47 protein-coding genes (1 of these 47 cut by a window edge) are annotated in these 43,950 nt (G+C 60.8%); 33 read left to right on the top strand and 14 right to left on the bottom strand.

All coding sequences use genetic code 11. The annotated features are described in order from the left end of the window. Positions 1-286 (top strand): hypothetical protein (locus tag ACTJK7_RS18010; protein ID WP_440819231.1); only part of this gene is annotated, 286 nt, incomplete at its 5' end. Between the two features lie 212 nt (positions 287-498). Here ACTJK7_RS18010 and ACTJK7_RS18005 read toward each other — a convergent pair. Both ACTJK7_RS18005 and ACTJK7_RS18000 read right to left on the bottom strand, forming a co-directional pair. Beyond that, positions 499-1,719, bottom strand: a complete 1,221-nt coding sequence (locus ACTJK7_RS18005) for a CaiB/BaiF CoA transferase family protein (protein ID WP_108558956.1) — start codon at positions 1,717-1,719, stop codon at positions 499-501. A 13-nt stretch (positions 1,720-1,732) separates the two neighbouring features. Further along, positions 1,733-2,914 (bottom strand): acyl-CoA dehydrogenase, encoded by a 1,182-nt coding sequence (locus tag ACTJK7_RS18000; RefSeq protein ID WP_064379316.1) that lies wholly within the window; start codon positions 2,912-2,914, stop codon positions 1,733-1,735. A 158-nt stretch (positions 2,915-3,072) separates the two neighbouring features. On the opposite strand from ACTJK7_RS18000, the gene ACTJK7_RS17995 reads away from it, so the two are divergent. The 10 genes from ACTJK7_RS17995 (at position 3,073) to ACTJK7_RS17950 (ending at position 12,915) form a co-directional block, all read left to right on the top strand. Then, positions 3,073-3,972, top strand: coding sequence for a LysR family transcriptional regulator (locus ACTJK7_RS17995; RefSeq protein ID WP_108558954.1), 900 nt, complete (start codon positions 3,073-3,075; stop codon positions 3,970-3,972). A gap of 434 nt (positions 3,973-4,406) precedes the next feature. Beyond that, positions 4,407-5,528, top strand: a complete 1,122-nt coding sequence (locus ACTJK7_RS17990; RefSeq protein WP_108558952.1) for a Re/Si-specific NAD(P)(+) transhydrogenase subunit alpha — start codon at positions 4,407-4,409, stop codon at positions 5,526-5,528. A 15-nt stretch (positions 5,529-5,543) separates the two neighbouring features. Beyond that, the gene (locus tag ACTJK7_RS17985; RefSeq protein ID WP_003220416.1) at positions 5,544-5,864 is read left to right on the top strand and encodes an NAD(P) transhydrogenase subunit alpha; all 321 of its coding nucleotides are present in this window, start codon (positions 5,544-5,546) and stop codon (positions 5,862-5,864) included. Next, entirely contained in the window at positions 5,864-7,297 is a 1,434-nt protein-coding gene (locus ACTJK7_RS17980) for an NAD(P)(+) transhydrogenase (Re/Si-specific) subunit beta (RefSeq protein WP_085613551.1), read from the top strand. Before ACTJK7_RS17985 ends, ACTJK7_RS17980 begins: the two co-directional genes overlap by 1 nt. A 214-nt stretch (positions 7,298-7,511) precedes the next feature. Continuing rightward, a complete protein-coding gene (locus tag ACTJK7_RS17975; RefSeq protein WP_074689736.1) occupies positions 7,512-9,005 on the top strand; it encodes an acetyl-CoA hydrolase/transferase family protein in 1,494 nt (497 codons plus the stop codon). 321 nt (positions 9,006-9,326) lie between these two features. Continuing rightward, positions 9,327-9,542 (top strand): DUF1127 domain-containing protein, encoded by a 216-nt coding sequence (locus ACTJK7_RS17970; protein ID WP_011331828.1) that lies wholly within the window; start codon positions 9,327-9,329, stop codon positions 9,540-9,542. Positions 9,543-9,875: 333 nt separating this feature from the next. Next, positions 9,876-10,193, top strand: a complete 318-nt coding sequence (locus ACTJK7_RS17965; RefSeq protein ID WP_064379326.1) for a DUF2388 domain-containing protein — start codon at positions 9,876-9,878, stop codon at positions 10,191-10,193. 107 nt (positions 10,194-10,300) lie between these two features. Then, a complete protein-coding gene (locus ACTJK7_RS17960) occupies positions 10,301-10,609 on the top strand; it encodes a DUF2388 domain-containing protein (protein ID WP_108558949.1) in 309 nt (102 codons plus the stop codon). Positions 10,610-10,636: 27 nt separating this feature from the next. Then, entirely contained in the window at positions 10,637-10,957 is a 321-nt protein-coding gene (locus ACTJK7_RS17955) for a DUF2388 domain-containing protein (RefSeq protein WP_007953910.1), read from the top strand. Next, a complete protein-coding gene (locus tag ACTJK7_RS17950; protein WP_108558948.1) occupies positions 10,954-12,915 on the top strand; it encodes a DUF7844 domain-containing protein in 1,962 nt (653 codons plus the stop codon). Before ACTJK7_RS17955 ends, ACTJK7_RS17950 begins: the two co-directional genes overlap by 4 nt. A 68-nt stretch (positions 12,916-12,983) precedes the next feature. Here the strand turns inward: ACTJK7_RS17950 and ACTJK7_RS17945 are convergent, their stop codons facing one another. From ACTJK7_RS17945 to trpB, 3 genes are all read right to left on the bottom strand, one after another. Continuing rightward, positions 12,984-13,427 carry an anti-virulence regulator CigR family protein gene (locus ACTJK7_RS17945; protein ID WP_064379331.1) on the bottom strand — a complete coding sequence of 148 codons (444 nt, stop codon included), beginning with the start codon at positions 13,425-13,427 and terminating at the stop codon, positions 12,984-12,986. A gap of 122 nt (positions 13,428-13,549) precedes the next feature. After that, positions 13,550-14,362 carry a tryptophan synthase subunit alpha gene (gene trpA, locus ACTJK7_RS17940; protein WP_197869029.1) on the bottom strand — a complete coding sequence of 271 codons (813 nt, stop codon included), beginning with the start codon at positions 14,360-14,362 and terminating at the stop codon, positions 13,550-13,552. After that, on the bottom strand, positions 14,362-15,609 hold the full coding sequence (trpB, locus tag ACTJK7_RS17935; RefSeq protein WP_064379337.1) for a tryptophan synthase subunit beta: 1,248 nt from the start codon (positions 15,607-15,609) through the stop codon (positions 14,362-14,364). The genes trpA and trpB overlap by 1 nt, the downstream gene beginning before the upstream one ends. 112 nt (positions 15,610-15,721) lie before the next feature. Here trpB and ACTJK7_RS17930 point away from each other — a divergent pair, with 112 nt between their 5' ends. Continuing rightward, positions 15,722-16,639 (top strand): LysR family transcriptional regulator, encoded by a 918-nt coding sequence (locus tag ACTJK7_RS17930; RefSeq protein ID WP_108558946.1) that lies wholly within the window; start codon positions 15,722-15,724, stop codon positions 16,637-16,639. On the opposite strand, the gene ACTJK7_RS17925 is transcribed toward ACTJK7_RS17930, so the two are convergent. Continuing rightward, positions 16,612-16,938 carry a DUF883 family protein gene (locus ACTJK7_RS17925; RefSeq protein WP_440779322.1) on the bottom strand — a complete coding sequence of 109 codons (327 nt, stop codon included), beginning with the start codon at positions 16,936-16,938 and terminating at the stop codon, positions 16,612-16,614. The genes ACTJK7_RS17930 and ACTJK7_RS17925 overlap by 28 nt on opposite strands. A 156-nt stretch (positions 16,939-17,094) precedes the next feature. Between ACTJK7_RS17925 and ACTJK7_RS17920 the strand changes: the two genes are divergently transcribed. Then, positions 17,095-17,310 (top strand): dodecin, encoded by a 216-nt coding sequence (locus ACTJK7_RS17920; protein WP_005783406.1) that lies wholly within the window; start codon positions 17,095-17,097, stop codon positions 17,308-17,310. Between the two features lie 130 nt (positions 17,311-17,440). Then, entirely contained in the window at positions 17,441-17,665 is a 225-nt protein-coding gene (locus tag ACTJK7_RS17915; protein WP_064379341.1) for a DUF1161 domain-containing protein, read from the top strand. A gap of 61 nt (positions 17,666-17,726) precedes the next feature. Here the strand turns inward: ACTJK7_RS17915 and ACTJK7_RS17910 are convergent, their stop codons facing one another. Beyond that, complete coding sequence (locus tag ACTJK7_RS17910) at positions 17,727-18,728, bottom strand: LLM class flavin-dependent oxidoreductase (protein WP_039764807.1); 1,002 nt, start codon at positions 18,726-18,728, stop codon at positions 17,727-17,729. Between the two features lie 243 nt (positions 18,729-18,971). Between ACTJK7_RS17910 and ACTJK7_RS17905 the strand changes: the two genes are divergently transcribed. Further along, positions 18,972-19,403, top strand: a complete 432-nt coding sequence (locus ACTJK7_RS17905) for an OsmC family protein (RefSeq protein ID WP_011331817.1) — start codon at positions 18,972-18,974, stop codon at positions 19,401-19,403. Positions 19,404-19,505: 102 nt separating this feature from the next. Further along, positions 19,506-19,739, top strand: coding sequence for a DUF1161 domain-containing protein (locus ACTJK7_RS17900; RefSeq protein ID WP_108558945.1), 234 nt, complete (start codon positions 19,506-19,508; stop codon positions 19,737-19,739). Between the two features lie 6 nt (positions 19,740-19,745). Here the strand turns inward: ACTJK7_RS17900 and ACTJK7_RS17895 are convergent, their stop codons facing one another. Both ACTJK7_RS17895 and ACTJK7_RS17890 read right to left on the bottom strand, forming a co-directional pair. Further along, positions 19,746-20,165, bottom strand: a complete 420-nt coding sequence (locus ACTJK7_RS17895) for a PA0061/PA0062 family lipoprotein (RefSeq protein WP_108558944.1) — start codon at positions 20,163-20,165, stop codon at positions 19,746-19,748. Between the two features lie 40 nt (positions 20,166-20,205). Then, positions 20,206-20,628: a PA0061/PA0062 family lipoprotein gene (locus ACTJK7_RS17890; protein ID WP_108558943.1), complete on the bottom strand. Its 423-nt coding sequence runs from the start codon at positions 20,626-20,628 to the stop codon at positions 20,206-20,208. A gap of 57 nt (positions 20,629-20,685) precedes the next feature. Here ACTJK7_RS17890 and ACTJK7_RS17885 point away from each other — a divergent pair, with 57 nt between their 5' ends. Then, entirely contained in the window at positions 20,686-21,762 is a 1,077-nt protein-coding gene (locus ACTJK7_RS17885) for an aminopeptidase (RefSeq protein WP_108558942.1), read from the top strand. 112 nt (positions 21,763-21,874) lie between these two features. Here ACTJK7_RS17885 and ACTJK7_RS17880 read toward each other — a convergent pair whose 3' ends face one another. Then, a complete protein-coding gene (locus ACTJK7_RS17880) occupies positions 21,875-22,528 on the bottom strand; it encodes an HAD family hydrolase (RefSeq protein WP_064379536.1) in 654 nt (217 codons plus the stop codon). Positions 22,529-22,556: 28 nt separating this feature from the next. Then, on the bottom strand, positions 22,557-23,102 hold the full coding sequence (locus tag ACTJK7_RS17875) for a gamma carbonic anhydrase family protein (protein ID WP_064379538.1): 546 nt from the start codon (positions 23,100-23,102) through the stop codon (positions 22,557-22,559). Between the two features lie 62 nt (positions 23,103-23,164). Here ACTJK7_RS17875 and prlC point away from each other — a divergent pair, with 62 nt between their 5' ends. The 3 genes from prlC to ACTJK7_RS17860 all read left to right on the top strand — a co-directional run bounded on the left by prlC (position 23,165) and on the right by ACTJK7_RS17860 (position 27,685). Beyond that, positions 23,165-25,243: an oligopeptidase A gene (gene prlC, locus ACTJK7_RS17870; RefSeq protein WP_199912997.1), complete on the top strand. Its 2,079-nt coding sequence runs from the start codon at positions 23,165-23,167 to the stop codon at positions 25,241-25,243. Further along, on the top strand, positions 25,240-25,530 hold the full coding sequence (locus tag ACTJK7_RS17865; RefSeq protein WP_007953955.1) for a YheV family putative zinc ribbon protein: 291 nt from the start codon (positions 25,240-25,242) through the stop codon (positions 25,528-25,530). The genes prlC and ACTJK7_RS17865 overlap by 4 nt, the downstream gene beginning before the upstream one ends. A gap of 112 nt (positions 25,531-25,642) precedes the next feature. Then, the gene (locus ACTJK7_RS17860; RefSeq protein ID WP_108558940.1) at positions 25,643-27,685 is read left to right on the top strand and encodes a M3 family metallopeptidase; all 2,043 of its coding nucleotides are present in this window, start codon (positions 25,643-25,645) and stop codon (positions 27,683-27,685) included. On the opposite strand, the gene ACTJK7_RS17855 is transcribed toward ACTJK7_RS17860, so the two are convergent. Continuing rightward, on the bottom strand, positions 27,672-28,319 hold the full coding sequence (locus ACTJK7_RS17855) for a phosphatase domain-containing protein (RefSeq protein WP_085653891.1): 648 nt from the start codon (positions 28,317-28,319) through the stop codon (positions 27,672-27,674). The two genes, ACTJK7_RS17860 and ACTJK7_RS17855, sit on opposite strands and share 14 nt — an antisense overlap. Positions 28,320-28,616: 297 nt before the next feature. Here ACTJK7_RS17855 and ACTJK7_RS17850 point away from each other — a divergent pair, with 297 nt between their 5' ends. The 6 genes from ACTJK7_RS17850 to ACTJK7_RS17825 all read left to right on the top strand — a co-directional run bounded on the left by ACTJK7_RS17850 (position 28,617) and on the right by ACTJK7_RS17825 (position 36,183). Next, positions 28,617-29,363, top strand: coding sequence for a gluconate 2-dehydrogenase subunit 3 family protein (locus ACTJK7_RS17850; RefSeq protein ID WP_201819616.1), 747 nt, complete (start codon positions 28,617-28,619; stop codon positions 29,361-29,363). A 2-nt stretch (positions 29,364-29,365) separates the two neighbouring features. Next, positions 29,366-31,150 (top strand): GMC family oxidoreductase, encoded by a 1,785-nt coding sequence (locus ACTJK7_RS17845; protein WP_064379545.1) that lies wholly within the window; start codon positions 29,366-29,368, stop codon positions 31,148-31,150. A gap of 12 nt (positions 31,151-31,162) precedes the next feature. Further along, positions 31,163-32,464, top strand: coding sequence for a c-type cytochrome (locus ACTJK7_RS17840; RefSeq protein ID WP_108558937.1), 1,302 nt, complete (start codon positions 31,163-31,165; stop codon positions 32,462-32,464). Between the two features lie 74 nt (positions 32,465-32,538). Next, positions 32,539-33,597 carry a PA0069 family radical SAM protein gene (locus ACTJK7_RS17835; protein WP_108558935.1) on the top strand — a complete coding sequence of 353 codons (1,059 nt, stop codon included), beginning with the start codon at positions 32,539-32,541 and terminating at the stop codon, positions 33,595-33,597. 237 nt (positions 33,598-33,834) lie between these two features. Beyond that, on the top strand, positions 33,835-34,566 hold the full coding sequence (locus tag ACTJK7_RS17830; RefSeq protein ID WP_011331804.1) for a carbonic anhydrase: 732 nt from the start codon (positions 33,835-33,837) through the stop codon (positions 34,564-34,566). A gap of 90 nt (positions 34,567-34,656) precedes the next feature. Next, the gene (locus ACTJK7_RS17825) at positions 34,657-36,183 is read left to right on the top strand and encodes a SulP family inorganic anion transporter (protein ID WP_085653895.1); all 1,527 of its coding nucleotides are present in this window, start codon (positions 34,657-34,659) and stop codon (positions 36,181-36,183) included. Positions 36,184-36,314: 131 nt separating this feature from the next. On the opposite strand, the gene ACTJK7_RS17820 is transcribed toward ACTJK7_RS17825, so the two are convergent. Next, positions 36,315-36,947, bottom strand: coding sequence for a hypothetical protein (locus ACTJK7_RS17820; protein ID WP_064379553.1), 633 nt, complete (start codon positions 36,945-36,947; stop codon positions 36,315-36,317). 369 nt (positions 36,948-37,316) lie between these two features. Between ACTJK7_RS17820 and coxB the strand changes: the two genes are divergently transcribed. The 4 genes from coxB (at position 37,317) to ACTJK7_RS17800 (ending at position 41,713) form a co-directional block, all read left to right on the top strand. Next, entirely contained in the window at positions 37,317-38,444 is a 1,128-nt protein-coding gene (gene coxB, locus ACTJK7_RS17815) for a cytochrome c oxidase subunit II (RefSeq protein ID WP_085653896.1), read from the top strand. Between the two features lie 82 nt (positions 38,445-38,526). Next, a complete protein-coding gene (ctaD, locus tag ACTJK7_RS17810; RefSeq protein WP_007953983.1) occupies positions 38,527-40,119 on the top strand; it encodes a cytochrome c oxidase subunit I in 1,593 nt (530 codons plus the stop codon). Positions 40,120-40,248: 129 nt separating this feature from the next. Continuing rightward, complete coding sequence (locus ACTJK7_RS17805; RefSeq protein WP_011331799.1) at positions 40,249-40,800, top strand: cytochrome c oxidase assembly protein; 552 nt, start codon at positions 40,249-40,251, stop codon at positions 40,798-40,800. A 25-nt stretch (positions 40,801-40,825) separates the two neighbouring features. Then, positions 40,826-41,713 carry a cytochrome c oxidase subunit 3 gene (locus ACTJK7_RS17800; protein ID WP_011331798.1) on the top strand — a complete coding sequence of 296 codons (888 nt, stop codon included), beginning with the start codon at positions 40,826-40,828 and terminating at the stop codon, positions 41,711-41,713. 76 nt (positions 41,714-41,789) lie between these two features. On the opposite strand, the gene ACTJK7_RS17795 is transcribed toward ACTJK7_RS17800, so the two are convergent. After that, positions 41,790-41,993: a twin transmembrane helix small protein gene (locus tag ACTJK7_RS17795; protein WP_085748051.1), complete on the bottom strand. Its 204-nt coding sequence runs from the start codon at positions 41,991-41,993 to the stop codon at positions 41,790-41,792. A 72-nt stretch (positions 41,994-42,065) separates the two neighbouring features. Between ACTJK7_RS17795 and ACTJK7_RS17790 the strand changes: the two genes are divergently transcribed. The 3 genes in view from ACTJK7_RS17790 to ACTJK7_RS17780 are tightly spaced (at most 10 nt apart) and all read left to right on the top strand, a layout consistent with a single transcriptional unit that may run on beyond the window. Beyond that, complete coding sequence (locus ACTJK7_RS17790) at positions 42,066-42,806, top strand: SURF1 family protein (protein WP_108558931.1); 741 nt, start codon at positions 42,066-42,068, stop codon at positions 42,804-42,806. Beyond that, positions 42,772-43,365, top strand: coding sequence for a hypothetical protein (locus ACTJK7_RS17785; protein ID WP_108558929.1), 594 nt, complete (start codon positions 42,772-42,774; stop codon positions 43,363-43,365). The genes ACTJK7_RS17790 and ACTJK7_RS17785 overlap by 35 nt, the downstream gene beginning before the upstream one ends. A 10-nt stretch (positions 43,366-43,375) precedes the next feature. After that, positions 43,376-43,950, top strand: the 5' portion of a protein-coding gene (locus ACTJK7_RS17780; RefSeq protein ID WP_440779329.1) for a COX15/CtaA family protein. Its footprint extends 505 nt past the window's final position; 575 of the gene's 1,080 nt are visible here — the first part of the coding sequence; the start codon lies at positions 43,376-43,378; its stop codon lies beyond the right edge, outside the window.

The following is a 43,950-nucleotide window of genomic DNA, read 5'->3' as shown; positions in this document are numbered from 1 at the left end:
TTGGTTAAGATCTTTCGTCTCAACCGAGGCGCGCATTCTACAGCAGCCTCATTTGCTGTCAAGTGATTATTTTCAGAAGTTTTCGAAGATTTCTTCAACAACTTCAACCACTTGCGCTTCCGATCTCTCGTTAGCGGGAGGCGAATTCTACAGCGTTACACGCTGCTGTCAACACCTCTTTTTCTCCGCTTTCGACCGAGAAGATCGAGAAGATCGAGAAGATCGAACCGTTGAAAGCGCCAAACAGACCGGCATTTCCAACTCCTTCCAGGCTTCGACGAACTGAAGCGACCCGCCTCGAAACTTACTTAACTCATTGAATTTCAGGGAGTTTTCCGTTTCGACTGCGCCGGAAGTGGGGCGAATTATAGAGACTCAGAATCTGCCGTCAACCCTTAATTTCGCTTTTCTTTCAATAACTTGCAGACAGGTCAAAAAACATCCAACTCCCTCTATATAGAAGAAGGATTCAGTATCCCTTCTATATGGAGAGAACCATCAGAGCACTCCATCCTCTTTCATCGCAGCCACTGCTCCAGCCCCAAGACCCAGCACCCGCTGCAAAACCTCCAACGTATGCTCGCCCAACAAAGGAGGCGCATGGCGATACTCGACAGGCGTGCGTGACAACCGGATCGGGCTGGCCACCTGCGGCACCATCCCCGCCAGCGCGTGAGGCAGCTCAATCGCCAACCCGCGAGACTTCACCTGTGGATCCTCGAACACCTGTGACAGATCATTGATCGGTCCACACGGTACACCCGCCTGCTCAAGCTGAGCCACCCACTCGGCAGCAGTCTTGAAAACCGTCGCCTGACGAATCAGCGGAATCAGCACCGCACGGTTCGCCACCCGCAACTTATTAGTCGCGAAACGCGGATCGTCCGCCCACTGCGGCTGTCCGGCCACTTCGGCGAATTTGCGGAACTGCCCGTCATTGCCCACGGTAAGAATGAAGTCGCCATCGGCCGTAGGAAAATCCTGATACGGCACGATGTTCGGATGCGCATTACCCAGCCGCTTTGGCGCAGTGCCCGTCGTCAGGTAGTTCATCGCCTGGTTGGCCAGGCACGCCACCTGAACATCCAGCAGCGCCATATCGATGTGCTGACCGCCGCCATCGTGATCACGATGAGCCAGCGCCGCCAGGATCGCCACGGTCGAATACAGCCCCGTCAGGATATCCGTTAGCGCCACACCCACCTTCACCGGCCCCGCACCCTCATCACCTTCAGGCCGCCCGGTCAGACTCATCAGCCCGCCGAGCCCCTGGATCATGAAGTCATAACCCGCACGCTTGGCATATGGTCCGGTTTGACCAAAACCGGTGATCGAGCAATAAATCAGATCAGGATTGATCGCCTTCAACGACTCGTAATCCAGGCCATAGGCCGCCAGACCACCCACCTTGAAGTTCTCGATCAGGATGTCGGACTTGGCTGCCAACTCCCTTACCAGCTTCTGACCCTCGGGACGCGTGAAGTCGATCGTCACCGATTGTTTGTTGCGGTTGGCCGACAGGTAATAAGCCGCCTCGCTGGTGTTCTCGCCGTAAGCGTCCTTCAGGAAGGGCGGCCCCCAGGCGCGAGTGTCGTCACCATTGCCCGGGCGCTCGACCTTGATCACTTCCGCCCCGAGATCGGCCAGGATCTGACCAGCCCATGGGCCGGCCAGCACTCGCGATAAATCCAGTACCCGCAGATGCGACAGCGCGCCCATGGTCGCTCTCCTATTAATAGAACGCCTGCAGACCGGTCTGCGCACGACCGAGGATCAGCGCGTGAACGTCGTGAGTACCTTCATAGGTATTCACCACTTCCAGGTTGACCAGGTGACGGGCCACCCCGAACTCATCAGAGATCCCGTTGCCGCCCAACATGTCACGCGCCATTCGGGCGATCTCGAGAGACTTGCCGCAAGAGTTGCGCTTCATGATCGAAGTGATTTCAACCGCAGCAGTGCCCTCATCCTTCATGCGACCCAGACGCAGACAGCCTTGCAGCGCCAGAGTGATCTCGGTCTGCATGTCAGCCAGCTTCTTCTGGATCAACTGAGTGGCAGCCAACGGACGGCCGAACTGCTGACGATCCAGGGTGTACTGGCGAGCGGTGTGCCAGCAGAACTCGGCAGCACCCAGCGCCCCCCAGGAGATGCCATAACGTGCGGAGTTGAGGCAGGTGAACGGACCTTTCAGTCCACGCACATCCGGGAAGATGTTCTCTTCCGGCACGAACACATTGTCCATGACAATTTCGCCGGTGATCGAAGCCCGCAGGCCGACCTTGCCGTGAATCGCCGGAGCGCTCAGGCCTTTCCAGCCCTTCTCCAGAACGAAACCACGGATGTCGCCGGCATCGTCTTTGGCCCAGACCACGAACACATCGGCGATCGGGCTGTTGGTGATCCACATCTTGGCGCCGGTCAGGCTGTAGCCGCCTTCCACTTTGCGTGCACGCGTAATCATCGCGCCCGGGTCAGAACCGTGGTTCGGTTCGGTCAGACCGAAGCAGCCGATCCACTCCCCGGAAGCCAGTTTCGGCAGGTACTTCTGTTTCTGTGCTTCGGTACCGAATTCGTTGATCGGCACCATCACCAGCGAAGACTGCACGCTCATCATCGAACGGTAGCCAGAGTCGACACGCTCGACTTCACGGGCAATCAGGCCATAGCTGACGTAGTTGAGGCCGCTGCCACCGTACTGCTCGGGGATGGTCGCGCCCAACAGGCCGACCTCACCCATTTCACGGAAGATCGCCGGATCGGTCTTCTCATGGCGGAAGGCTTCAAGAACGCGCGGCGCGAGGCTCTGCTGGGCGAATTGCTCGGCAGTGTCGCGGATCATGCGTTCTTCTTCAGTCAGCTGTTGATCCAGCAGCAGGGGATCGATCCAGTTGAAGCTAGCTTTGCCGCCCATGAGTGAGTCCTCGCAAATCGGGTGAATTAACGTGGCATTGATCCTAGGCCCGCTTCGCCATCCCGGCAAACGAGGTTTTTGCATCCTGTTGTGCTAATTTCTCACTCCGAAACGTCGCGAAATGCCGATTAAGCAATGTATTAGTGAGGTTGACGTACATGCGCCGCAAGATACCCAGCACCACCTCCCTGATCAGCTTCGAAGCCGCCGCCCGACACGAGAGCTTTACCAAGGCCGCCGAAGAACTTTCCCTCACACAGGGCGCCATTTGTCGACAGATCGCCAGCCTCGAGGACTTCCTCAGCGTCGAACTGTTCCGACGCTCGCGTCGCGGAGTGAAGCTGACCGAAGCGGGGCTTTCCTACAGCCGCCGTGTAGCGACTCAGCTAGATGCCGTTGAGCGCGACACCCTGTCGGTGATGGGTCAGCAAGGCACCAATGTGATCGAGCTCGCCGTGGTGCCCACCTTCGGCACGCAATGGCTGCTGCCAAGACTGAAGGACTTCCAGCTCAAGCATCCGGAGGTGACAGTCAACCTGACCAACCGCACGCGCCCGTTCCTGTTTGCCGACACCGATTTCGACGCGGCGATCTACTTCGGCGACGCCGACTGGTCCGGTACCGAATCCCACAGGTTGATGGGCGAGAATCCGATGCCGGTGTGCAGTCCTGCCCTGCTCGGCAACAAGACGCATCTGACACCCGATGAGATCGCCGATCTGCCGCTGCTCCAGCAAACCACCCGCCCGTACGCCTGGCGACAGTGGTTCAACTCGCAACACCTGAACATTCCCCGCGACATGACAGGTCCGCGCTACGAGCTATTCTCCATGCTGGCCCAGGCCGCCATGCACGACATGGGCATCGCGCTGATCCCACCATTCCTCATTCAGCGCGAACTGGCCGAGAAACGCCTGGTGATTGCCAACCCGAACGCGCTCTCCAGCATCAAGGCGTATTACCTGATGATTCCGGAGCGAAAGGTCGAATCAGCGTCACTGAAGGCTTTTCGCGACTGGCTGGTGAACCAGGCACACAGCTACAACCCCGAAGAATAAAGGCTTCCAACGATTACTAACCTCGTAGTCAGGAAAATAAAAGCCCTACAGATATAACTATTTGTCGCAAATAGACAGACTGTATCCGAAAGTCGTACAGACGTCCCACAAGCGCCTGCCGACGTGGCTTTGCGCCCTCATTCGCGACTCATTGCGACCTATTCACGTCACCGATGAGAAAATTCTCCAAATTCATCCAGACTCCTTGAAAGGCACGGCCTGCAAGGGATTCAACTGGCCATCTGCGACATTCGGTCACGGGATGACTTGTAGTTAATTTTCCGTCACCCGTCATAATCCCTTGAAGGGCATAAACTTCGCCTGCAAAATGCCGCGCCCCGCCCTGATTTGGCGGGATCGTGCTGATCGGCCGCCCCAGTCGCACCATCCGTAGTGCATGGGTTTACTCAATAAGATCACGCAGGAGATTTGACGTGCACATTGGTGTTCCTCTCGAAACCCAGACCGGTGAAACACGGGTTGCTGCAACCCCGGAAACCATTAAAAAGCTGATCAGCCAAGGTCATAAGGTCACTGTGCAAACCGGCGCCGGCGTTAAAGCCAGCGTTGTCGACAGTGCCTATGAAGCGGCAGGCGCAACCATTGGCAGTGCCAATGACGCGTTTGGCGCCGAGCTGATTCTCAAAGTGGTCGCGCCAAGCGATGCCGAACTGCCGCTGATCAAGCGCGGAACGGTGCTGGTGGGCATGCTCAACCCGTTCAACAACGACACCATCGCGAAGATGGCCGAGTGCGGGATTACCGCGTTCGCCCTGGAAGCGGCGCCACGTACCTCCCGGGCCCAGAGCCTCGACGTGCTGTCGTCCCAGGCGAACATTGCCGGCTATAAGGCCGTGCTGCTGGCCGCTCACTACTATCCGCGCTTCATGCCGATGCTGATGACTGCTGCGGGCACCGTGAAAGCGGCGCGCGTGCTGATTCTGGGGGCCGGTGTGGCCGGGTTGCAGGCGATTGCCACGGCGAAACGTCTGGGCGCCGTCATCGAAGCGTCCGACGTACGTCCGGCCGTGAAGGAACAGATCGAGTCCCTCGGCGCCAAGTTCGTCGACGTGCCTTACGAAACCGATGAAGAACGCGAATGCGCGGTCGGCGTCGGCGGTTACGCACGCCCGATGCCGGCGAGCTGGATGCAGCGTCAGGTCCAGGCCGTGCACGAGCGCGCCAAGCAGGCTGACATCGTCATCACCACCGCACTGATTCCGGGCCGCAAGGCGCCGACGCTGTTGAGCGCGGACACCGTGGCGCAGATGAAACCCGGCTCGGTGGTCATCGACCTCGCGGCAGCCCAGGGTGGCAACTGCCCGCTGACCGTGGCCGATCAGGTCGTGATCGAGAACGGCGTGACCATCGTCGGCCCGACCAATCTGGCCGGTGAAGTCGCCGCAGACGCCTCGGCGCTGTACGCACGCAACCTGCTGGACTTCCTGAAGCTGGTCTTCACCAAAGAAGGCCAGTTCGAAGTGAACCTCGAAGACGACATCGTCGCCGCGTGCCTGATGTGCCGCGACGGCCAAGTCATCCGCAAAAACGCCTAAGCAGGGATTCAGACGATGGAAGAGCTTATCTCCCCCGGTATCTACAACCTGATCATCTTCGTGCTGGCGATTTATGTCGGTTACCACGTGGTCTGGAACGTTACACCCGCGCTGCATACGCCTTTGATGGCAGTGACCAACGCCATTTCGGCGATCGTGATCGTCGGCGCCATGCTCGCGGCCGCACTGACCGTCACCCCGCTGGGCAAGACCATGGGCACCCTCGCCGTGGCACTGGCCGCGGTCAACGTGTTCGGTGGCTTCCTGGTGACCCGCCGCATGCTTGAGATGTTCAAGAAGAAAGCCCCGAAAGCAAAAGAAGAGGCGCCTAAGTAATGAGCATGAACCTCGTCACGACGCTCTACCTGATCGCGTCGATCTGCTTCATCCAGGCCCTCAAGGGGCTGTCGCACCCGACCACGTCGCGCCGCGGCAACCTGTTCGGTATGCTCGGCATGGCGCTGGCAATCATCACCACGGTCGGCCTCATCTATAAGCTGGGCGCTGAGCTGGCGACCGCAGGCATCGGTTATGTAATTGTCGGCCTGCTGATCGGCGGCACCGCCGGTTCGATCATGGCCAAGCGCGTTGAAATGACCAAGATGCCGGAACTGGTTGCGTTCATGCACAGCATGATCGGCCTGGCAGCGGTGTTCATCGCCATTGCGGCCGTGGTCGAGCCGCAGTCGCTGGGCATCGTCAAGCAACTGGGCGACTCGATCCCGGCGGGTAACCGTCTGGAGCTGTTCCTCGGCGCAGCCATCGGTGCAATCACCTTCTCCGGTTCGGTGATCGCTTTCGGCAAGCTGTCGGGCAAGTACAAGTTCCGCCTGTTCCAGGGCGCACCGGTACAGTTCAGCGGTCAGCACAAGCTGAACGCAGTACTGGGTCTGGCGACGCTGATCCTCGGCGTCACCTTCATGCTGACCGGCAACCTCGCCGCGTTCGCACTGATGCTGGCCTTGGCATTCGTCATGGGCGTGCTGATCATCATCCCGATCGGCGGCGCCGACATGCCGGTGGTGGTGTCGATGCTCAACAGCTATTCCGGCTGGGCAGCGGCGGGGATCGGCTTCTCGCTGAACAACTCGATGCTGATCATTGCCGGCTCCCTGGTGGGCTCCAGCGGTGCGATCCTCTCGTACATCATGTGCAAGGCGATGAACCGTTCCTTCTTTAATGTACTGCTCGGCGGTTTCGGCAATACAGCAGATGCCGGCCCTGCCGGTGAGAAGGAAGCCCGTCCGGTGAAATCCGGTTCGGCTGACGACGCGACTTTCCTGCTGACCAACGCCGACACTGTGATCATTGTTCCGGGTTACGGCTTGGCGGTGGCTCGCGCACAGCACGCCTTGAAAGAGCTGACCGAGAAGCTGACCCACCATGGCGTGACCGTGAAGTATGCGATCCACCCGGTGGCCGGTCGGATGCCTGGCCACATGAACGTACTGCTGGCCGAGGCCGAAGTGCCATACGACCAGGTGTTCGAGATGGAAGACATCAACTCCGAGTTCGGTCAGGCCGACGTGGTGCTGGTGCTGGGCGCCAACGACGTGGTCAACCCGGCCGCCAAGAACGATCCGAAATCGCCGATTGCCGGCATGCCGATCCTCGAAGCGTTCAAGGCCAAGACCATCATCGTCAACAAGCGCTCGATGGCCAGCGGCTATGCCGGTCTGGACAACGAACTGTTCTACCTGGACAAGACCATGATGGTGTTCGGCGACGCGAAAAAAGTCATCGAAGACATGGTCAAAGCGGTCGAGTAAGCCTCGCCGGCAATACCAGACGCCCCGACTTGTCGGGGCGTTTTTATTTGCGCAAACCGTCGGACAATTTGCCGCGTTGTTGCAGATCCAGTAACGGTGTTTTACTTGAAACCCGCTAAATAGACGCCTCGTTTGCGACCTTGGTAGCGGGACAGGCGCTCGCGAAATTCACTAGACTGCGCATCCTGCTACTCGCTGCCCGAGAAAATAATCCATGTACCGTGACCGTATTCGCCTGCCTTCGTTGTTGGATAAAGTGATGAGCGCCGCCGACGCCGCTGCGCTGATTGAGGACGGCATGACCGTCGGCATGAGCGGCTTCACCCGCGCTGGCGAAGCCAAGGCCGTGCCCCATGCGCTGGCCGAGCGAGCCAAGGTCACGCCGCTGAAGATCAGCCTGATGACCGGCGCCAGCCTGGGCAACGACCTCGACAAGCAACTGACCGAGGCCGGCGTCCTGTCGCGGCGCATGCCGTTCCAGGTCGACAGCACCTTGCGCAAGGCGATCAACGCCGGCGAAGTGATGTTCATCGACCAGCACCTCTCGGAAACCGTCGAACAACTGCGCAACCAGCAGCTGAAGCTGCCGGACATCGCCGTGATCGAAGCCGTGGCCATCACCGAACAGGGCCATATCGTGCCGACCACTTCGGTGGGCAACTCGGCGAGCTTCGCGATCTTCGCCAAACACGTGATCGTCGAGATCAACCTGGCGCACAACGCCAACCTCGAAGGTCTGCATGACATCTACATTCCGACCTATCGCCCGACCCGCACGCCCATTCCGCTGGTAAAGGTCGACGACCGCATCGGCAGCACTGCGATCCCGATCCCGCCGGAGAAAATCGTCGCCATCGTCATCACCCAACAGTCGGACTCGCCGTCCACCGTGTCATCGCCGGATGTCGATACCAAAGCCATCGCCGATCACCTGATCACCTTCCTCAAGCAGGAAGTCGATGCCGGGCGCATGACCAACAAGCTCGGCCCGTTGCAGGCCGGCATCGGCAACATCGCCAACGCGGTGATGTGCGGGCTGATCGATTCGCCGTTCGAAGACCTGACCATGTATTCCGAAGTGCTGCAGGACTCGACCTTTGACCTGATTGATGCGGGCAAGCTGAGCTTCGCCTCGGGCAGCTCGATCACCCTGTCGGAGCGGCGCAACAGCGACGTGTTCGGCAACCTGGAGAAGTACAAGGACAAACTGGTACTGCGCCCGCAAGAGATCTCCAACCACCCGGAAGTGGTGCGGCGCCTGGGTATCATCGGCATCAACACCGCCCTTGAGTTCGACATCTATGGCAACGTCAACTCCACCCATGTCTGCGGCACGCGGATGATGAACGGCATCGGCGGCTCGGGCGACTTCGCGCGCAACGCACACCTGGCGGTGTTCGTGACCAAGTCGATCGCCAAGGGTGGCGCGATTTCCAGCGTGGTGCCGATGGTCAGCCACGTCGACCATACCGAACATGACGTCGACATCCTGGTGACCGAGGTGGGCCTGGCCGACCTTCGCGGCCTGGCGCCACGGGAACGCGCCCGGGTCATCATCGATAATTGCGTGCACCCGGATTACCGCCCGGCGCTGAACGATTACTTCGAAAAAGCCTGTGCGATCGGCGGTCACACCCCGCACATCCTGCGTGACGCCCTGAGCTGGCACATCAATCTGGAAGAAACCGGACGCATGCTGGCGGTGTAATCCGCACAGATTTTCCGCTGGCGCAAACACAGTTTCGTCAGCGGAATTTTGAAAACCGCCATAGCCGTCAAAAACTGTACTGCTGTACCGGTCTTTTCCTACGGCTTTTGCCTACTCTAATCATCGAACTGGGTAAAAATGCACCAAATAAGCGCAGACAGGTACAGTTTGCGCAATTTTGACCCGTACACCCCCTATAAACAGTTAACTGGTCACTCACAATACAGGTGAACTGTATCTAGAGAGTCTGGCCAAACGAGAGGATCATGGGCACCAGTTAAACCACTACCTAATCCCGCCACAAGCGGAAGGATGTCAACCATGGAACGTACACTCAGTTCCGAACTGTTCTTCGAAGACAAAGCTGTAAAAACCCAGGCTTCCCTGCCTCTGCGCGTTATCGCCAACCTGATGTTGTGGCAGCGCCGCATCTCCAGCCGCCATCAACTGGCTCGTCTGGATTCGCGTCTGCTGGCCGATGCCGGTATCAGCGAAGCACAACGCTACGAAGAGCTGAGCAAGCCGTTCTGGCGCTAATCAGCGTCGCTGGCTCTGGTCGCTAGACCCACCGCCAGCAACCCGAATTGAACACACAAGACCCGTCGCGGGAAACCGCGACGGGTCTTGTTGTTTCAGGGCAGAAAAATCTGAATATCCAGCCTGAAACACCAGACAGGTACAGTTTTCTAAAAACAGATTAATAACAAGTACAGTTACGCAAAATGTGTTCAGGCCAGCATCCTGACCACTGTGCGAATCCCGAACGGAAGCCTAAGATCCATGCAGAACGTGGCGAATGCTGTGCGACTGGCGTCTGACCTTCAGACACCGAGCCACCTCTCAATACGGTTTATCCACAGGAGTTCTCCCATGTCCCGTCTTCGCCTGTTCAGCGCTGCCGCCCTGCTGGCCGTCGCTGCCAACGCCAGCGCCACCAGCTTCATCGTGACCACCGACGCCGTGGTTGGCGCACTGAAGTCCTCTTCCGATGCCACCTCCGACGTCACCTCGTCCTTTCGTGACGACAAGATCGTGCTCGCTGCCCGTGACGACGCTGCCAGCTTCGTGGCCAGCGAAGGCGAGATCCGTGGCGTGAAACTGGAGAGCGCACTCGATCACATCCGTCATCAGGCTCCGCAGCTGAACGCGACCGACGCACAGTTGGCCCAAGCCATCCTGACGATCTAAGCGACAGAAACATCGCGGGGCACGCCGGTCGTGTCCCGATGTTTCGGCGCTGGCTCTAGTCCGGGCATTGCGCTAGCCTTGGGACTCGCCAACAGTTGCCGAGTCCCATGCGTTTTCTTACAAATCTGCTTATCCCCTCTGTACTGATCACCGCCTGCTGGGCTCCTCTGGCAGACGCCTTCGACGTGTCCACACAGAACACTGTGGTCAGTGTCTGGGCCACCGGCATGGTGTCTTCCGCGCCGTTCGACCGTAAACTGATCGTCGCCGCGCACGACGATGCCGCAGCGTTCGTTGCCAGTGACGGCCAGATGCGCGGCGCACAGCTCGAATCCGCCCTGCATTACCTGCGCAAGAGTCGGCCAAAACTTCATGTCAGCGACCTTGAACTGGCACAGGCAATTCTCGTCCAATAGTCATCCCTGTCCTTTCGGAGTCGTTCCATGCGTAGCCCGCTGATTGCTGCCGCCCTTGGCCTGCTGTTGTTGGCCGATATGGCCCAGGCACACACCCTGGTAGCCACCAGTAACATCATCGTCCGCGCCTCCCAGCGCACCATCGATTTCACCTCCGACACCACTACGTCGATTCGCGATTCGAAAATCATCCGCGAAGCCCACGACGACGCTGCCAGTTTCGTGGCCAGCGACGGTGATATCCGTGGTGCAAACCTGGAGGCGGCCTTCAATACCTTGCGCACCCGCGTGCCGGAAGCCCGCGACGCCAGTGATCAGGTACTCGCCGAAGCCATCCTCGCACTGTGAGGTCACTCGGCGCCTGGCTGCTGGCCGGGGCGTTGTTGCTGCTTGGCAACAGCGCCCACGCCGGCCTGCAATTGCGGCTCAAGACCGATGGCCTGAGCCCCGCCCAACAACAGGCCAGCCAGGCGCTGCTAGATGAGGCCATGCAGGCATTGCCGCCGAGCTTCATTGAACGCCTGGACCGGCGCATCGATGTCGGCTGGACCGACGACATGCCCGGCAACGCCTATGGTCAGGCGACGCTCGTCTCCGAGCTGGACCTGAACCGCAAACTGCTCGCCAGCCTCACCGATGGCAGCGCGGCCACTCAAAAAACCAATCGCCCCCACGGCACCGTTCGCCGGGAACTGCTGGCCACGGTGCTGCACGAAATCACCCACATTTACGATCGCGCGCGCTTGTGGCCGGCGGCCGAACGCACGCTGATCCAGCGCTGTACCCGCCGCAACAACAGCGCCGGGCTGATCGGCATTCCCGATGAGTGCCGCGGCCAGAACGGTCGCCGCTTCACCCTCAGCGATGATCCACGCCTGCTCGATCTCGCCGGCTGGCAGCAATACGTTGGCCGTCGTGGCGAACGTGAACAGCACAACCGGCAGATCGCTCGCAGCCCCGACCTTTACGAAATCTCCAGCCCGAAGGAGTTTGTCGCGGTCAACATGGAGTATTTCCTCCTCGACCCGAGCTACGCCTGCCGCCGCCCGGCGCTGTATCGCTATTACCAGCAGCACTTCGGCTGGGCACCGCCGGCAAAGGATGAATGCGCCAAAACTTTCGCCTTCCTCAATGCCGGCAACGACTTTGCCAAACAGCCCCTGGGCCAGGTCGATCCGGAACGCGTGTACGCGGTGGATTACCTTTTGGCCGAAGCCAACCAGAACTGGGTCAGCCGTTGGGGCCACAGCATGCTGCGTCTGGTGATCTGCGCACCGGGCCGACCGCGCGGGCCGGACTGCCGACTGGATCTGGACCAGCATCTGGTGCTGTCATACCGCGCCTTCGTCGGTGACGTACAGCTGTCGAGCTGGGACGGGCTGGTCGGCAAGTACCCGTCGCGTCTATTTGTGTTGCCGCTGGCGCAGGTGATCGACGAATACACCAAGACCGAACTGCGCAGCCTGGCGTCGGTGCCGCTGAATCTCTCGCGCAGCGAAATCGAGGGCGTAGTCGAACACGCCGCCGAAATGCACTGGAGCTACGACGGCAATTACTTCTTCCTCTCCAACAACTGTGCGGTGGAAGGCCTGAAACTGTTGCGCAGCGGCAGCAACAACGCCCGGCTCACCGGCCTCGACAGCATCATGCCCAACGGTTTGCTGGAAGTGCTGAAGGGCCGAGGCCTGGCTGACACCAGCGTGCTCGATGATCCGAAAGAGGCGTTGCGCCTGGGTTATCGCTTCGACTCGTTCCGTGATCGTTATCAGGCGATGTTCGACGTTTTGAAGAAGCAATTGCCGATCAAGCAGACAACCGTTGAAGAATGGCTTTCGCTGTCTGCCGAGGAGCGTCGTCCATGGTTCGAACGGGCTGACCTGCGCACCAGCGCTGCGCTGTTATTGCTGGAGCAAGCCAGTTTCCGCCGCCAACTGTTGCTGGCTCAGGATGAGGTCAAGCAACGCTACCTCGGCGCCCGGGAGCTGGAGAACGGTGGCATGGACAAGGCCAACGCGACCTTGCAGCAGATCCTCGCCAACAGCGGCTTCCTCAGCCGACCGGCAGAACTGCTCGACTCCCGAGGTTATGGCCTGCCGCAACCGAGCGAGTTCAGCCGCCTGGAAGCCGAAAGCAGCCAGCGCCAGAAACAATTGCTGGCACTGACCGGCGATCTCGATAAGGAAGTACGCGCGTTGCTGGAGCCCAAACGAGCGGCCGAGATTGCGGCCAGCGAGGCTAACGTGAAGCAGATCGGCGAGCATCTGCGCAAATTGCACAAGGCCTCGGGCGGACTCGAGTTGCCCTGAAAAACAACGGCCCCGAAAACAAAAGACCGCAGCCTGTGAAGGCTGCGGTCTTTTTCATTGCCTGACGATCAGTAAAGAACGCCATCCAGCACTTCGTAAACGATCCCGGTGCCCACCGCGATCAGCACGATGTCACCGCCGGCACGACGCCATTCATAACCCGGGTAATACGGCAGGCGACTCAACGCCCGGTTATCCAGCCGCTCGCCGTAATAGCCATGGGGCAGCGGTCGGCCACGTACCAGATGGATGCCTGGAGGTGGCGGCGCACCGCGAACGAAATAGCCATGATTGTCACGGATCACCTGACGCACCGGGCCGAAGTCGCGAGGTGGCGGGCCGCCGCGATGGTTGCTTTGCCAATCATGGTGATCGCCACCTCGATTGTCGTAGTGGCCCTGCTGCGGGCCGCCGTGGTCGTGATCGTCGCGCGGATCGGCGCTGGCCAGTAGCGGCGTCGCGCTGATCATCAGCACGCCCAGACTGGCAATCAGACGTTTCGGCATTTTCATCGGGTCTTTCCTCACTGCACTGACAGCAAAAAGGGGTTCAGAACGTGGCTCTGAACCCCTCGGTCTTGCTCAATTAGTCTGTGCCGCGAGGCCCTAATTCCTCTGTATCAGGAACTTTACCTTCAGCTGACGCGAGCCTTACGCACGCCTTCGGACAGCGCCGAGCAAAGGCTCAGCACGCCGTCGATGGCCTGGTCCGGTGTGGTCGCGTTGGCGATGTGATCGATCAGTGCCGAACCCACCACCACACCATCGGCCAGACGCGCAATGGACGCGGCCTGCTCCGGCGTGCGTATACCAAAACCGATGCTGATCGGCAGATCGGTATGACGACGCAGACGCGCCACCGCTTCCTCGACGTGTTCCAGCGTCGCCGCACCGGCACCGGTCACACCGGCAACCGACACGTAGTAAACAAAGCCGGAGCTGCCGTTCAACACTTTTGGCAGACGCGCATCATCGGTGGTCGGGGTGGTCAGACGGATGAAGTCGATGCCCGCCGCCTGGGCCGGATCGCACAGCTCCGAGTTGTGCTCCGGTGGCATGTCGACCACGATCAGGCCATCAACCCCAGCCTCTTTGGCTTCGGCGATGAAGCGCTCGACGCCGAACTTGTGGATCGGGTTGAAGTAACCCATCAGCACCAGCGGCGTGTCGCTGTTGTCCTTGCGGAACTCGCGGACCATTTGCAGGGTTTTCGTCAGGTTCTGCTTGGCGCCCAAGGCACGGATGTTCGCCAGCTGAATCGCCGGGCCGTCGGCCATCGGGTCGGTGAACGGCATGCCCAGCTCGATCACGTCGGCACCGGCTTTCGGCAGGCCTTTGAGGATCGCCAGCGAGGTGTCGTAGTCCGGGTCGCCAGCCGTGACGAAGGTCACCAGGGCGGCGCGGTTCTGTTCCTTGAGTTCGGCAAAGCGGGTTTGCAGGCGGCTCATCAGTGTTTCTCCTGCTTGGATTGCTCTTGTTGAGAGTGTTCCATGTGGTGCATGACGGTCTGCATGTCTTTGTCGCCGCGACCGGACAGGTTGACCACCATCAGGTGATCCTTCGGCAGTTTCGGTGCGCGTTTGAATACTTCGGCCAGGGCGTGGGCGCTTTCCAGTGCCGGGATGATCCCTTCCAGACGGCAGCACTGGTGAAACGCAGCCAGGGCTTCATCGTCGGTCACCGAGGTGTACTGGACGCGGCCGATGTCATGCAACCACGCGTGCTCAGGGCCGATGCCCGGATAGTCGAGGCCGGCGGAAATCGAGTGGGCGTCGATGATCTGACCATCGTCGTCCTGCAGCAGGAAGGTGCGGTTGCCGTGCAGCACACCCGGTACACCGCCGTTGAGGCTGGCCGCGTGCTTGCCGGTCTCGATGCCGTAACCGGCGGCTTCGACACCGATGATTTCAACGCTCTTGTCGTCGAGGAACGGGTGGAACAGGCCCATGGCGTTGGAACCGCCGCCGATGCACGCCACCAGGCTGTCCGGCAGGCGGCCTTCCTGGGCTTGCAGTTGATCGCGGGTTTCCTTGCCGATCACCGCCTGGAAGTCGCGAACCATGGCCGGGTAAGGGTGCGGACCGGCCACGGTGCCGATCAGGTAGAAGGTGCTGTCGACGTTGGTCACCCAGTCACGCAGCGCTTCGTTCATTGCGTCTTTCAGGGTGCCGGTGCCGGCGACCACCGGGATCACCTCGGCGCCCAGCAGCTTCATGCGGAACACGTTGGCCTGTTGGCGTTCGATGTCAGTGGTGCCCATGTAGATCACGCAGTCCAGACCGAAACGCGCAGCCACGGTGGCAGTGGCCACGCCGTGCATGCCGGCGCCGGTCTCGGCGATGATGCGTTTTTTGCCCATGCGCCGCGCCAGCAGGATCTGGCCGATGCAGTTGTTGATCTTGTGCGCGCCGGTGTGGTTCAGCTCTTCGCGCTTGAGGTAGATCTTGGCGCCACCGCAGAACTCGGTCAGGCGCTCGGCGAAATACAGCGGGCTCGGACGTCCGACATAGTCACGCTGGAAGTAGGCCAATTCTTCTTTGAACGCCGGATCTTCCTTGGCTGCTTCGTATTCGCGGGCCAGGTCGAGGATCAACGGCATCAGGGTTTCGGCAACGTAACGGCCGCCGAACGAGCCAAACAGGCCGTTGGCGTCAGGGCCGTTACGCAGATCGGAGGTGTTCGAAGTCTGGGTCATGGTTCGCTCCAGCGGATTTCACGAGAAGACAATGGCGTTCACTCTACCCCTGACCTTCCAGGCTGAAAACCGATAAGATCGCCACAACCTGTCAGGAAAACTCACAGATATCATGAGCCATGACCTTCCCCCGCTGAACGCCCTGCGCGCCTTCGAAGCCACCGCCCGCCTGAACAGTGTCAGCCAGGCTGCGGAGCAACTGCACGTGACTCACGGTGCGGTCAGCCGCCAGCTCAAGGTGCTGGAAGAGCATCTCGGCGTCAGTCTTTTCGTCAAGGACGGTCGTGGCCTGAAACTCACAGATGCCGGCATCCGTCTGCGCGATGCCAGCGGCGAGGCGTTCGACCGCTTGCGCAGCGTTTGCGCCGAACTGACCCAAAGCACTGCCGATGCGCCGTTCGTGCTCGGTTGCTCCGGTAGCTTGCTGGCGCGCTGGTTCATTCCGCGACTGGGAAGGCTGAATGCCGATCTGCCGGATTTGCGTCTGCACCTGTCAGCCGGCGAAGGCGATCTCGATCCACGACGCCCGGGGCTGGATGCATTGCTGCTGTTCGCCGAGCCGCCATGGCCGGCAGACATGCAAGTCTATGAGCTGGCCAGCGAGCGCATCGGCCCGGTCATGAGCCCGCTGTTCAGCGGCTACCAGCGCCTGCATTCAGCACCGCCCATCGCCCTGCTCGACGAGCCCTTGCTACACACGACTTCACGCCCGCAAGCCTGGCCGAGCTGGGCGCAGCAGAGCGGCCTCGACGCCAAGGCGTTGAAACTGGGGCAAGGTTTCGAGCACTTGTATTACTTGCTGGAAGCGGCCGTCGCCGGCTTGGGCGTGGCAATCGCGCCAGAGCCGCTGGTGACCGAAGACTTGAAGGCCGGACGCCTGGTCGCGCCGTGGGGTTTCAGTGAAACCCCGGCGCAACTGGCGTTGTGGCTACCCAAGCGCGCCGCAGACGGACGCGCCCGGCAATTGGCGCAGTGGCTCAGAAACGAGCTGCGCCAGGCGGATCACTCGCCGCGCTTGAACAGCAGATAAGCGGCCAGAAGACCCAGCGCACCAACCGCAACACCGGCAGTCGTCCACGGGTGTTCCTGTGCGTAATCGCGGGTGGCGATCCCGGTCTCGCGGGTTTTGACTTTGACTTCTTCGTAGGCATCGCTAAGCAGGCTGCGCGAATGTTTCAGCGCACTTTCGGCATTGCTTTTCAGCGCCTTGAGGGTCTTGCGCGAGTCGTCAGAAGCGTCGTCCTTCAGGCTTTCCAACGATTTGAGCAGACTCTCGATCTCCGCTTCCATGCTTTGCAACGAGGCTTTGCGTAACGAGGTGTTGGCCATGGTGGCTCTCCTGCATTGGTGATGAGTGGCGTGTGTTGGTTGGGACTTCAGCGTTTCTGGAAAGTGCAGAAAATCTGAACTTCCTCTCGCCCGGATCGCCGAAATCAACACGGCAAATCGCTGCTAGGCTCAATTGCACACTTCAAGGAGAACACCATGAGTGACCATCACACCTACAAGAAAGTCGAGCTGGTCGGTTCGTCCACCACCAGCATCGAAGACGCGATCAACAATGCGCTGGCGGAGGCCAACAAGAGCATCAAGCATCTGGAATGGTTCGAAGTGACCGAAACCCGCGGCCACATCAAGGACGGCAAGGCGGCGCACTTTCAAGTGACCCTGAAAGTCGGGTTCCGGATTGCCAGCAGCTGAGTTTGGTCTACGCTTCTGAACTTGCGCGCTGGCCGAGTGCCATAGGAATGGCAATGCGCTACGAGGTGAGCGCATCGAGAGAATGGCTCGATGCCCGCCTTAATTAAAATCCGACCAGGGAGTGCGACCGATGAAGAAGTTGATATTGGCAGTAGGTTTGTTGAGCCTTGCGGGTGGTGCGTTTGCTGCCGGCAAGCCTTGTGAAGAACTGAAGGCAGAAATTGCGGCCAAACTCGATGCCAAGGGCGTTTCCAGGTATTCGCTGGAGATCGTCGATAAAGGTGCTGCAGCTGGCGGCAGGGTCGTCGGCAAGTGCGAGGGCGGTGCGAAGGAAATCGTCTACAAGCGCGACTGATCACGCCGGAAAAACAAAAGCCGACGCAATACGTCGGCTTTTTTTTGAACGGCAATCGGGCTCAGCCCTTCATCACCTGCGCCAGCAGCTCGTAGGAGTGCAGGCGGTCGGCGTGTTCGTACAGGTCGCAGGTGAAGATCAGCTCATCAGCCTGGGTCTGTTCGATCAGCACTTCGAGTTTCGCGCGGATTTTCTGCGGACTGCCGACCATCGCCAGACCGAGGAAATCCCCCACCGCCTCACGCTCGTGGGGCAACCACAGGCCGTCCATGGTTTTTACCGGCGGACGCTGCACCAGACTTTGCCCACGCATCAGCGCGAGGATTCGTTGGTACACCGAGGTCGCCAGGTAGTCGGCCTGTTCATCAGTGTCCGCGGCCACCAGCGGCACGCCGAGCATCACGTACGGCTTATCGAGTACCGCTGACGGCTTGAAGTGATTGCGGTAGACGCGAATCGCCTCGTGCATGAAGCGCGGAGCGAAATGCGAGGCGAAGGCGTAGGGCAAACCGCGCTCGCCGGCCAGTTGCGCACTGAACAGGCTGGAGCCGAGCAGCCAGATCGGTACATTGGTGCCGGTGCCCGGCATCGCGATCACGCGCTGATCAGGGGTGCGCGGCCCGAGAAAGCGCGCCAGTTCAGCCACGTCTTCAGGGAAATCATCGGCGCTGCCGGAGCGCTCGCGGCGCAGGGCACGGGCAGTCATCTGATCGGAACCCGGTGCACGGCCCAGGCCGAGGTCGATCCGACCCGGATAGAGGCTTTCAAGGGTGCCAAACTGCTCGGCGATCACCAGCGGCGCATGGTTGGGCAGCATCACACCGCCAGAGCCGACCCGGATGGTCGACGTGCCGCCGGCCAGATAGCCCAGCAACACCGAGGTGGCGGAACTGGCGATGCCATCCATGTTGTGGTGCTCGGCGACCCAGAACCGCGTGTAGCCGAACTTTTCGACGTGCTGTGCCAGATCCAGCGAGTTGCGCAGCGACTGGGCCGGGCTGCCGTTCTCGCGCACCGGCACCAGGTCGAGGGTGGAAAACTTTACGTCGGACAGTTGCTTCATAAACCTGCATCTCCGATTGAGGGCGCAGGTGTGTTCTTGGCGAACGCAAACCTGCCCAATTCATAAGCGTGTTCTGTGCAATGAGGGCATATACCCGAGTTTCAATAGCCGATCCGAAATTTCCTACTAAAAAAGTCAACGATTTACTTGGGCTGAACTTTGTTCCGGCGTCTATCCTCAGAAGCCTTGCAGGCAAAAACCACGACGGCGCGGCGTTTCGCGCCCGATTTGAAGGAGGCACACATGGCTATCGTGAAGAAGGCATCCGCACATTGGGAAGGTGACCTGAAAACCGGCATCGGCTCGATTTCCACCGAAACCGGCGTCCTGCGTGAAGCGCCCTACGGCTTCAAGGCGCGCTTCGAAGGCGGCAAGGGTACCAATCCGGAAGAACTGATCGGCGCTGCCCATGCGGGCTGTTTCTCCATGGCGTTCTCGATGATTCTCGGTGACGCCGGGCTCAAGGCCGACAGCATCGACACCCAGGCCGAGGTCACGCTGGATCAGGTGGACGGCGGCTTTGCGATCACTGCAGTGAAACTGATTCTCAAGGCAAAAATTCCGGGAGCGACCCAGGCGCAGTTCGAGGAGCTGAGCAACAAGGCCAAGGAAGGTTGCCCGGTGTCCAAGGTGCTGAATGCGAAAATCAGCCTCGACGCCTCACTGGTCAGCTGACTGCTTGAGCCGGATCAGAACCCGCCAGGCAAAAATGTGGTCGAATAAGTGACAGCAGCTTTCGCGCATCTTCGTGCGCGCTGCTTCGATGGAGCTTCAACCATGAAACGTTTTGCCTTGGCGGTTTTTGGTCTGGCACTGGCCAGCTCGGTTTGGGCCGCACCAAAACCCTGTGAAGAACTGAAAGCCGAGATCGAAGCCAAGATCCAGGCTCAGGGAGTCACTTCCTATACGCTCGAGATTGTCACCAATGAAGAAGTCCACGACCAGAACATGGTTGTTGGCACCTGCGACAACGGCACAAAAAAGGTCATCTATCAGAAGAACGACCGCTGATACGCTTCAGATGATGCAGTTGACTTCGCGATCCTCGGCGACGATCTCCCGCTTGTCGTTATACAGGCGGGCACTCGGGGTGAAGGCCAGAGAACGGCCTTCCAGCCTGTAGCGCTGCCCCGCTTCGAAATGATCGTAGCGGATGGTCAGATAACACAGGCGCTCCACCGGGCCGGTCATCAGGCTGCCACCTCCCCCGAACACTTCAAAATCGAAGCGAACCCGCAACTCGTGGCTGCCGGGCGTTACCTGGAAGAAACGCCCGTCAGTCAGTCGCTGGTTGTCGAGACGCTCAGCCATCAGCAGTTTCCCGCCCGGGGACGGCGTGGAGAACTCGACCCAGGCCATGTTCGGGTCAACGGGGGGCAAGGGCGTCTGGCAACCAGCGAGCAGGCCGGCGGCGAGCAACAGCATCAACGTGCGCATGATGAATATCCGTGAGTTCGGACATCCAGCGTAACGCCGATCAGGTTCGCTGGCAGCCTGCCGGCGTGCCCTGGCCCACCACGTTGCGTTGTTGATCGTAGAGTTTGGCCCACGGGCGGAAACCGATGCTTCCCGCCTGCAACTGATAACGCTGGCCGGCGTTGAAATCGTTGAATTTCACGCTCAACTGACAATCACGCCATAGCGGCTCGGCATCCGGGCCGATGTTGGTCGCCTCGACCGGAAATTGATAACGCACCCTCAGCTCATGGCTGCCGGGCTGCACTTCGAAGTAACGATGATCGACGGAAGCCTTGTTGTCGACTTCCAGCGCCTGCAACGCCGTGTCCTGTTGCCGGGCATCCAGATCGATCCAGGCTTGCGAGGGGTCAGGGGACGGCATTCCGAATCCGGCACAACCGGCCAGCGTCAGCACGCTTCCTGTCAGTATCAACATGCGCATAGCGGAGCTCCAATGGGCGGGATAGTCTTGGGCAGACTTTCCGGGGGATTTCTTATTTTGATCAGGCCGCTTCCAAGCCATGGGTTACTTGATCGCGTTTTGCGGGTTTTGTTTCCGGGTGTGATGATTTTGTTGCTCAACGGTTGCTCAAGCCTGAGCTATTACGGCCAGCTGGCCAGCGGTCAGCTGCAGCTTTTGCGGGCGCGGGAGCCGGTGGCCAAGGTGATCGCAGACCCGGCTCGCGATGCCAAGCTGCGCACTCACCTGGCCCAATCCCAGAAAGCCCGGGCCTTCGCCAGCGAACACCTGCACCTGCCGGACAACCAAAGCTATCGCCTTTACGCCGATATCGGCCGGCCGTTTGTCGTGTGGAATGTGTTCGCCACCCCGGAGTTTTCCCTGAGCCCGCAGAACCATTGCTTCCCGATTGCCGGTTGCGTGGCCTACCGCGGCTATTACAGCCAGAGCGCGGCGCGGGGCGAAGCAGCGATTCAGCGCCTGCAAGGCATGGACGTGTCGATCGGCGGCGTCGAGGCCTACTCGACCCTCGGCTGGTTCAACGACCCGATCCTCAATTCGATGATGGGCTGGGGCGACGAGCGTCTGGCGACGCTGATCTTCCATGAGCTGGCCCACCAGCGCTTCTATGTGAAAGACGACACCGAGTTCAACGAGTCCTTCGCGACCTTCGTCGAGCAGGAAGGTACGCGGCAGTGGCGAGCGTTTCGGGGCTTGCCCCCGGAAAACGACTCGAAGCTCAAGCAGCGGGATCAATTCATTCAGTTGATCCTCGATACCCGTTCACGCCTCGAAAAACTCTATTCACAACCATTGGCGACAGCGCAGATGCGCGAGCGCAAGGCGGCGGAGTTCGAACGGTTTCGACAGGATTACCGAGCGATGCGCGATGACCAGTGGGCCGGCGACAAACGCTATGACGCCTGGGTCAATGCGCCGTTGAACAATGCACGGTTGTTGCCGTTCGGGCTGTATGACCAGTGGGTGCCGGCGTTTGCGGCGTTGTTCAGGCAGGTCGAAGGGAATTGGGTCAGGTTTTACGCAGAGGTCGAGAAGTTGGGTGGCTTGCCAGTCGTTGAGCGTAAGTCGGCTTTGAAAGTGCTGGCAGGCTCATAAATCTACAGCGGCTTTTTTGGCCCCATCGCGAGCAAGCTCGCTCCCACAGGGACAGTGTTTCAGCAGTGGTACTCGGTTTCCTGTGGGAGCGGGCTTGCCCGCGAAGGCGATATCACTGGCGCTGCAAAAACGCCTGATGCAGCTCCGCCAGCGTCTCGAAGTGATACGCCGGTGCTTCAGCGCTCAGCTCTTCATGGCTGCCAAAACCGTAACCCACGGCCGCCGCATCCAGACCGTTGCTGCGAGCACCGATCAGATCGTGTTTGCGGTCACCGATCATCAACGTACTGGCCGGGTCCAGTCTTTCCTCGGCGATCAGGTGGGCAATCAGCTCGACCTTGTTGGTACGGGTGCCGTCCAGTTCGCTGCCGTAGATCACCTTGAAGTGTTTGGCGAAATCAAAGTGCCGGGCGATTTCCCGGGCGAACACCCAAGGCTTCGACGTCGCGATATACAGCTGCCGGCCCTGGCTGCTCAAGGTTTCCAACAACGGCGTGACGCCGTCGAACACCCGGTTCTCGTACAGGCCGGTGACCTTGAAGCGCTCGCGGTAGTAATTCACCGCCTCCCAGGCCTTGGCTTCGTCGAAACCATAAAACTGCATGAACGCCTGCAACAGCGGCGGGCCGATGAAGTGTTCCAGTCTGGTCAGATCCGGCTCGTCGATGCCGAGTTTGCTCAAGGCGAACTGGATGGAGCGGGTGATGCCCTCACGCGGGTCGGTGAGGGTGCCGTCAAGGTCGAACAGTACGGTCTGGTAATGCATGAAAAATCCCGGGCGGTAGAAAGAAAAGTCAGAGCTGGTCGTAGCCTTCAGCCAGATGCAGGTCCTTGAGCTTCACGTAGTTCGCCGCGCTGTAGGTGAAAAAGGCGTTTTCCTTGTCGGTCAGCGGGCGGACCTGTTTCACCGGACTGCCCACGTACAGAAAACCGCTTTCCAGGCGCTTGCCCGGTGGCACCAGGCTGCCGGCGCCGATGATCACATCGTCCTCGACCACCGCGCCGTCCATGACGATGCTGCCCATGCCGATCAACACGCGGCTGCCGACGGTGCAGCCATGCAGCATGACCTTGTGGGCGATGGTCACGTCATCGCCAATCAACAGCGGAAAACCGTCCGGATTGAACGGGCCGGCGTGGGTGATGTGCAGCACACAGCCATCCTGCACGCTGGTGCGCGCGCCGATGCGGATGCGGTGCATGTCGCCGCGGATCACGGTCAGCGGCCACACGGAGCTGTCTTCGCCGATTTCGACGTCGCCGATCACCACCGCCGAGCCGTCGACAAAAGCGCCTTGGCTCAAGCGTGGGGTGTGATTCTGGTACTTGCGAAGGGACACGATTAGTTCTCTCTCTGTCGCCGATAGCTGCGGTGGGTGTCGATTGTAATTAAGATGGGCGCATGTTTCTTCCAGCCAAGGTGCCAACCGTGAGCGTGAACAACCCTCTTCTGCAGTCCTACGACCTGCCGCCGTTCTCCGCGATCCGTGCCGAACACGTGCAGCCGGCCATCGAAACCATCCTGGCCGACAACCGCGCCGCCATCGCCGAAATCCTCAAGACCCAGGGCCAGAACCCGACCTGGGCCGGGCTGGTGCTGGCGATGGACGAACTCAATGATCGCCTGGGCGCTGCCTGGAGTCCGGTCAGCCACCTCAATGCCGTGTGCAACAGCGCCGAACTGCGTGAAGCCTACGAGTCGTGCCTGCCGGCTTTGAGCGCCTACTCCACCGAAATGGGCCAGAATCGCGAGCTGTTCCAGGCCTATGAAGCTTTGGCCAACAGCCCGGAAGCCGCCGGTTTCGACGTGGCCCAGAAAACCATTCTGGAACATGCGCTGCGCGATTTCCGTCTCTCGGGTATCGACCTGCCCGAAGCCGATCAGAAACGCTACGCCGAAGTGCAGAGCAAACTGTCCGAGCTGGGCAGCCGCTTCTCCAACCAGTTGCTCGACGCCACCCAGGCCTGGACCAAGCACCTGACCGACGAAGCCGCCCTCGCCGGCCTGACCGATTCGGCCAAGGCGCAAATGGCTGCTGCCGCACAGGCCAAAGGCCTCGACGGCTGGCTGATCACCCTGGAATTCCCGAGCTACTACGCGGTGATGACCTACGCCCAGGACCGTGCGCTGCGCGAAGAAGTCTACGCCGCCTACTGCACCCGTGCGTCGGATCAAGGCCCGAACGCCGGCCAGAACGACAACGGCCCGGTGATGGACGAAATCCTCGACCTGCGTCAGGAACTGGCAAAACTGCTCGGTTTTTCCAGCTTCTCCGAACTGAGCCTGGCCACCAAAATGGCTGAATCCAGCGATCAGGTGCTGAGCTTCCTGCGCGACCTGGCCAAGCGCAGCAAACCGTTCGCCGCCCAGGATCTGCAACAGCTCAAGGCTTACGCCGCCGAGCAGGGCTGCGCCGATCTGCAAAGCTGGGACAGCGGTTTCTACGGTGAAAAACTCCGTGAACAGCGTTACAGCGTCGCTCAGGAAACCTTGCGCGCCTACTTCCCGATCGACAAAGTGCTGGGCGGTCTGTTCGCCATCGTTCAACGTCTTTACGGCATCGAAATCGCCGAACTGAAAGGCTTCGACACCTGGCACCCGGATGTACGCCTGTTCGAGATCAAGGAAAACGGCCAGCACGTCGGCCGCTTCTTCTTCGACCTCTACGCCCGCGCCAACAAGCGCGGCGGCGCGTGGATGGACGGCGCCCGCGACCGTCGCCGCACCGTCGACGGCGTGCTGCAAAGCCCGGTAGCCAATCTGGTGTGCAACTTCACCCCGGCCGACAGCGGCAAGCCTGCGCTGCTGACCCACGATGAAGTGACTACCCTGTTCCACGAATTCGGCCACGGCCTGCATCACCTGCTGACCCGCGTCGAGCATGCCGGCGTTTCCGGTATCAACGGCGTGGCGTGGGACGCGGTCGAGCTGCCGAGCCAGTTCATGGAAAACTGGTGCTGGGAGCCGGAAGGCCTCGCGCTGATTTCCGGCCACTACGAAACCGGCGAGCCGCTGCCGCAGGATCTGCTGGAAAAAATGCTCGCGGCGAAGAACTTCCAGTCCGGCCTGATGATGGTGCGTCAGCTGGAGTTCTCGCTGTTCGACTTCGAACTGCACGCCACCCACGGTGACGGCCGCAGCGTCGCGCAAGTGCTGGAAGGCGTACGCAACGAAGTCTCGGTAATGCGACCTCCGGCCTACAACCGCTTCCCGAACAGCTTCGCGCACATCTTCGCCGGCGGTTACGCGGCGGGTTACTACAGCTACAAATGGGCGGAAGTGCTGTCGGCGGATGCCTTCTCCAAATTCGAAGAAGACGGCGTGCTCAATGCCGACACCGGTCGCGCGTTCCGCGAAGCGATCCTCGCCCGCGGAGGTTCGCAGGCGCCGATGGTGCTGTTCGTCGACTTCCGTGGCCGCGAGCCGTCGATTGACGCACTCTTGCGCCACAGCGGCCTGAGTGAGGACGCGGCAGCATGAGTGAGGCACCCGTGAAGACCAAAAAACGCTTTATCGCCGGGGCGGTCTGCCCGGCGTGCAGCGAGCCGGACAAGCTGATGATGTGGAGCGAGGACGATGTCCCGCACCGCGAATGCGTGGCGTGCGGCTACAGCGACACGCTCAATGCCCAAGGGCTGTCGGTGCCGAAAGAATTGGGCACGCGGGTCAACACCAGCGCGCTCAAGCCGGCACCGGACAAAACGGTTCAGGCGGTGCAGTTCTTCCCGAATCCGAAGCTGAAGAAAAAGCCCGACGAGCAGCACTGATCCAGAACCACCTTCCACGATTCGTCGGTGGAAGGTGGTATTGGCTTACCACCTGTCCCCCGCACTTGCTTCGTAGGCTGGCCTTTTGCGCCACGCCTCGAAGGAAGCTGCCATGCCCGACACCAATCCCCTCCTGCAACCCTGGACGCTGCCACCCTGGCCGGCGATTCGCGCCGAGCATCTCGTGCCGGCAGTCAACCGCATCATTACCGACAATCGACGCATCATCGCCCAGGTGATAGTCAGTCAGACCGATCTTCCCGGCTGGGATGATCTGGTCCTGAGCATCGACGAAGCCGACGCCCGCCTCAGTGAAGTCCGCTCGATTCTCGAAACCCTGTCGGTGGGCAGGTCCGACGATGCCGTCTGGCTAGTGGAAAGTGCCAAGGCGCATCTGGCAATCAATCAGTATCGCTCCGAAAAGGCCCGCAATCGCCCGTTGTACGAGACCTATCAGCGTTTGGCGCAGAGTTCGATCGCCGGCAGTTTCGATGAATCGCGCACCCGCGCCCTGGCGCGGATTCTGCGAAGATTCAAGCAGTCGGGCATTGAGCTTCCCCCTGACCAGCAACAGGAACTGGCGCGGTTGAACCGCGAGATCGGTGGGCTGGAGTACGTATTTCTGGATAACCTCGAACGCTGGGCCGCGAGCTGGAATAAGCACATCGACGATGCTGCACTGCTCGCGGGCCTGTCGCCGGCGATGAAAGATCGGCTGGCACTTGCCGCACGCCAGGCCGGGCATGACGGCTGGCTGATCCGCCTGGATCAGAACACCTGCCAGCACATCCTCAAATACGCCGAAAACCGAGCCTTGCGCCAGGAATGCTGCATTGCCTACGCGACCCGCGCATCCGATCGCGGACCGCTGGCCGGCCGCTTCGACAATGGCCCGGTGCTGGCCAAGCTGCTAGCCTTGCGCCAGCAACAAGCCCGTTTTCTCGGTCATGAAAACGCCGCGCAACGGAGTCTGGCAAAGGAAAGCGGCGGGACCACGGCGTGGGTCAGTGGGTTTCTTCAGCGTCAGGCGACGCAGCTGGCACCTGTCCTCGCGCAGGATGCCAAACAATTGGCTGCCTTTGCCCGACAACGCGGGATCGACCGGGTCCAGCCATGGGATGAAGATTTCCTCGCCGAGCAATGGCGCCAACAACAGTTTCCCGGTGTGCTGGAAAACCTGCGGGATTACTTCCCGCTGGAGGGCACCCTGCGCAGGCTGTGTCTGTTCTGCGAGCGGATGTTCGGGATCCGCATCGTCGAGCAGTCCGGCGGGGGGCACTGGCATGACGATGTGCGCCTGCTGCAAGTCAGCGAGCATGGGCAGGTCATCGGCTACATTTACCTTGAGCCGTTTCACCGTGACAACGCTGCGGATTTCCCCGGCACCTCCACACTGCGCAACCGCCGCATCAATGCCGAAGGTCGCCCGGCGCTGCCGATAGCCCTGCTCTACAGCAATTTCACACGGCCTACCGACACCCATCCCTGTCGGCTCGAGCTCGATGATCTGCGGGTGCTGTTTCATGAGTTCGGGCATTGCCTCCAGCATGTGCTGACGCGCTCACCCCACTACAACCTGTCCGGTGTCCTGCAATTGAGCCATGAAGCGGCGGAGTTTTCCGGGCAGTTGTTCGAGCAGTGGTGTCTGTCACGGGAGTTTTTGCGCTGGCTCGGCGTGCATTTCCAGACTGGCGAACGCTTGAGCACCGCACGGATCGACGCGGCGTTGTCGGCCAGCCAGGCTCATTCCAGTCGACAACAGGCCTTGTTGCTGATGGGAGCGATGATCGATTTCGAGCTGCACCTGACCCACGGTGATGGGCGCTCGGTCGAAGAGGTTTGCAGCGACGTGCAGCGCACTCTGGGTCATCTGCAACTGCCGGACAATCACCGGTTCGCCAATGGTTTCGATTACATGGTGACCCAGTACGACGCTTCGGTTTACACCTACGTCTGGTCGGGCGTGCTGGCCCAGGAAGCGTTCAAGCGCTTCAGCCGCGACTGGGTATTCAACGCGCAAACCGGCCGCGAGTTTCGCGCGACCTTCTTTGCGCCGGGTGCAGGGCGTCCATTGCTGGACGCGGTGGAAGCGTTCATCGGCCGGCCGGTCGCCGGCCTCGTTGAAATGGAGGCCGGAGGAGTTACTTCAGATTGACCGTCTGAAACCAGCTCTTCATCGAGCACGTGGCAAACGCGCTGGTGCTGCAATCGCCATTGGCCAGTGCGGTGCGCAATTTATCGACATCAGCCTGCATCACGTAGCGAACGCCGTCCTTGAAGTGGCCGCTTTCACCAAACCCGCCCTGAGTCATTTCGTTCAGGGCGTCTTCCTTGCTCCAGCCCTGCACGACAATCCGGTACATCGCCGCCATCAGGCCGGTGCGATCGGAGCCGTGCTTGCAGTGCATCAGCACCGGGCCTTCGGCTTCGGCGGACTGAATGGCACGCAGGGTCTTGAGCACATCACTGTCGTCCACGTGATTGGTGCGATAGGGCAATTGCACCTGATGGATTCCGGGGGCTTTCAGCCAGTTGGAATCCGCTTCCGGCAGGAAGTTGATAACCGTCGCCACTTTCAGGTTGTTCAACAACGGCACTGCACCGTCATCGGGGAGTGCACTGCGGTAAAGCGTGGGCGACATCTGGAACAGGTTGTATTGCACCTCGACCGGTTGCGCCCACTCAGTGGGACGAGCAGCAGCCGGAGCCTCCGCCGCTTGGGCGGGAATACAGCTGAACAGGGCAAGCAGCGACAAACAGAATGCGGAGGAAAAACGCGTCAGGAACATGCTTTGCGGCGACCGTGTGGGTTTTGTCATTGAAGGCCTCAGCTTGCGAGCCATGCAGTCAAATCCCCGTGAGGCGCTTGTAAAAGAATCGTGAAGACACCGGTTTACTTGGCGAAAAACGCTGTTTTTTTGGCTGAATCGGTTCATCTCGTTGCTTAGCCTGCTACCATTTGTCACATCATGTTGCAGACGCGTCCTCGTTGTTCCCGTCCTTCCGGCCACGTCGCAAACAGAAAATTCTTGAGCCGTTCGCAGAAACGGCTGACAACCATCAATGCCTGATGAGGTGCACCCCCCATGTCTGATGAAGATCGAGACAACCCGCGGCGTGAGTTTTTGCGCAAATCCCTGACCCTGATTCCGGTCGTGACTCTGGCCGGCAGCGGTCTCGGCAGCACGGTGCTGCAAGCCGCGCCCGAAAGCGCGCCTGCCACATCCCAGGCAAAATCGGCCACGGTTGAAGCCAGCACGTATCAGCCGAGCTACTTCACCGCTGAAGAGTGGGCGTTCATCAATGCCGCCGTCGCGCAATTGATCCCCAACGATGCGCAGGGTCCAGGCGCACTCGAGGCCGGCGTGCCGGAATACATCGACCGTCAGATGAACACGCCGTACGCCGCCGGTGCCCTTTGGTACATGCAGGGCCCGTTCAACGCCGACGCCGCGCCGGAGATGGGCTGGCAGAGCAAACTGGTGCCAAAAGAGATCTATCGCCTCGGCATTGCCGCCACGGATCAGTGGGCAAAATCCATCAACGGCAAAACATTTGCCGAGCAAGACAGCGCTACCCGAGACGATCTGCTCAAGCAGCTTGAAGCCGGAAAACCGCAATTCGACGCGGTTCCGGCGAAGATTTTCTTCAGTCTGCTGCTGCAGAACACCAAGGAAGGGTTCTTCTGCGACCCGATCCACGGCGGCAATAAAGGCATGGTCGGCTGGACCATGATCGGCTTCCCCGGCGCCCGCGCCGATTTCATGGATTGGGTGGAACGCAACGAGCAATACCCCTTCCCGGCAGTTTCGATTCGCGGCGAGAGGGCGTGAGCATGGCAACGGTAATGAAGAAGGTCGACGCAGTGATCGTCGGTTTCGGCTGGACAGGCGCGATCATGGCCAAGGAGCTGACCGAAGCAGGCCTCAACGTGCTGGCGCTGGAACGCGGGCCGATGCAGGACACCTACCCTGACGGCAACTATCCCCAGGTGATCGACGAACTCACCTACAGCGTGCGGAAAAAACTCTTCCAGGACATTTCCAAAGAGACTGTCACCATCCGTCACAGCGTCAACGACATCGCCCTGCCAAACCGCCAGTTGGGCGCGTTCCTGCCGGGCAATGGCGTGGGCGGCGCCGGTTTGCACTGGTCGGGCGTGCACTTTCGGGTCGACCCGATCGAGTTGCGCATGCGCAGCCACTACGAAGAGCGTTACGGCAAAAGTTTCATCCCCAAGGACATGACCATCCAGGACTTCGGCGTCAGCTATGAAGAGCTGGAGCCGTTCTTCGATTTCGCCGAAAAAGTCTTCGGCACCTCCGGTCAGGCCTGGACCGTGAAAGGCCAACTGGTCGGTCAGGGTAAGGGCGGCAACCCGTACGCCCCGGATCGCTCGAATCCGTTCCCGCTGCAAGCGCAGAAGAACACGGTTTCCGCACAGCTGTTCGGCAAAGCGGCTACCGAAGTCGGTTACAAACCCTACAACCTGCCATCCGCGAATACGTCGGGGCCGTACACCAACCCCTACGGCGCGCAGATGGGTCCGTGCAACTTCTGCGGTTTCTGCAGCGGTTACGTTTGCTACATGTATTCCAAGGCGTCGCCGAACGTGAACATTCTGCCGGCGCTAAAGCCACTGCCGAATTTCGAGTTACGGCCTAACGCTCATGTGCTGCGGGTCAACCTCGACAGCACTAAAACCAAAGCCACCGGCGTCACCTACATCGACGGCCAGGGCCGGGAGATCGAGCAGCCGGCGGATCTGGTGATCCTCGGCGCGTTCCAGTTGCACAACGTGCGCCTGATGCTGCTCTCCGGTATCGGCAAACCCTACGACCCGGTCAGTGGTGAAGGTGTGGTCGGGCGCAACTTCGCCTACCAGAACATGGCCACCATCAAGGCGTTCTTTGACAAGGACACCCACACCAACAACTTCATCGGTGCCGGCGGCAACGGTGTGGCAGTGGATGACTTCAACGCCGACAACTTCGACCACGGGCCTCACGGTTTCGTCGGTGGCTCGCCGATGTGGGTCAACCAGGCCGGCAGCCGACCGATCGCCGGCACCTCCAACCCGCCGGGCACCCCGGCCTGGGGCAGTGCGTGGAAACGCGCCACCGCCGATTACTACACCCACCAGGTGTCGATGGACGCCCACGGCGCGCATCAGTCCTACCGTGGCAACTACCTCGATCTGGATCCGGTGTACCGCGATGCCTACGGCATGCCGCTGCTGCGGATGACGTTCGACTGGCAGGAAAACGACATCAAGATGAACCGCTTCATGGTCGAGAAAATGGGCAAGATCGCCGAGGCCATGGGCCCGAAAGCCATTGCCGTGATCGGCAAGAAAGTCGGCGACCACTTCAACACCGCGTCGTACCAGACCACCCACCTCAACGGTGGCGCGATCATGGGCACCGATCCGAAGACCAGCGCGCTCAACCGCTATCTGCAGAGCTGGGACGTGCACAACGTGTTCGTCCCGGGCGCCTCGGCCTTCCCGCAAGGCCTGGGCTACAACCCCACCGGCCTGGTTGCCGCGCTGACCTACTGGTCGGCGAAAGCGATCCGCGAGCAGTACCTGAAAAATCCCGGCCCGCTGGTTCAGGCTTAAGGAGCGATGACCATGAAAACTCTCGTTATCGCGACCCTGGCCCTGCTCGGCAGCGCTGCCGTTCATGGCGCCGAAGTTGATCAATCCTTGATCAAGCAAGGCGAATACCTCGCCCGAGCCGGCGACTGTGTGGCCTGCCACACGGCCAAGGATGGCAAGCCGTTCGCCGGTGGCCTGCCGATGGAGACCCCGATCGGCACGATCTACTCGACCAACATCACCCCGGATAAAACCGGTGTCGGTGACTACAGCTTCGAGGACTTCGACCAGGCCGTACGGCATGGCGTCGCCAAAAACGGTAGTACCTTGTACCCGGCGATGCCGTACCCGTCCTACGCCCGTGTCAGCGAACCCGACATGCAGGCGCTCTACGCCTACTTCATGCACGGCGTGGAACCGGTGGCGCAAGAGAACAAGGCCAGCGACATCCCGTGGCCATTGAGCATGCGCTGGCCGCTGATGGGCTGGCGCTGGCTGTTCGCGCCGAAGGTCGAAGACTACAAACCCGCGTCGGACGACGCAGTCGTCAGCCGTGGGGCGTATCTGGTGGAAGGCCTCGGACATTGCGGCGCCTGCCATACGCCACGGGCTCTGACCATGCAGGAAAAATCCCTGAGCGCGGCCGAAGGCAGCAGTTTTCTGTCAGGCAGTGCACCGCTGGAAGGCTGGATCGCCAAAAGTCTGCGCGGCGACCACAAGGACGGTCTCGGCAGCTGGAGCGAAGAACAACTGGTGCAGTTTCTCAAGACCGGGCGCAGCGACCGCAGTGCGGTGTTCGGTGGCATGAGCGACGTGGTCACCCACAGCATGCAATACATGACCGACGCCGACCTGACCGCGATTGCCCGTTACCTGAAATCGCTGCCGGCCAATGACCCTGCCGACCAGCCGCACCAGTACGACGAAAAAGCTGCCAAGGCCTTGTGGAACGGTGACGACAGTCAGCGCGGTGCGTCGGTGTACATCGACAACTGTGCGGCGTGCCACCGCACTGACGGCCATGGCTACACCCGGGTGTTCCCGGCGCTGGCAGGCAATCCGGTGCTGCAATCGGACGACCCGACTTCGCTGATCCACATCGTGCTCAAGGGTGGCACCCTGCCTGCGACGCACACGGCACCGTCCACCTTCACCATGCCCGGTTTCGCCTGGCGCCTGTCGGATCAGGAAGTGGCGGATGTCGTGAGCTTTATTCGTGGCAGTTGGGGCAACAAGGGCGCGCCCGTCAAGGCCGCTGATGTCGCCGAATTGCGCAAGGACGATATGAAGCAAACCTCGAACGATGACCTCGGCCAGGTGACACAGCACAACTGACTGTTCGCCCAACGGCACTAGTCAGATCGACAGCGCCTCGATACTGTATATGCACACAGTATCGAGGCGCTGCCATGTCCACCCCTCTTCCTCCGCGCGGTCGCGGCACCGCCACCAACCCGCACAACCGCTTTGCACCGAGTCGCTCGGTGGCCGAGGACGACGGCTGGTATCAGGAAGTGCCATTGACCCAGGGCACCGAGGTCAGTTTCGAGACGGCTAAGACCATCATCACCCGCAACACCTCGCCGGACCTGCCCTTCGACCGCTCGATCAATCCCTATCGCGGCTGCGAGCATGGCTGCATTTATTGCTATGCACGGCCCAGCCACGCCTATTGGGACATGTCGCCGGGGCTGGATTTCGAAACCAGGCTGATCGCCAAGACCAATGCCGCCCAGGTGCTGGAGGAACAGCTTGGCAAGAAAGGCTATCAATGCGCGCCGATCAATCTCGGCTCCAACACCGACCCGTATCAACCGATCGAACGCGAACACAAAATCACCCGCCAGACCCTGGAAGTGCTGCTGCGCTACCGGCACCCGGTGACCATCGTCACCAAGGGCTCGCTGATCCTGCGCGACCTCGACCTGCTCACCGAACTGGCGCAGCAACGGCTGGTGGCGGTGATGATCAGCCTGACCACCCTCGACGACGAGCTCAAACGCATCCTCGAGCCCCGCGCCGCCGCGCCCAAGGCCCGGTTGCGGGCCATCCGGGTCATGCGCGAGGCGGGGATTCCGGTCGGTGTGCTGTGTTCGCCAATGATTCCGATGATCAACGACAGCGAAATCGAAAGCCTGCTGACCGAGGCCCACGCGGCCGGCGCCCAGAGCGCGGCCTACATGATGCTGCGCCTGCCGCTGGAGGTGGCGCCGCTGTTTGAAGAATGGCTGGCGGCGCACTACCCGCAGCGCGCCACCCATGTACTGAGCCTGATCCGCCAGAGCCGTGGCGGCGAGCTGTACGACAGTCGCTTTGGCGCGCGAATGCGCGGTGAAGGGCCGTTTGCCGACCTGCTTGCCCAGCGCTTCGCCAAAGCGCTGAAACGCCTGGGGCTCAATCACCGCGAAGGTTTCAACCTCGATTGCACGGCCTTCTGTCCGCCGGGTCGCCAGATGGCGCTGATTTAGGAACAATTGGCCGATGGTTGAGCGGCAGGAATGCTTGACCGGTTTACCCCGGTCACGTTTTTTGTGACCTGGAACACACGTTCTAGAGCGCTTGATTCAGTTTGAGTTAAGTTTCGGCGGTTACCTTGTTCATCGAGTGACTGACGGGTCGGGATGACCCGGATGTTCTAAACAGCCACTGGCTTCACACCGGAATACACGGGAACGACTCCCCGAATCCGCCAATGAGGATGAATCATGAGTGACAAGGATAAACAGCCGTTGGCTGCGTCGGCGCAAGCCGCCCCTGTGGCGGAATCCGCCGATGCAGCGTTGAAGCGTATCGTTGACGGCTTTTTGCATTTTCATCATGAGGTCTTTCCGCAGCAGGAAGAACTCTTCAAGAAACTCGCCACGGCACAGTCGCCACGGGCGATGTTCATCACCTGCGCCGACTCGCGCATCGTGCCCGAACTGATCACCCAGAGTTCGCCCGGCGATCTGTTCGTGACCCGTAACGTCGGCAACGTCGTGCCACCCTACGGCCAGATGAACGGCGGCGTTTCCACCGCCATCGAATACGCGGTCCTGGCCCTCGGCGTGCAGCACATCATCATTTGCGGCCACTCCGACTGCGGCGCCATGCGGGCGGTGCTCAACCCGGACAGCCTGGAAAAAATGCCGACGGTCAAAGCCTGGCTGCGCCACGCCGAAGTCGCGAAAACCATGGTGCATGACAACTGCAACTGCACCGACGAAAAAGAAAGCATGCCGATCCTCACCGAGGAGAACGTCATCGCCCAACTGCAGCACTTGCGTACCCATCCTTCGGTAGCCTCGCGCATGGCGAACGGTCATCTGTTCATCCATGGCTGGGTCTACAACATCGAAACCAGCGAAATCAAAGCTTACGACGCGGATCAGGGTTGCTTCCTGCCGCTCGACGGCAGCCATCCGATTCCGGTGGCGACGCCCAAAGCGCGCTTCTAAATCCTCCTAAAAATCCGTGTGGTTTGACGCCGGCCGCTGTTTCAGCGGCCAGGCCTTGCCACGCCTGAAGAACACTTCGGGAGAATCGCCATGCGTGCGGCTCAATTGAAAGCTGTGTTGCCACGGGAGTTGCTCGCTTCGGTGGTTGTGTTTCTGGTCGCTTTGCCGCTGTGCATGGGCATTGCCATTGCTTCAGGGCTGCCGCCGGCCAAAGGCCTGATCACCGGGATCATCGGCGGTCTGGTGGTGGGCTGGCTGGCGGGCTCCCCGTTGCAGGTCAGCGGGCCGGCGGCGGGTCTGGCGGTGCTGGTGTTCGAGCTGGTGCGCCAGCACGGCATCGAAATGCTCGGGCCGATCCTGCTGCTCGCCGGTTTCCTGCAACTGGTAGCGGGACGGCTGAAGCTCGGTTGCTGGTTCCGGGTCACGGCGCCAGCAGTGGTGTACGGCATGCTTGCGGGGATCGGCGTGCTGATCGTGCTCTCACAGGTGCATGTGATGCTCGATGCGTCACCGAAACCCTCTGGTCTCGACAACCTCACGGCATTCCCCGGCGCGGTGGCGCAGGCGTTGCCGTCCGTTGGCTGGCAGGCCGGGTTGCTCGGGCTGTCGACCATCGCGGTGATGTGGTTGTGGGAGAAATTCCGCCCGCATTCGCTGCGCTTTATTCCGGGCGCGCTGCTCGGTGTCGGTCTGGCGACAGGTGCCAGCCTTTTGCTGGCGCTGCAAGTGAAGCGGGTTGAAGTGCCGGCGAATCTGGCGGAAGCCATCGACTGGCTGAAACCGGCGGATCTGCTCAGCCTGGCCGACCCGACGCTGCTGATCGCCGCGTTTGCCGTGGCCTTCATCGCCAGCGCCGAAACCCTGCTGTCCGCCGCCGCGGTGGATCGCATGCACAGCGGCCCGCGTTCGGATTTCGACCGGGAGCTGTCCGCGCAAGGCGTCGGCAACATGCTTTGCGGTCTGGTCGGCGCGCTGCCGATGACCGGGGTGATCGTGCGCAGTTCGGCCAACGTCCAGGCCGGCGCCACCACACGCTACTCGACGATTTTCCATGGCCTGTGGCTGCTGGCGTTCGTGTTGTTGCTGTCGAGCCTGCTGCAGAGCATTCCGGTGGCGAGTCTGGCGGGCGTTCTGGTCTACACCGGTTTCAAACTGGTGGATCTCAAGGCGTTCCGTGGTCTGGGGCGTTATGGCCGGATGCCGATGTTCACCTACGCCGCCACGGCGCTGGCGATCATCTTCACCGACCTGTTGACCGGGGTGCTGATCGGTTTCGGCCTGACCCTGTTGAAGCTGGCGTTCAAGGCTTCACGCCTGAAAATCAGCCTGATCGATCTGCCGCAGGAAGGGGAAATGGAGTTGCGTCTGGTGGGCGCGGCAACGTTCCTCAAAGTGCCGGCACTGACTCAGGTGCTGGGCAGCATTCCGCCGGGCACGACGGTGCATGTGCCACTCAACAACCTGAGCTACATCGACCATTCGTGTCTGGAACTGCTTGAAGAGTGGGGCCGGGCGAATGCGGCGAAGGGGGCGAAACTGTTGATCGAGTCGCGCGGGTTGAAGCGACGGCTCGAGGGGCGGATCCGCACCACGACCGGGATCGGTGCGGCGGGCTAACCCCCATCTGGAAATAAACCTTGTGGGAGCTGGCTTGCCAGCGATGACGGAGTGTCAGTCTCTGATGATTTCGACTGATCCACCGCTATCGCTGGCAAGCCAGCTCCCACAGGTGTCCGGGCATATTCCGGTTATGCGGCAGGCTGATCCAGCTCCAGGCCCACGCCCAGACGCCGGCTCATGCACGGCCAGCGCTTCCATGCCGCACCGGTGTCCGGGCTGCTGAGTTTCTCGCGATAGGCTTCCACCGACTCCAGCGCGAAGCTGTCGTCGTCGAGCATGCTGTCCACCGCGTGATGCACCACTTCGTCGAGTTGATTGGCAAATTCCTCACCAAGCAACTGGTGAGCAATCAGATTGGCGACCGTCATGTCCAAGGGGATCAGTGGCTGGCCGAGATGCTTGATGTAAAGGTCGTTGACCTCTTCGACAAAACGATGCGCCAGATAGGCTTCGTCCAGCAGACTGTCCAGGCCCACGGGTGGCTGGAGGAAGTACTGCTCGGCGATTTTCAGCACCGGTTTGATCTGCGATTCGATTCCCGCTTCCCTGGCGACTTCATTGGCTGCATCCAGCAGGTCTGGCACTTCGTCGATGTAGGCGGCGACAAAACGCGTCAGCACGCCGTTGGCGTCGGTTTCCGGCAACTGGATCGCCGGGTGCAGGTGTTGCAGTTGGGCTTCCAGCTGACGGGTCAGCTTTCCGGTCTCAATCTCGTGTTGTCGGGCTATGTGGATCTGCTCGCGCAATGCGGCGGTGTTCATGAAAACTCCAGGAAACAAGGCAATGAAATAGGGAAGACATAACTTAGCTGGCTTACGAAAAATGCTAAGACGCATTTGTCATAATTATTTCATCCTTGATGCACCGGCGTTATATCGGTTTGCCAACACTCGTCTGCATCCTTCTCCATTCGTGCCCTGGAACGCAAGTGCCAGCTGTTTCATACGATTTACGTCCTCACATTGCATTTCTCAGCGGCTGTCTATACTCGCCATTGAATGGAGTTAGCTGATGACGCCCGACTGCCCACGCAGCAAGGCCCGGCGATTCAAGTTCGTAGTCTGATGCAGCCGCTCCCTTGCCTCTGGTGAAAGCCGGCGGGATAACAAGAACGATAAGGGGAACCCGCAATGATGCGACATCCACACGTCTGGATGGGCCTCCTGTTGTGGTCGATTTTCAGCCCGGCGCACGCTGCCTGGACTGTGAATATGGCGCCTGGAGCGACTGAAATCAGTCACGCAGTATTCGACCTGCACATGACCATTTTCTGGATCTGTGTGGTGATCGGGATCATCGTCTTCGGCGCCATGTTCTGGTCGATGATGGTGCACCGCCGTTCTACCGGGCAGGTCGCCGCAAAATTCCACGAAAGCACCACCGTCGAAATTCTCTGGACCGTCGTCCCGCTGCTGATCCTGGTGGCGATGGCCGTTCCGGCGACCGCGACCCTGATCAAGATGTACGACACCAGTGAGCCGGATATCGATATCCAGATCACCGGTTATCAGTGGAAGTGGCACTACAAATACCTGGGCCAGGACGTCGAGTTCTTCAGCAACCTGGCCACCCCCGCCGAGCAGATCCACAACAAGGAAGCCAAGGGCGAGCACTACCTGCTCGAGGTCGACAAGCCACTGGTGCTGCCGACCGGGGCCAAGGTGCGCTTCCTCGTGACCTCCGCCGACGTGATCCACTCCTGGTGGGTGCCGGCCTTCGCGGTCAAGCGCGATGCGATCCCCGGGTTCGTCAACGAAGCCTGGACCCGCATCGACAAGCCCGGCCTCTACCGTGGCCAGTGCGCCGAGCTGTGCGGCAAGGACCACGGCTTCATGCCGATCGTGGTCGACGTCAAGGAGAAGGCCGACTACGAAAAATGGCTCGCCGAGCGCAAGGCCGAAGCGTTGCAGCTCAAGGAGCTGACCAGCAAGGAATGGACCCTGGACGAGCTCAAGGAACGTGGCGACAAGATCTACCACACCACCTGCGTCGCCTGTCACCAGGCTGAAGGCCAGGGCCTGCCGCCGATGTTCCCGGCCCTCAAAGGCTCGAAAATCGCCACCGGCCCGAAAGAGGCGCACCTGAGCATTGTCTTCCACGGCAAACCCGGCACCGCGATGGCGGCGTTCGGCAAGCAGCTGTCGGAAGTCGATATCGCAGCGGTCGTGACCTACGAACGTAACGCCTGGGGCAACAACAAGGGCGACATGGTCACGCCAAAAGAAGTGCTGGAGCTGAAACAGGCGGAAAGCAAATGAGCCGGTCTATTGCGTACTTCGTGAACCGGTCGGGGCAATGCGCTCCGACCTGCCCAGTCCACTCACTTGAAGGAGACCGGCCATGAGCGCTGTCATCGATGACCACGGTCATGCCGACCACGACCACGCCCACGGCCCCGCCAAAGGCCTGATGCGCTGGGTGCTGACCACCAACCACAAGGACATCGGCACGCTGTACCTGTGGTTTGCGTTCTGCATGTTCCTGCTCGGCGGCTCGTTCGCTATGGTGATCCGCGCCGAGTTGTTCCAGCCCGGCCTGCAGATCGTCGAGCCGGCGTTCTTCAACCAGATGACCACCATGCATGGTCTGGTGATGGTGTTCGGTGCGGTGATGCCGGCGTTCGTCGGCCTCGCCAACTGGATGATCCCGTTGATGGTCGGTGCGCCGGACATGGCCCTGCCGCGGATGAACAACTTCAGCTTCTGGCTGCTGCCGGCGGCGTTCCTGCTGCTGGTCTCGACCCTGTTCACCCCCGGTGGCGGGCCGAACTTCGGCTGGACGTTCTACGCGCCGCTGTCCACCACCTATGCCCCGGAAAGCGTGACGTTCTTCATCTTCGCCATCCACCTGATGGGGATCAGTTCGATCATGGGCGCGATCAACGTGATCGCCACCATCCTCAACCTGCGCGCCCCCGGCATGACCCTGATGAAAATGCCGCTGTTCGTCTGGACGTGGCTGATCACCGCGTTCCTGCTGATCGCGGTGATGCCGGTGCTGGCCGGGTGCGTGACGATGATGCTGATGGACATCCACTTCGGCACCAGCTTCTTCAGTGCCGCCGGTGGCGGTGACCCGGTGCTGTTCCAGCATGTGTTCTGGTTCTTCGGCCACCCCGAGGTGTACATCATGATCCTGCCGGCCTTCGGTGCCGTCAGCCAGATCATCCCGACCTTCTCGCGCAAGCCGCTGTTCGGCTACACCTCGATGGTCTACGCCACGGCGAGCATCGCGTTCCTGTCGTTCATCGTCTGGGCGCACCACATGTTCGTGGTGGGCATTCCGCTGGTGGGCGAGTTGTTCTTCATGTACGCGACGATGCTGATCGCGGTGCCGACCGGGGTGAAGGTGTTCAACTGGGCCAGCACCATGTGGCAAGGCTCGATGACCTTCGAGACGCCGATGCTGTTTGCCGTGGCGTTCGTGATCCTGTTCTCGATCGGCGGTTTCTCCGGACTGATGCTGGCCATCGCCCCGGCGGACTTCCAGTACCAGGACACCTACTTCGTGGTCGCGCACTTCCACTACGTGCTGGTGCCGGGGGCGATCTTCGGGATCTTCGCGTCGGCCTATTACTGGCTGCCGAAATGGACCGGCCACATGTACGACGAAACCTTGGGCAAGCTGCACTTCTGGCTGTCCTTCGTCGGCATGAACCTGACCTTCTTCCCGATGCACTTCGTGGGTCTGGCGGGCATGCCCCGGCGAATTCCGGACTACAACCTGCAGTTCGCCGACTTCAACATGGTGTCGTCGATCGGCGCGTTCATGTTCGGTGCCACGCAGATCTTCTTCCTGTTCATCGTGATCAAGACCATCCGTGGCGGCGAGCCGGCTCCGGCCAAACCGTGGGATGGTGCCGAAGGTCTGGAGTGGAGCGTGCCGTCACCGGCGCCGTATCACACCTTCACCACGCCGCCGGAAGTGAAATGAACATTTTCTGCCTTGTGGAAACGCCTGTGGGAGCAGGCTTGCCCGCGATGGCGGCCTGCCTGAAACACCGCGTCGGCTGCATGGCTGGCAAGCCAGCTCCCACAGGGTTCTCGGCCGAGGGCAAAGATCATGGCTGACTCGATTTCGATGAAGAAGCTGGTCACCCGACTGCTCGGTGTGGTGGTGGCGATGTTCGTCTTCGGCTTTGCCCTGGTGCCGATCTACGACGTGATGTGCAAAGCGTTCGGTATCAACGGCAAGACCGCCGGGCAGTACGAGGGCGAGCAGACCGTCGATGCCTCGAGGCAAGTGCGGGTGCAATTCCTGTCGACCAACACCGCCGACATGCCTTGGGACTTCTACCCCAAGCATGACGAACTGACGGCCAACCCCGGCGCGGTGAACGAGATGATCTTCATCGCGCGCAACCCCACCGACAAACCGATGAGCGCTCAAGCCGTACCGAGCATCGCGCCGAGCAATGCGGCGGCGTATTTCCACAAGACCGAATGCTTTTGTTTTACCCAGCAGGTGCTGCAGCCCGGTCAGCAGATCGAGATGCCGGTGCGTTTCATCGTTGACCGCGACATGCCCAAGGACGTGAAGCACCTGACGCTGTCCTACACGCTGTTCGATATCACCGCCCGACATCCTCCGGTGGCTGCAAACACTGGCGGTTAAGCGTGCCCGATAAGGAGAACAATAAATGGCAACTCATGAGCACTATTACGTCCCGGCCCAGAGCAAGTGGCCGATCGTCGCCACGGTGGGGATGTTCGTCACCGTGTACGGTCTGGCGACCTGGTTCAACGATCTGAAGGCAGCGCGTCCGGAATCCCACGGCCCGCTGATCTTTTTCGTCGGCGGCCTGTTGCTGGCGTACATGCTGTTCGGCTGGTTCGGCACGGTGATCAAGGAAAGCCGCGCGGGGTTGTACAGCCCGCAACTGGACCGCTCGTTCCGCTGGGGCATGAGCTGGTTCATCTTCTCCGAGGTGATGTTCTTCATCGCCTTCTTCGGCGCGCTGTTCTACGTGCGACACATTTCCGGCCCGGCGCTGGGTGGCGAAGGCACCAAAGGCATCGCCCACATGCTCTGGCCGAACTTCCAGTTCACCTGGCCGCTGCTGCACACGCCGGATCCGAAACTGTTCCCGCCGCCCAAGGAAGTCATCAGCCCCTGGGGCCTGCCGCTGATCAACACCATCCTGCTGGTGAGCTCCAGCGTGACCATCACCATCGCCCACCATGCGCTGAAGAAAGGTCATCGCGGCGCGCTGAAACTGTGGCTGGCGATCACCGTGCTGCTGGGTTGCGCGTTCCTCGGCTTCCAGGCCGAAGAATACATCCACGCCTACCACGAACTGGGGCTGACCCTCGGCTCGGGCATCTACGGCGCGACGTTCTTCATGCTCACCGGTTTCCACGGCGCCCACGTGACCATCGGCACGATCATTCTGTTCGTGATGCTGATGCGCATCATGAAGGGCCACTTCGACAACGAACATCAGTTCGGCTTTGAAGCGGCGAGCTGGTATTGGCACTTCGTCGATGTGGTGTGGATCGGCTTGTTCATCTTCGTTTATGTGCTTTAACAGCAGCTGCAAGCCGCGAGCTGCGAGCTTCAAGTCAAAACGGTAAGGCTTGTAGCTTGTAGCTTGGCGCTTGCAGCTACCACGGCACGTGGGACACCAGTTGGCCGCTGTAGAAACCCCAGGCAATCAAGCCGACGGTGCAAGCGGCCAATGCCACCCGAACACTCAAGGCGATCACCAGGCGATTCGAGCTGCTGTCGTCCTTGACCAGGAAAAACAGGCCGCTGAACAGGCTGACCACCGTGGCAATCAGCATCAGGACGATGGCTGCTTTGAGCATGGGAAGAACTCCGGGGGAACTAGCGATGCAATTGAGTATAGCGATCGCACTCACTGATTTTCTGGCGCGGCCATGAAGCGCTTCCGGCCGGGCGTGGTGCCGACCCTGGTAGTCGGCCTGCTGCTGCCGTTGCTGATTTCGCTGGGCTTCTGGCAAATGGGCCGGGGCGAGGAGAAAACCGCCCTGCTCGCCAGCTACGCCGAACGCCGCGCCGCCGAACCGATGGCCAGCACCGAGTTGCTGCACAGCGCCGATCCGGCCTTTCGCCGGGTGCATCTGCACGGCCAGTTCGATGCCGCCCACAGCCTGTTGCTGGACAACCGTCAGCGCAACGGCAAGGTCGGCGTCGAATTGCTGCAACCGTTTCAGGATCAACGCAGCGGCCAGTGGCTGCTGGTCAATCGCGGCTGGCTGCCATGGCCGGACCGACGCACAGCCCCGCAATTCACCACGCCGGCCGACGCCGTAAACGTGGATGCCTGGGTGTATATCGCCCCCGGCGCCACCTTCCAGCTACATGCCGATCCGGTCAGCAGCACCTGGCCGCAAACCGTCACCGCCGTCGAACCCGCGAAGCTGTGGAAAACCCTCGAACGCGACGGCTTCGCCTACGAATTACGCGCCGAACCCGGCCCGGCCAGCTATCAGGCCGACTGGCCGGTGGTCGCGATGGGCCCGGAGAAACACCTCGGTTACGCCGTGCAGTGGTTCGCCATGGCCACCGCCCTGCTCGGTCTCTACCTCTATCTCGGCTGGCACAACGCAAAGGAGAAACACCATGGGAGCGGCCATGAATCCACCCAGCATGTCTGAAACGAAAGTCCCGGCCAGTCGCCGTCGCGGACGCATCCAGCTGCTGCTGATCGTGCTCGGCGTGATCGGTCCGATGATCCTCGCCACCGGCATGTACAAGTTGCAGTTCTGGGTGCCGGAAGGTCGCAGCTATCACGGCGAACTGATCGGCAACGGTCAGACCCGCGCCGACCTCGGTATCCAGGCTGACGAAACGCGCTGGCAGATGCTGGTGACCGCACCGAAGGATTGCGCGGTGGACTGCCAGCAACTGGTGTACCTGGCGCGGCAGATCCAGATTGGCCTGGGCCGCGAAGCCGGGCGCGCCAGCCACGCCCTGGCCGCTGCACAACCGTTGGCTGCCGACTACGAAGCCAAGCTGACCCGCGAATATCCGCAGCTGCAACGCTACCCGCTGGACGCAGCGACCTTCAGCAAGGCCACGGGCGACAAGGCCACGCCGCAACTGTGGATCATCGATCCCCACGGCAACCTCGTGCTGCGCTACGACCCGAGCGTCAAGGGCAAGGATCTGCTCAACGACCTGCGCCACCTGCTGAAACTGTCGAACATCGGATAAGGGCATCGTCATGGCCAAACCTGGATTTCGCCTCGCGCTGTTTGCCACCCTGCTGGCGCTGATCGTCGTGTTGCTCGGCGCCTACACCCGCCTGACCCACGCCGGCCTCGGCTGTCCGGACTGGCCGGGCTGCTACGGGTTCATCAGCGTGCCGAAAAGCGAAGCCCAGCTGGCCCATGCCGAACTGCATTTCCCGGACACGCCGGTGGAGGCGCATAAAGGCTGGAACGAGATGATCCACCGCTACTTCGCTGGCACCCTCGGCATGTTGATCTCGATTCTGGCCGGGCGCGCGTGGGTCAATCGTCGTCATCCCGGGCAACCGCTGAAACTGCCGTTGTTTCTGCTGGCGGTGGTGTTCGCCCAGGCGGCGTTCGGCATGTGGACGGTGACGCTCAAACTCTGGCCGCAAGTGGTGACCGGACATTTGCTCGGTGGCTTCGCGACCCTGAGCCTGCTGTTTCTGCTGACGTTGCGACTGTCCGGCGTGCTGCCGACGCTGACCGTGCCCAAGCGCCTGCAATATTGGGCGACTGCCGGATTGCTGTTGGTGATCGGCCAGATCGCCCTCGGCGGCTGGGTCAG

The organism is Pseudomonas sp. 22085 (assembly GCF_052045815.1).
GTDB classification, from domain to species: Bacteria; Pseudomonadota; Gammaproteobacteria; order Pseudomonadales; family Pseudomonadaceae; genus Aquipseudomonas; species Aquipseudomonas glycinae.
Note: the sequence above shows the minus strand (reverse complement) of the source record. Positions and strands in the feature narration are given on the sequence as shown.

Excerpts from the sequence above, each read along its gene's own strand:
- ACTJK7_RS18005 (WP_108558956.1), bottom strand. The coding sequence starts at position 1,719 with ATGGGCGCGCTGTCGCATCTGCGGGTACTGGATTTATCGCGAGTGCTG.
- ACTJK7_RS18000 (WP_064379316.1), bottom strand. The coding sequence starts at position 2,914 with ATGGGCGGCAAAGCTAGCTTCAACTGGATCGATCCCCTGCTGCTGGAT.
- ACTJK7_RS17995 (WP_108558954.1), top strand. The coding sequence starts at position 3,073 with ATGCGCCGCAAGATACCCAGCACCACCTCCCTGATCAGCTTCGAAGCC.
- ACTJK7_RS17985 (WP_003220416.1), top strand. The coding sequence starts at position 5,544 with ATGGAAGAGCTTATCTCCCCCGGTATCTACAACCTGATCATCTTCGTG.
- ACTJK7_RS17980 (WP_085613551.1), top strand. The coding sequence starts at position 5,864 with ATGAGCATGAACCTCGTCACGACGCTCTACCTGATCGCGTCGATCTGC.
- ACTJK7_RS17975 (WP_074689736.1), top strand. The coding sequence starts at position 7,512 with ATGTACCGTGACCGTATTCGCCTGCCTTCGTTGTTGGATAAAGTGATG.
- ACTJK7_RS17970 (WP_011331828.1), top strand. The coding sequence starts at position 9,327 with ATGGAACGTACACTCAGTTCCGAACTGTTCTTCGAAGACAAAGCTGTA.
- ACTJK7_RS17965 (WP_064379326.1), top strand. The coding sequence starts at position 9,876 with ATGTCCCGTCTTCGCCTGTTCAGCGCTGCCGCCCTGCTGGCCGTCGCT.
- ACTJK7_RS17960 (WP_108558949.1), top strand. The coding sequence starts at position 10,301 with ATGCGTTTTCTTACAAATCTGCTTATCCCCTCTGTACTGATCACCGCC.
- ACTJK7_RS17955 (WP_007953910.1), top strand. The coding sequence starts at position 10,637 with ATGCGTAGCCCGCTGATTGCTGCCGCCCTTGGCCTGCTGTTGTTGGCC.
- ACTJK7_RS17945 (WP_064379331.1), bottom strand. The coding sequence starts at position 13,427 with ATGAAAATGCCGAAACGTCTGATTGCCAGTCTGGGCGTGCTGATGATC.
- trpA (WP_197869029.1), bottom strand. The coding sequence starts at position 14,362 with ATGAGCCGCCTGCAAACCCGCTTTGCCGAACTCAAGGAACAGAACCGC.
- trpB (WP_064379337.1), bottom strand. The coding sequence starts at position 15,609 with ATGACCCAGACTTCGAACACCTCCGATCTGCGTAACGGCCCTGACGCC.
- ACTJK7_RS17930 (WP_108558946.1), top strand. The coding sequence starts at position 15,722 with ATGAGCCATGACCTTCCCCCGCTGAACGCCCTGCGCGCCTTCGAAGCC.
- ACTJK7_RS17925 (WP_440779322.1), bottom strand. The coding sequence starts at position 16,938 with ATGGCCAACACCTCGTTACGCAAAGCCTCGTTGCAAAGCATGGAAGCG.
- ACTJK7_RS17920 (WP_005783406.1), top strand. The coding sequence starts at position 17,095 with ATGAGTGACCATCACACCTACAAGAAAGTCGAGCTGGTCGGTTCGTCC.
- ACTJK7_RS17915 (WP_064379341.1), top strand. The coding sequence starts at position 17,441 with ATGAAGAAGTTGATATTGGCAGTAGGTTTGTTGAGCCTTGCGGGTGGT.
- ACTJK7_RS17910 (WP_039764807.1), bottom strand. The coding sequence starts at position 18,728 with ATGAAGCAACTGTCCGACGTAAAGTTTTCCACCCTCGACCTGGTGCCG.
- ACTJK7_RS17905 (WP_011331817.1), top strand. The coding sequence starts at position 18,972 with ATGGCTATCGTGAAGAAGGCATCCGCACATTGGGAAGGTGACCTGAAA.
- ACTJK7_RS17900 (WP_108558945.1), top strand. The coding sequence starts at position 19,506 with ATGAAACGTTTTGCCTTGGCGGTTTTTGGTCTGGCACTGGCCAGCTCG.
- ACTJK7_RS17895 (WP_108558944.1), bottom strand. The coding sequence starts at position 20,165 with ATGCGCACGTTGATGCTGTTGCTCGCCGCCGGCCTGCTCGCTGGTTGC.
- ACTJK7_RS17890 (WP_108558943.1), bottom strand. The coding sequence starts at position 20,628 with ATGCGCATGTTGATACTGACAGGAAGCGTGCTGACGCTGGCCGGTTGT.
- ACTJK7_RS17880 (WP_064379536.1), bottom strand. The coding sequence starts at position 22,528 with ATGCATTACCAGACCGTACTGTTCGACCTTGACGGCACCCTCACCGAC.
- prlC (WP_199912997.1), top strand. The coding sequence starts at position 23,165 with ATGTTTCTTCCAGCCAAGGTGCCAACCGTGAGCGTGAACAACCCTCTT.
- ACTJK7_RS17865 (WP_007953955.1), top strand. The coding sequence starts at position 25,240 with ATGAGTGAGGCACCCGTGAAGACCAAAAAACGCTTTATCGCCGGGGCG.
- ACTJK7_RS17860 (WP_108558940.1), top strand. The coding sequence starts at position 25,643 with ATGCCCGACACCAATCCCCTCCTGCAACCCTGGACGCTGCCACCCTGG.
- ACTJK7_RS17855 (WP_085653891.1), bottom strand. The coding sequence starts at position 28,319 with ATGTTCCTGACGCGTTTTTCCTCCGCATTCTGTTTGTCGCTGCTTGCC.
- ACTJK7_RS17850 (WP_201819616.1), top strand. The coding sequence starts at position 28,617 with ATGTCTGATGAAGATCGAGACAACCCGCGGCGTGAGTTTTTGCGCAAA.
- ACTJK7_RS17845 (WP_064379545.1), top strand. The coding sequence starts at position 29,366 with ATGGCAACGGTAATGAAGAAGGTCGACGCAGTGATCGTCGGTTTCGGC.
- ACTJK7_RS17840 (WP_108558937.1), top strand. The coding sequence starts at position 31,163 with ATGAAAACTCTCGTTATCGCGACCCTGGCCCTGCTCGGCAGCGCTGCC.
- ACTJK7_RS17835 (WP_108558935.1), top strand. The coding sequence starts at position 32,539 with ATGTCCACCCCTCTTCCTCCGCGCGGTCGCGGCACCGCCACCAACCCG.
- ACTJK7_RS17830 (WP_011331804.1), top strand. The coding sequence starts at position 33,835 with ATGAGTGACAAGGATAAACAGCCGTTGGCTGCGTCGGCGCAAGCCGCC.
- ACTJK7_RS17825 (WP_085653895.1), top strand. The coding sequence starts at position 34,657 with ATGCGTGCGGCTCAATTGAAAGCTGTGTTGCCACGGGAGTTGCTCGCT.
- ACTJK7_RS17820 (WP_064379553.1), bottom strand. The coding sequence starts at position 36,947 with ATGAACACCGCCGCATTGCGCGAGCAGATCCACATAGCCCGACAACAC.
- coxB (WP_085653896.1), top strand. The coding sequence starts at position 37,317 with ATGATGCGACATCCACACGTCTGGATGGGCCTCCTGTTGTGGTCGATT.
- ctaD (WP_007953983.1), top strand. The coding sequence starts at position 38,527 with ATGAGCGCTGTCATCGATGACCACGGTCATGCCGACCACGACCACGCC.
- ACTJK7_RS17805 (WP_011331799.1), top strand. The coding sequence starts at position 40,249 with ATGGCTGACTCGATTTCGATGAAGAAGCTGGTCACCCGACTGCTCGGT.
- ACTJK7_RS17800 (WP_011331798.1), top strand. The coding sequence starts at position 40,826 with ATGGCAACTCATGAGCACTATTACGTCCCGGCCCAGAGCAAGTGGCCG.
- ACTJK7_RS17795 (WP_085748051.1), bottom strand. The coding sequence starts at position 41,993 with ATGCTCAAAGCAGCCATCGTCCTGATGCTGATTGCCACGGTGGTCAGC.
- ACTJK7_RS17790 (WP_108558931.1), top strand. The coding sequence starts at position 42,066 with ATGAAGCGCTTCCGGCCGGGCGTGGTGCCGACCCTGGTAGTCGGCCTG.
- ACTJK7_RS17785 (WP_108558929.1), top strand. The coding sequence starts at position 42,772 with ATGGGAGCGGCCATGAATCCACCCAGCATGTCTGAAACGAAAGTCCCG.